The sequence below is a fragment of the Gemmatimonadota bacterium genome, assembly GCA_022560615.1.
GTDB lineage: Bacteria > Gemmatimonadota > Gemmatimonadetes > Longimicrobiales > Gaopeijiaceae > UBA1138.
Map to the genome: position 1 here is coordinate 1 of JADFSR010000011.1, position 57671 is coordinate 57671.

At 65.2% G+C, this 57671-nt stretch carries 43 protein-coding genes and 1 pseudogene (1 of these 44 running past the window's edge); 25 read left to right on the forward strand and 19 right to left on the reverse strand.

Annotation, left to right across the window (positions count from 1 at the left end; all coding sequences use genetic code 11):
- Window positions 1–556 (reverse strand): DUF222 domain-containing protein (locus IIB36_08380; GenBank protein ID MCH7531758.1); only part of this gene is annotated, 556 nt, incomplete at its 3' end.
- Between the two features lie 924 nt (window positions 557–1480).
- Here IIB36_08380 and IIB36_08385 point away from each other — a divergent pair.
- From IIB36_08385 to IIB36_08410, 6 genes are all read left to right on the forward strand, one after another.
- Window positions 1481–1846, forward strand: a complete 366-nt coding sequence (locus IIB36_08385; GenBank protein ID MCH7531759.1) for an NIPSNAP family protein — start codon at window positions 1481–1483, stop codon at window positions 1844–1846.
- A 52-nt stretch (window positions 1847–1898) separates the two neighbouring features.
- Window positions 1899–2684 carry an SDR family oxidoreductase gene (locus IIB36_08390; GenBank protein ID MCH7531760.1) on the forward strand — a complete coding sequence of 262 codons (786 nt, stop codon included), beginning with the start codon at window positions 1899–1901 and terminating at the stop codon, window positions 2682–2684.
- A 30-nt stretch (window positions 2685–2714) separates the two neighbouring features.
- On the forward strand, window positions 2715–3206 hold the full coding sequence (locus IIB36_08395; GenBank protein ID MCH7531761.1) for a hypothetical protein: 492 nt from the start codon (window positions 2715–2717) through the stop codon (window positions 3204–3206).
- An 18-nt stretch (window positions 3207–3224) separates the two neighbouring features.
- Window positions 3225–3626: a hypothetical protein gene (locus IIB36_08400; protein MCH7531762.1), complete on the forward strand. Its 402-nt coding sequence runs from the start codon at window positions 3225–3227 to the stop codon at window positions 3624–3626.
- 119 nt (window positions 3627–3745) lie between these two features.
- Window positions 3746–5125 carry a hypothetical protein gene (locus tag IIB36_08405; protein MCH7531763.1) on the forward strand — a complete coding sequence of 460 codons (1380 nt, stop codon included), beginning with the start codon at window positions 3746–3748 and terminating at the stop codon, window positions 5123–5125.
- Between the two features lie 151 nt (window positions 5126–5276).
- Window positions 5277–6278, forward strand: a complete 1002-nt coding sequence (locus IIB36_08410; protein ID MCH7531764.1) for a hypothetical protein — start codon at window positions 5277–5279, stop codon at window positions 6276–6278.
- A gap of 6 nt (window positions 6279–6284) precedes the next feature.
- On the opposite strand, the gene IIB36_08415 is transcribed toward IIB36_08410, so the two are convergent.
- Entirely contained in the window at window positions 6285–7226 is a 942-nt protein-coding gene (locus IIB36_08415; protein MCH7531765.1) for an MBL fold metallo-hydrolase, read from the reverse strand.
- Between the two features lie 31 nt (window positions 7227–7257).
- Window positions 7258–8307: a DUF3500 domain-containing protein gene (locus IIB36_08420; protein MCH7531766.1), complete on the reverse strand. Its 1050-nt coding sequence runs from the start codon at window positions 8305–8307 to the stop codon at window positions 7258–7260.
- Window positions 8308–8580: 273 nt separating this feature from the next.
- Between IIB36_08420 and IIB36_08425 the strand changes: the two genes are divergently transcribed.
- The 6 genes from IIB36_08425 (at window position 8581) to IIB36_08450 (ending at window position 14755) form a co-directional block, all read left to right on the forward strand.
- On the forward strand, window positions 8581–8757 hold the full coding sequence (locus IIB36_08425; GenBank protein MCH7531767.1) for a hypothetical protein: 177 nt from the start codon (window positions 8581–8583) through the stop codon (window positions 8755–8757).
- Window positions 8758–8879: 122 nt separating this feature from the next.
- Entirely contained in the window at window positions 8880–9944 is a 1065-nt protein-coding gene (locus IIB36_08430; GenBank protein ID MCH7531768.1) for a 6-bladed beta-propeller, read from the forward strand.
- A 137-nt stretch (window positions 9945–10081) separates the two neighbouring features.
- Window positions 10082–10882: a PD40 domain-containing protein gene (locus IIB36_08435; protein ID MCH7531769.1), complete on the forward strand. Its 801-nt coding sequence runs from the start codon at window positions 10082–10084 to the stop codon at window positions 10880–10882.
- Window positions 10883–10885: 3 nt separating this feature from the next.
- Window positions 10886–11866, forward strand: coding sequence for a nitronate monooxygenase (locus tag IIB36_08440; protein MCH7531770.1), 981 nt, complete (start codon window positions 10886–10888; stop codon window positions 11864–11866).
- A gap of 42 nt (window positions 11867–11908) precedes the next feature.
- Window positions 11909–12955 (forward strand): aldo/keto reductase, encoded by a 1047-nt coding sequence (locus tag IIB36_08445; GenBank protein ID MCH7531771.1) that lies wholly within the window; start codon window positions 11909–11911, stop codon window positions 12953–12955.
- A 30-nt stretch (window positions 12956–12985) separates the two neighbouring features.
- Window positions 12986–14755, forward strand: a complete 1770-nt coding sequence (locus IIB36_08450; protein ID MCH7531772.1) for an NUDIX hydrolase — start codon at window positions 12986–12988, stop codon at window positions 14753–14755.
- Between the two features lie 13 nt (window positions 14756–14768).
- On the opposite strand, the gene IIB36_08455 is transcribed toward IIB36_08450, so the two are convergent.
- A complete protein-coding gene (locus tag IIB36_08455; GenBank protein ID MCH7531773.1) occupies window positions 14769–16208 on the reverse strand; it encodes an amidohydrolase family protein in 1440 nt (479 codons plus the stop codon).
- Window positions 16209–16506: 298 nt separating this feature from the next.
- Between IIB36_08455 and IIB36_08460 the strand changes: the two genes are divergently transcribed.
- On the forward strand, window positions 16507–16761 hold the full coding sequence (locus IIB36_08460) for a type II toxin-antitoxin system prevent-host-death family antitoxin (GenBank protein ID MCH7531774.1): 255 nt from the start codon (window positions 16507–16509) through the stop codon (window positions 16759–16761).
- Window positions 16758–17153, forward strand: a complete 396-nt coding sequence (locus IIB36_08465) for a type II toxin-antitoxin system VapC family toxin (protein ID MCH7531775.1) — start codon at window positions 16758–16760, stop codon at window positions 17151–17153. The genes IIB36_08460 and IIB36_08465 overlap by 4 nt, the downstream gene beginning before the upstream one ends.
- Here IIB36_08465 and IIB36_08470 read toward each other — a convergent pair.
- Complete coding sequence (locus IIB36_08470; GenBank protein MCH7531776.1) at window positions 17139–17354, reverse strand: hypothetical protein; 216 nt, start codon at window positions 17352–17354, stop codon at window positions 17139–17141. The genes IIB36_08465 and IIB36_08470 overlap by 15 nt on opposite strands.
- Before the next feature lie 3 nt (window positions 17355–17357).
- Here IIB36_08470 and IIB36_08475 point away from each other — a divergent pair.
- The 3 genes and pseudogenes from IIB36_08475 (at window position 17358) to IIB36_08485 (ending at window position 21446) form a co-directional block, all read left to right on the forward strand.
- Window positions 17358–18323, forward strand: a pseudogene (locus tag IIB36_08475) (haloalkane dehalogenase).
- A 36-nt stretch (window positions 18324–18359) separates the two neighbouring features.
- A complete protein-coding gene (locus tag IIB36_08480; GenBank protein ID MCH7531777.1) occupies window positions 18360–19718 on the forward strand; it encodes an alkaline phosphatase D family protein in 1359 nt (452 codons plus the stop codon).
- 9 nt (window positions 19719–19727) lie between these two features.
- Window positions 19728–21446 carry a hypothetical protein gene (locus tag IIB36_08485; GenBank protein MCH7531778.1) on the forward strand — a complete coding sequence of 573 codons (1719 nt, stop codon included), beginning with the start codon at window positions 19728–19730 and terminating at the stop codon, window positions 21444–21446.
- Here IIB36_08485 and IIB36_08490 read toward each other — a convergent pair.
- From IIB36_08490 to IIB36_08500, 3 genes are read right to left on the reverse strand one after another with little or no spacing between them, the layout of a single operon-like run.
- Window positions 21425–23107, reverse strand: a complete 1683-nt coding sequence (locus tag IIB36_08490) for a hypothetical protein (protein MCH7531779.1) — start codon at window positions 23105–23107, stop codon at window positions 21425–21427. The two genes, IIB36_08485 and IIB36_08490, sit on opposite strands and share 22 nt — an antisense overlap.
- A 33-nt stretch (window positions 23108–23140) precedes the next feature.
- Window positions 23141–23806, reverse strand: a complete 666-nt coding sequence (locus IIB36_08495; GenBank protein MCH7531780.1) for a peroxiredoxin — start codon at window positions 23804–23806, stop codon at window positions 23141–23143.
- Window positions 23807–23834: 28 nt separating this feature from the next.
- The gene (locus IIB36_08500; protein ID MCH7531781.1) at window positions 23835–24695 is read right to left on the reverse strand and encodes an alpha/beta hydrolase; all 861 of its coding nucleotides are present in this window, start codon (window positions 24693–24695) and stop codon (window positions 23835–23837) included.
- 223 nt (window positions 24696–24918) lie between these two features.
- On the opposite strand from IIB36_08500, the gene IIB36_08505 reads away from it, so the two are divergent.
- From IIB36_08505 to IIB36_08525, 5 genes are all read left to right on the forward strand, one after another.
- Window positions 24919–25674: a hypothetical protein gene (locus tag IIB36_08505; protein MCH7531782.1), complete on the forward strand. Its 756-nt coding sequence runs from the start codon at window positions 24919–24921 to the stop codon at window positions 25672–25674.
- 125 nt (window positions 25675–25799) lie between these two features.
- Window positions 25800–27143 (forward strand): insulinase family protein, encoded by a 1344-nt coding sequence (locus IIB36_08510; protein MCH7531783.1) that lies wholly within the window; start codon window positions 25800–25802, stop codon window positions 27141–27143.
- A gap of 3 nt (window positions 27144–27146) precedes the next feature.
- Window positions 27147–28724 carry an insulinase family protein gene (locus IIB36_08515; protein ID MCH7531784.1) on the forward strand — a complete coding sequence of 526 codons (1578 nt, stop codon included), beginning with the start codon at window positions 27147–27149 and terminating at the stop codon, window positions 28722–28724.
- A 273-nt stretch (window positions 28725–28997) separates the two neighbouring features.
- Window positions 28998–29204, forward strand: a complete 207-nt coding sequence (locus IIB36_08520) for a cold-shock protein (protein MCH7531785.1) — start codon at window positions 28998–29000, stop codon at window positions 29202–29204.
- A 201-nt stretch (window positions 29205–29405) separates the two neighbouring features.
- A complete protein-coding gene (locus IIB36_08525) occupies window positions 29406–32243 on the forward strand; it encodes an insulinase family protein (GenBank protein ID MCH7531786.1) in 2838 nt (945 codons plus the stop codon).
- A gap of 73 nt (window positions 32244–32316) precedes the next feature.
- Here the strand turns inward: IIB36_08525 and IIB36_08530 are convergent, their stop codons facing one another.
- On the reverse strand, window positions 32317–33516 hold the full coding sequence (locus IIB36_08530; GenBank protein MCH7531787.1) for a hypothetical protein: 1200 nt from the start codon (window positions 33514–33516) through the stop codon (window positions 32317–32319).
- 25 nt (window positions 33517–33541) lie between these two features.
- Window positions 33542–34744 (reverse strand): hypothetical protein, encoded by a 1203-nt coding sequence (locus IIB36_08535; GenBank protein ID MCH7531788.1) that lies wholly within the window; start codon window positions 34742–34744, stop codon window positions 33542–33544.
- Window positions 34745–34963: 219 nt separating this feature from the next.
- Here IIB36_08535 and IIB36_08540 point away from each other — a divergent pair, with 219 nt between their 5' ends.
- Window positions 34964–36271 (forward strand): MFS transporter, encoded by a 1308-nt coding sequence (locus IIB36_08540; GenBank protein MCH7531789.1) that lies wholly within the window; start codon window positions 34964–34966, stop codon window positions 36269–36271.
- A 138-nt stretch (window positions 36272–36409) separates the two neighbouring features.
- On the opposite strand, the gene IIB36_08545 is transcribed toward IIB36_08540, so the two are convergent.
- From IIB36_08545 to IIB36_08580, 8 genes are all read right to left on the reverse strand, one after another.
- Window positions 36410–37096, reverse strand: coding sequence for a 4'-phosphopantetheinyl transferase superfamily protein (locus tag IIB36_08545; GenBank protein ID MCH7531790.1), 687 nt, complete (start codon window positions 37094–37096; stop codon window positions 36410–36412).
- A 2-nt stretch (window positions 37097–37098) separates the two neighbouring features.
- Window positions 37099–38085: an NAD-dependent epimerase/dehydratase family protein gene (locus IIB36_08550; GenBank protein ID MCH7531791.1), complete on the reverse strand. Its 987-nt coding sequence runs from the start codon at window positions 38083–38085 to the stop codon at window positions 37099–37101.
- A complete protein-coding gene (locus tag IIB36_08555) occupies window positions 38082–39704 on the reverse strand; it encodes an AMP-binding protein (GenBank protein ID MCH7531792.1) in 1623 nt (540 codons plus the stop codon). The genes IIB36_08550 and IIB36_08555 overlap by 4 nt, the downstream gene beginning before the upstream one ends.
- A gap of 11 nt (window positions 39705–39715) precedes the next feature.
- On the reverse strand, window positions 39716–40540 hold the full coding sequence (locus tag IIB36_08560; protein MCH7531793.1) for an alpha/beta fold hydrolase: 825 nt from the start codon (window positions 40538–40540) through the stop codon (window positions 39716–39718).
- A 65-nt stretch (window positions 40541–40605) separates the two neighbouring features.
- On the reverse strand, window positions 40606–41661 hold the full coding sequence (locus tag IIB36_08565; GenBank protein MCH7531794.1) for a 3-oxoacyl-ACP synthase III: 1056 nt from the start codon (window positions 41659–41661) through the stop codon (window positions 40606–40608).
- Window positions 41658–48494 (reverse strand): type I polyketide synthase, encoded by a 6837-nt coding sequence (locus IIB36_08570; GenBank protein ID MCH7531795.1) that lies wholly within the window; start codon window positions 48492–48494, stop codon window positions 41658–41660. Before IIB36_08570 ends, IIB36_08565 begins: the two co-directional genes overlap by 4 nt.
- A gap of 27 nt (window positions 48495–48521) precedes the next feature.
- On the reverse strand, window positions 48522–54638 hold the full coding sequence (locus tag IIB36_08575; protein ID MCH7531796.1) for an SDR family NAD(P)-dependent oxidoreductase: 6117 nt from the start codon (window positions 54636–54638) through the stop codon (window positions 48522–48524).
- The gene (locus IIB36_08580; protein MCH7531797.1) at window positions 54635–56353 is read right to left on the reverse strand and encodes a PfaD family polyunsaturated fatty acid/polyketide biosynthesis protein; all 1719 of its coding nucleotides are present in this window, start codon (window positions 56351–56353) and stop codon (window positions 54635–54637) included. The genes IIB36_08575 and IIB36_08580 overlap by 4 nt, the downstream gene beginning before the upstream one ends.
- Before the next feature lie 285 nt (window positions 56354–56638).
- Between IIB36_08580 and IIB36_08585 the strand changes: the two genes are divergently transcribed.
- The gene (locus IIB36_08585; GenBank protein ID MCH7531798.1) at window positions 56639–56824 is read left to right on the forward strand and encodes a hypothetical protein; all 186 of its coding nucleotides are present in this window, start codon (window positions 56639–56641) and stop codon (window positions 56822–56824) included.
- On the opposite strand, the gene IIB36_08590 is transcribed toward IIB36_08585, so the two are convergent.
- On the reverse strand, window positions 56773–57399 hold the full coding sequence (locus tag IIB36_08590; GenBank protein MCH7531799.1) for a hypothetical protein: 627 nt from the start codon (window positions 57397–57399) through the stop codon (window positions 56773–56775). The two genes, IIB36_08585 and IIB36_08590, sit on opposite strands and share 52 nt — an antisense overlap.
- A gap of 164 nt (window positions 57400–57563) precedes the next feature.
- Here IIB36_08590 and IIB36_08595 point away from each other — a divergent pair, with 164 nt between their 5' ends.
- A protein-coding gene (locus IIB36_08595) for a PQQ-dependent dehydrogenase, methanol/ethanol family (GenBank protein MCH7531800.1) crosses the window boundary here: on the forward strand, window positions 57564–57671 show its 5' end (the start). 1788 nt of this gene lie beyond the right edge of the window; the window shows 108 of its 1896 coding nt (coding positions 1–108); the start codon lies at window positions 57564–57566; its stop codon lies off the right edge, out of view.

A 57671-nucleotide genomic window follows, 5' to 3' on the forward strand; every position in this document is an offset into this window, starting at 1 on the left:
TCCCATCTTCGTCGGGGAAGACCGAGAAGCACCTCCTCCTGTGTCTGATCCGTTCCTGTTGCGCTTCATCGCACCGGCTCAGCGTCTTCCACCCCCTCACCAGACGCTCCAGGTTGGCGGCCGAACCCGCACGGGCGAACGCGAGCAGCTCAGTTTCGGTGTCGGCTGTCGCTACGCGCGTCAACGCCCGCACTTTGCTGAACGACAGCTCTCCCCTGGCCATCGCCTCCGAGATGAGTGGGAGATGCTCGAGTGCACGAGCGGCTCTGACCTTCTCGTTCGCCGTACCGCGCGTGATGCCGATCCGCCATGCGAGCCACTCGGCGCACGAAGCGAAGCCCTCGTCCTCCCAGTCCCGGTGACGATCCGACTGCGCGAGAGCCGCCAGGAACTCACGGGTCGCCGCCGTGATCTCACCGAACAGCACAGCGACTCGGTCCATGCGCTCGTGGCGAGCGTCGGACGCTAGCGCCTCCTGGTCCTGGCTGCGACCCAGCGCCTCCTGGTCTCGGGTTCGACCCTCCGGCAGCACTTCGGTAGCGTGGATGTGTCCCATCTCCCCTCCCATATACAATTATGACTATGAGTTACGTCATAATATATGAGGGGGTTTCGACGGACTCTCACGGCCCCTGAGAGCGCCAAACGGGGGTCGCCAGGGCATCGCGCGAGGGTCTGCGGCCCGATGGAGCTCAGCCGCAGACCGACGTCGTTCAGGGGGGCAAGGACACCGGCGTCTCGGACTGGCAGCACTGCGCTGGCTCGAATCCGTCCATGTCTGGATGGGACAGGTTTTCCACGATGGGACCGGTCTTCCACAATCGGTAGCCCGCGGACAAGGGCGTGGGCGTTGAGGCCGGGCTGTTCGAAAAGCTGAGGCGGCGTGGACGTGCGTGGATAGCGGTGTGGCCGCCCGCTGCCTTCGCATCATGCATCATGATGGAGCCCCGCGGCGGCGATCTCCAGGCTGCCATGGGAAACATGTCAGAGAAGAGATGGAGGCCGTGCTCGACGCTGGCGCCATCGACCGACCTCGGCTGCTTCACGGATTCCGGGCCACCGCCTGGCCCCTGATCGAAGAGGCCGCTCGGCGGGGGTACGACACGCGCGCGGGCCTCTGAGGACACGTTCGAGCTGCCGGATGACATGCACACCGCGCGTGACAACGCGGAGATCGTGACAGAGGCCAGCCGCCGGATCGCCGCCGTGACAGGGGCCGGTTACGTGACGGGGGCGGCTACGTGACAGGGGCCGGTTACGTGACAGGGGCGGCTACGTGACAGGGGCGGTTAGATGATGCCGTTCCGAAGCTCTACAGAACGACCTCTCGTCATCAACCACCCACCGGCATACAATGGTCGCTCTTGCCCCACGAAATCGTTCTCGCCCATCACGGGCGAGCCGCACGACGGAGGACAAGCACATGGGTCGGAAAAACGGAGCGCTGGTGGCTGTGGCAGTGGGTGCGTTTCTCGCCGGGATGTTCGTCAATCCATACCGCGCGGCCGAAGCGCAAGCCATGAACCATGTCTACGAGCTGCGCACGTACACGACGCTCGAAGGCCAGCTGCCCGCGCTCCTGGAGCGATTCGGCGGGGGCGAGACGGACCTGTTCGAGAAACACGGCATGAGCGGCGTCGGTTACTGGGTGCCGCTCGACGAACCTGACTCCGAAAACACGCTGGTCTACATGCTGGCTCACGAAAGCCGGGAAGCCGCAGCAGCCTCGTGGCGGGCGTTCGGTGGCGATCCCGAGTGGACCGCCATGCGGGAGGCCTCGGGCCGTCTCGTGAGCAACGTCGTATCGGTGTTCTTGTCGCCCACGGACTTTTCGCCGGCCAGGTAAGACTCGGCGACTGGCCAGCTCCTCTTCACACGTGACGAGGTAGTGAGGAGAGATGGAGATCCTGGACAAGGTCATCGTGGTCACCGGCGCCGCCAGCGGCATCGGGAAAGCGCTGGCGGTGCGGTTCAGGGCCGAGGGGGCGAAGCAGATCGTCTCGGTGGACCTCGACGAAGCCGGCGCGCAGGCGACGGCGGAAGAAGTCGGCGGGATCGCCATGCGCGCAGACGTCGGCGAGGAGGCCGATGTGGCGAGCGTGATCGAGCGCACCGAAGCGGACGTCGGCCCCATCGACCTGTTCTGCTCCAACGCGGGGGTCGCGCTCGGCGCCGACCTCGAGGCGCCGAACGGCGAATGGCGAACGAGCTGGCACGTCAATGTGATGTCCCACGTGTATGCGGCGCGGCATGTGGTGCCCCGGATGATCGCGCGCGGTGGCGGGTACTTCCTCATCACCGCCTCCGCAGCGGGGCTGCTGAATCAGATTGGATTGGCAGCCTACGGCGTCACCAAGCACGCAGCGGTGGGATTCGGTGAGTGGCTCGCGATCACTCACGGACACGAGGGCATCGGAGTATCGCTCTTGTGTCCACAGGCAGTGCGCACAGCCATGACCGCGAACGCGAGCCCCGCCACCGCGGCCGCCGCTGGCGATGGCATGATGGAGCCCGAAGTCCTCACGGATTTCGTCGTGGTCGGGCTGCGCGAAGAGAGGTTCCTGATCCTTCCGCACCCGGAAGTTCTGGAGTACATGCGCCGCAAGACTGACGACTACGACCGCTGGATCGGCGGCATGAACCGCCTGATGCAGAGCTTGACCGGCGTCGAACAGGGGCAATGAAGCAATCACCACAAGATATGGAGAGCGAAGATGCGCCCCATCAGAGCATTTCTTCTCGTCGCCGCCACCGTGGGCGGTGTCTATCCGCTGCAGGCTCAGCAGAACACGGGCACGCAGGAGTTCAGAGCGGGGGAACCGCTCGACCTCATGCCCAATACGCGCGTGTTCGGGGGCTTCCACTTCGCCGAGAGCTGTTCGTACGATCCCGTGCGCGATCTGTACGTGGCGCCGAGCGCCGGCAACCGCGGCGATGGCACGGAGAACGACGGCTACGTATCGCTCATCAACCCGGATGGGACGGTGCACACGCTGAAGTGGATCGGGGTCACTCGAGACGGCCTGACCCTCAATCATCCGCTGGGAAGCGACATCATCAACGGCCTGCTCTATCTGGTGGACCGGAACGTCGTTCGCTGGTTCGACATGTCCACGGGGGAGCCGAGTGGAAGCGCTGAAGTCGAAGACGCGATCAGCTTCAACGATCTCGAAGTGACCGAAGACGGGACGGTGTACATGAGCTAGACGGGCACGCCTGAGCGCATCTACCGGCTCACACCGGACGGCGGCAGCTCCATTTTCATCGACGGTCCGCCGCTGAATCGGCCAAACGGGGTCGCTTTCGATCCGGATGGCAACATCGTGGTCGTCAACGCGGGGAACTCGGATATTCTGACCTTCAGCCCCGCCGGGGAGTTGCTCGCGACCGAACAGTCGCTGGATCCGCGCAACGACGGCCTGGTGATCCTCGAGGACGGCACCAAGTACGTGAGCAGCGTCGGTATTGGCACCGTTGCACGGATCCGCCCGGGTCAGGAGCCCGAGCTCATCGCTTCCGGCATCCCGAGCGCGGCATCGATGTGCTACGACCCCAGCCGCGAGCGGCTGATCATCCCGATGAACAGTTGGTACGCGCTCGCCTTCGTGGATCTGAGGAGCCGCTAGTCGAATCTCGTCTCAACACATACATTCAGTTCAGTGTCATGTCCCGGAAGAAAGAGTCTGGGGCTAGTTTCATCACGTTTGATGCGTAGTTCACTGCTGGCACAGGGGAGAGGATCATCATGGACCTGCAGAATCGGAGCGACCTTCCGCGCCCGTGGATGCGTGGGGTCGGAGCAGCAACCATCGCGCTCGTCGCGACTTTGGCATTCCAAAGTTCCGCGGACGCCCAGGTCACTTTCGTGTCGGCGGATGGTATCGACGTGGACGTGACGTACGCCGCGGACGTGGCGCCCATCATCCAGAAGAACTGTACGGTCTGTCACCGGCCAGGTGGGATCGGGCCCATCGATCTGGTGGACTACGAGGATGCCCGCAGGTACGCTCGGCGCATCCGCCGTCAGGTCTCCAACCGCTTGATGCCGCCGTACTACTACGATAACGACATCGGCATCCAGGAGCTGAAGCACGACTGGCGTCTCTCCCAGGAAGACATCAACACCATCGTCGAGTGGGTGGACCAGGGGACGCCTCTGGGCGATCCGGCCGACATTCCGGTGCTGAACATACACGACACTGAAGACTGGTCGCTGGCGGCCGAATTCGGTCCGCCGGACATCGTCGCCGCCTCGACACCCATCGACGTGCCGGCTACCGGACTCGACATGTGGCATCGTCCGTTCGTTCCCACGTTCAACACCTCCGAGCGTTGCATCAAGGCGCTACAGGTGAAGCCGAAGGGGGCTTCCAAGTCCGTGGTTCACCATGCCAACACCACGTTCCAGATCCTGCAGGAAGACGGCAGCTTCGAGGGTTCGGGAGACCGGGCCACGGAATACGCCATGGGCAAGCTGGGTGAGATCATTCCCGACGGCGTGTGCCGGATCATCCCCAAGGATGCATATGTCCGCTGGGACATTCACATGTATCCCGGTGGGCTCGGAGCGTCTGCCCCGAAGGCCATGCTCAAGGACAACATCGTGGAGCTGGGTATCTGGCTGCATCCGGAGGACTACGAGTACGAGTACAAGCAGGATCTGGCCCTCTATGGCCTCCGCGAAGGTCAGCTGCTCATGGCTCCGCATAGCACGACCATGACCCAGGGCTTCCGCTCGTTCGACCATCCGGTGCGCATCGACAGCTTCCAGCCCCACGGGCACCTGCGGCTGCGGTCCGCGTCTCTGGAGATCTTCTATCCGAAGACGGGACGGACGGAGGTGATCAGCATGGTCTCGAACTGGAGCGCCACCTGGCACCAGAGCCACATCTATGAGGACGACGTTGCGCCTCTGGTCCCGACCGGTGCGGTCCTCGTAATGAAGCAGTGGTACGACAACACGGCGGGGAACCCCAACAACCCTGATGCGGATCAGTGGGTTGATGGTGGTAGCCGGACCGCGGACGAAATGTCCCACATGTGGATCGCCGTGACGCACCTCGATGAAGAGGGGTACGAGAGGATGGTCGAGGAGCGGGAAGAAAAGGCGGAGATCATCTCCTAGGAGATTCGCCACCCAACTCGTAGACAAAAAGGCTGGATCGGTATTGATGGGGACCGAAGGACGCTGGGAGCAACCGCAGCTTCTTCGGTCCCCGTCAACTTATTTGGGTCCGGCTCGATTCACCGCTCGAGCATTCGAGAAGGAGTCCCTGATGAAGGTTCGTTTGACCGTGGTTGGGGCGGCCGTCGCGCTGCTTCTCGGCGGTATTTTGGCCGGTCCGGCCGCGCTGGAGGCGCAGGGGCCGGAAGGACGCTGGCCGCTTCAACCGCGCTCTAGCCTGGATCAAGTCATCGCCCCGTTCCTGGAAGGGTGGTACGCGAATGAGGATGGGACCTATACTCTCTCCTTCGGATATCTCAACATGAACGACGAGGCGGTGGAGATTCCTCTGGGAGAGGGCAATGTCATCGAGCCGGCTCAGTTCGACGGGAAGCAGCCCACGACGTTTCTTCCCGGACGACACCGGGGAGTCTTTGCCGTGACGGTCCCTGCGGCGCTGAGCGGCGACGACGTGTGGTGGAACATTCAGAACCCCAAGACCGGCGAGGTCACGAAGGTGCCCGGCCGCATCAGTTCCAACGCTTATCAGTTGGATTGGGTCCCGCGGCCTCACGGGTCCGTCCATCCTCTCGTTTCCTTCAGCTCGGACGTTGAGGAGGGCCGGGGACCTCCGGGCATCATGGCAGGACAGACGCTCACCGTAGCGGTCGGATCTCCGCTCGACGTCTCGGTGAATGCGAGGGACATGTCGGAGAGGGATCGCAGTGATGCTCGCTTCGCGAAACCCATTCCCCTTCGGGTGGTGTGGAGTAAGTACCGGGGTCCCGGAGAGGTCGAGTACACGAAGCACCCGTCGACGCCTGACCCGCCGGAGCCCGATTCCGCTACCGCCGCGGCAACAGCTCGTGCTGCCGCTCGTGCTGCTGCTGCCGGTTTTGGCGGACGTGGGGGACGTGGGGGACGTCGTGATCCCGGGGCCGAAGTGGTCCGCCTTTACGAGGGGCACGGTACAGTGACCGTAGTGGTGACCTTCTCCGAGCCGGGTGAGTACATCTTGCGAGTGCAGGTGGACAACTTTAGCGCGACGGACAGCGGCTCCGGCGACCAGTGCTGCTGGACCAACGGCTACGTCAGGGTCACCGTTAGGGAATAGGGTTCGCTACCGCCCCGAGTACTCGCGGTAGACGATCGGTAGCAGGTCCGAGGCGTTCCAGGAGTCCACCTGTCCCCACTTCTCGTCGTATTCGGCCGTGAGGTCCGCGGCCATGACTTCGTCGAGCGTGCGACCCTGCGCGATCATGGTCGTAACGTCATGGCGGATGTCGAGCATCATCACCAGGACCTCGATCAATCCTTCGCGATCGGTGAATCCAAAACCGTGCCCGGGAATAACTTTTGTATCAGGCCCAGCCAAACCGATTGCGATTTCTAGCGCCTCGATCATTCCGGAGAACGTGCCGCCGTTATACACGTCGATGATCGGGTACATGTTCGTGCGGAAGACGTCACCCAGGTGCAGGACGTCCGAGCCGGAGAAGTAGACGAAGCTGTCGCCATCGGTGTGAGCGGGTGGTACGAGGAACGCTCGCACCTCCTCACCGTTGAGATGGAAAGTCACCGCCTCGGAGTACGTCACGACAGGCCGAGCGCCTTCCGGCGGTTGCGGGAAGAACATGCCCCCGCGTCGTGGGATCCGGAGCTGCTGGAGCATCCTCAAGCGCACGTGGTCGTGCGCGAAGATGAGCACGCCGAGCTCGGCGAGATTCTCGTTTCCACCGATGTGGTCCGGGTGGATGTGGGTGTTGATCAGAAAGCGGATCTCGGTGTCCGAGATCTCACTGACTGCGGAAATGATGCTCTCGCTGAGGGGCGCGAACTGATCGTCCACCAGTAACACGCCGTCGGGCCCCGTGAACACGCCGATGTTGCCGCCGGCGGTGGGGGTCTGAAGCATGTAGACGTTGCCCGCGACATGGATGGTCTCGAGCGCTGGCGGACGGTCCTGTCGCGCCGCCGCCGGGCTGAATCCGAAGAGCGTCCCAAGGGTCACCCAGGCGGACGCTAGGGTCACCCAGGCGGGCACGGCCCGCCGACGGGTCACTCTACGCATCGGTGGACGGGCCGCTATCGCTTTAGTGCTGGGTCTGCTGCAGGTGCTCCCTCAGCAGATCGCGGCCGAAGTCTCCATCGAAGTCACGCCAGGCCGTGTGGATATGATTGGGATCTCTCTGCGTGTGATCGAACTCGATCAAGAACGTCGGTCCTTGCACGCGATAGTAGGCGACGTCGCCCTTCTCGGTCCCGCCGGCCCATGCGAAGCCGATGTTCTCGATTCCCGCGGCCCGGATCGCGGCCAGACGGAGCGCCGAGATGTCGTCGGCCATTACCATGGCGTACGACCGGATCAGCTCCCTCAAAAGATCGCGCTGCGCTCGGTTGAAGTCCGAGGCCATGACGCCAACGGGGGACAACGGATCGACCTCGAGCGCGACACCCGTGACGATGTTCGTCGGCGCCACGTCCTCGATGATTGCGGTCTCCCGCTGCGCAGGGGTCAGCGAAGCGAGCAGTGCGCGCGCCGCGTCCTCCTGGCTCCCCAACGGGCGCAGGCCCTTTCTGGGTCCATCCATGACCTCGGCCGGGCTCGCAGCCAAGAAGGTGGGCGTGCTGACGCTGAGGTTGCCGTCGATGATCGTGAAGTGCAGCGAGAGGTGATGCCCCTCGAACCGCCACCCCCACGTGCCATCTGTCGAAGGAGTGCCGAACACGGACATCAGATACAACTCGGGGTCACGTGAGAACTGGGTGCTACCGTCCTCCATGGCCTGAAGGATGCCCTCGACCTCTATGATCTCCATAGCGGTCATGTGCCCGCTCTGACTGAGGCCCGCGGCGAGCAATGCATGGGTGCGGGCCTTTTGCTCGGGGTTCATCTCCTTGAGCGAGACACCGTGGCGCTCGAACACCTCGGGCGGGACGAAATGGAAGTTTAGACGCTCCTCCTCGTCGTCGAACGCGTACGCCGCGCGAGCGCGCTGCTCATCGGAAAGCGAGCTGAGAAAGGCGCTCGCACGGTCAGCCATCTGCGCGACGTCGCGTCGGGACTCGAGCTTTGCCGACAGGCCGGCAGCCATCGCGAGACCAAAGACTGCCACCACACGTCCGATCGTAGACCGCTTCATGGATATCTCCTTCGCTCTTGGGCCGAGGGGCAGGGTAGAGCGGCGTGCCGGCATGGGCAAGGACGGGGAGGGCGGTTCTCTAGGCGCGCTGCCCGGCCCGCCCGGCGCCAGTAGCGCTTCGATTTCCCGCCTCCCCTCGAACCGCGTCTTCTCCGCGTCTCTCTCGAGTCTGTGCACGATCGACGGGAGTTCAGCGAACGACTGCCAGGAATTCGAGGTCAGGATTGTCAGCCATTTGTTGGACTATGGATCACGGCAGCACCGGAGGCCACGATGATCGTGGCGGTCGCCGCCGGGCTCGCCGCATGCGCCGAGGGAGCACAAACGCCGCAGCCCGAACCGCTCCTTGGCGCCGGCGAGATCCCGCCGTCGCCCGCCACGCGCACCTATCTCGATGACGCGGGTTATCCATGCTGGCGCGTTGCGCCGGAGGCAGCGTTGAGCGACTAGGACCCAGCCAGACCTCCGGGGCTACGCTGGCGATCAGCCCTTGCCCCTCCAAAACCGGCCGCCTACGGTTGATCCTCGCTCGAGGGGCCGTTCGTGCCTCTCACTCTACACGAGGTGCAACGATGTCCATTCGTAGCCCAATGCCGAGACCCACCGCCTGGATCTGTGCCCTGGTCGCTATCGCCCTGTTCGTGGCGGGGGGACAGCTTTTCGCCCAATCGGGCCCCAGTCCTTATCGCACTGTGGATGACTGGGCGAAGCTGCCGGACGGACGGCAGATGGGCGCCGTGGGCAAGGTCACGATCGACCCCGATGGAGAGCACATCTGGGCGGTGATCCGCTGCGACGCGTTCGGGCCGGGTCGATTTGGGAACGAATGCGTGGACTCCGACCTGGACCCGGTCGTCAAGTTCGACCTCGCAGGCAACGTGGTGGAGAGCTTCGGCGGCGGGATGTTCATTTGGCCCCACGGGATCGATGTCGACTCGGACGGCAACGTTTGGGTGACCGACGCGGTGAGCTCGGCCAACATCCCGGAAGGTGACAGCCGGGGACATCAGGTCGTAAAGTTCAGCCCCACGGGCGAGGTGCTGTTGACGCTCGGCACGCCGGGCGTCGCGGGCAGCGGTCCCAACAGCTTCGATTCTCCGGCCGACGTCGTCGTGGCACCCAACGGTACCGTCTTCATCGCGGACGGCCACAACAACAACGGAAACAACCGCGTCGTGACGTTCACGAGCGATGGTGAGTTCGTCCGGGCTTGGGGACGGACCGGGTACGGGCCGCGTGAGTTCCGGGCGCTGCACGCCATCGACATGGATTCCAACGGGCGGATCTTCGTCGGCGATCGCAGCAACAACCGCATCCAGATCTTCGACCAGGAAGGCACGCACCTGGCCACGTGGACCCAGTTCGGGCGGCCGAGCGGGATTGCCTTCGATGGCAACGGCCAGATCTTCGTGGCCGACTCGGAGTCGGACAACGTGCAGAATCCGGGCTGGGAGATGGGGATCCGCATTGGCGACGTCGAGACCGGTTGGGTGACCGACTTCATTCTCTACCCGTGGGGAGACCCGCGTGAGATTGCCGGAAACGGTGCGGAGTTCGTCGCGGTGGACCGTGACGGAAACATGTACGGGGGTGAGCCCCGTCCTCGGAAGCTCCAGAAGTACGTGCGGGTCCGCTGAGCATGTGGACCGCGATGTTGGCATCGAGGCTTGCGACGAGACTCACGACGAGGTTTGGCACAGCGTGCATTGTCGTTCTCGCAGCGACCTCCGCCCAGGCTCAGACAGCGTTGGCCGCGCAGACTCCGAGCGAGCCGGTGAACATGGGTCCCCTCATCAACTCCGGGGCGAGAGACGCGGAGCCCACGTTCACCGCCGACGGCAACACGATGTACTTCAATTGCTTCGACCGGCGGGGTCGAACGGGCAGCGACATCTGTGTGTCGACGCTAGTCGACGGGGAGTGGACCGACCCGGAGATCGTCGCGGCTGTCAGCACCGAAGAGTACGTGGAAGTCGAACCGCTGCTCTCCCCCGATGGACAGCAACTGTACATCATGAGCAACAGACCCGGGGGCCTTGGCAGCATGGACATCTGGGTGAGCGAGAGGATGGACGGCGACTGGAGCGAACCCAGAAATCTGGGCGCGCCCATCAATTCACCGTACTCCGATCACTGCCTCTATTTTGCTGGCCCGAACTGGGACGTCGCGTATTGGACGTCCACGCGCCCGGGCGGATACGGTGGCAACGACATCTGGACGTCCGAGCGCATCGACGGTATCTGGCAGGAGGCCGTCAACCTCGGAGCCAACGTCAACTCGTCCGCGAGTGAGCACCACTCCCTGCCGTCGGAGGATGGGGAATCGCTGTACGTGACATCGGTTCGCCCGGATGGTTATGGGGGCGAGGACATCTTCGTCACCACCCGAGACGAGGGCGGAGTCTGGGGGCCCTTGATCAACCTGGGGCCGGCCGTGAATTCGGACCAAGACGATCGATGCCCGGCGTTCTCACCCGACTACAGCATCTTCTATTTCGATTCGGAGAGGGAGGGGGGGTACGGCAACAAGGACCTATGGAGAGTCCCCTACGCGAGTATTAGGGAGATTCGATAGCCGATGAAAACACGCATCACCGAACTCTTCGGCATCGAGCACCCGATCATCCAGGGTGGGATGCACTACGTCGGCTACGCCGAGCTCGCCGCGGCGGTCTCTAATGCCGGCGGCCTGGGCATCATCACCGCGCTGACCCAACCGACGCCGGAGGATCTGGCGAAGGAAATCGCTCGCTGCAGGGAGATGACGGATAAGCCCTTCGGCGTGAACATCACGATCTTGCCGATGTTCAAGGAGGTGCCCTATCCGGAGTACATCCGGGCGGTCATCGAAGGCGGCGTGAAGATTGTCGAAACGGCAGGACGCAACCCTGAACCCTTATTGCCGGCCTTCAAGGAAGAGGGCATCAAGGTCATCCACAAATGCACCTCCATTCGGCACTCACTCAAGGCCGAGCGGATTGGATGCGACGCCGTGAGCGTGGACGGGTTCGAATGCGGCGGTCATCCCGGCGAGGACGACATCCCGAATATGATCCTTGTGCCCCGCGCCGCTGAAGAATTGACGATTCCTTTCGTCGCCTCGGGTGGCATGGCCGACGCGCGCAGCCTTGTGGCTTCGTTGGCGATGGGCGCCGACGGCATGAACATGGGCACTCGGTTCATCGCTACTCAGGAGGCGCCGGTACACGAGAACGTGAAGCAGGCGCTCGTCGAAGCGGATGAATTGCAGACGAGCCTCATCATGCGGCCGTTGCGCAATACGGAGCGTGTCCTGAAGAATGCCGCGACCGAGCGGGTGCTCGAAATCGAGCGACAGAAGGGCAGCGACATCGACATCGAAGACATCCGGCATCTCGTCGCTGGCGCGGGGGGTCGCACGGTCTTGCACGAGGGCAAGATGGACGCGGGTGTGTTCAGTTGCGGCATGGTCACCGGCCTCATTCACGACATCCCCACCTGCAAAGAACTCATCGATCGCATCATGACCGAGGCTGAAGAGATCATTCGCGGTCGACTTGAAGGGCTTCTGTCAGCCTGACGCGTGACTAGCGACAACTAGACTTCAACCAAGGTAGGGCTGATGAAGTACAGGGCGCTTGCCGATACCGGTGTATTCGTTTCAGAGCTCTGTCTCGGCACCATGACGTTCGGCGGTCGGGGCCAGATCTGGCAGGCGATCGGGGGGCTCGACGAGGCATCTGCTGACGCGATCGTCGGTCGCGCGCTCGACGCCGGCATCAACTTCATCGACACGGCGGACGTGTACTCTTCCGGTGAGTCGGAGACGATGGTGGGGAAGGCTCTGCAGGGCCGGAGGCATGAGGTAGTATTGGCGACCAAGGTGCGCGGGCGCATGGGGGCCGGAGCGAATGACGTGGGGCTCTCCCGGCTTCACATCACCGAGGCCGTCGAGGCGAGCCTGAAGCGCCTCGGCACGGATTACATCGATCTCTACCAGATCCACCGGGCCGATCCCTTCACCGCCATCGAAGACACACTACGAGCGCTCGACGATCTCGTGCGGCAAGGCAAGGTCCGCTACATCGGCTGCTCGAACTTAATGACCTGGCAGCTGATGCAAGCGCTCGGGATCTCCCGAGCCGAGGGGCTGGAGCACTTCAAGTGCACGCAGTCCTACTACTCTCTGGCCGGTCGCGAGCTGGAGCGAGAGATGATCCCGCTCCTGGAGGACCAGGGGTTAGGGCTACTCGTCTGGAGCCCCCTGGCTGGCGGGTTCCTCACGGGAAAGTTCACGCGCGACGCGACCGACGCCGAGGCACGGCGTGCTTCGTTCGACTTCCCGCCCATCGACAAGGAGAAGGCCTTCGACACCGTCGACGTGATGCGGAAGATCGCGGAGGATCATGAGGCGAGCATCGCGCAGGTCGCGCTTGCCTGGGTGCTGTCGAAGTCGGCGGTGACGAGCGTGATCATCGGCGCACGGAAGCTCAGTCAGCTTGAGGACAACCTGGGTGCCGTGGACGTGTCGCTGTCGGACGACGAGTTGGAATCACTGGACGAGGTCAGTCGGCTCGCTCTCGAGTATCCTGCGTGGATGGATGTGCTGCCCTCCGACAGGAAGCCCGGGGAGGTGCGCCGGTATGAGGAGGCTCAGGAGGACGAGTAGCCGACGATGCAACACCAACGGGGCCAACCGATGCACTCTCTGACTCGCTCAGCCACCTCGGTCGTTCTCCTGCTGAGCGTCGCGCTGCCTTCAGCGGTGCAGGCGCAGGCCGAATGGACCGAGGCCGACACACGCCACGTAGTGGACAATACGACGACACTCGTGCTGTCGCCGGATCTGTCGCATCTCAGCGAGGGAGAGCGAACGGTCGTCGCGAAGCTGCTGGAAGCGGGGCAGCTGTTTCAGGACCTGTACGAGGACCAGCGCCATCCTGATGCCGCGAGGGCGCGAGAGAATCTCGTCCAAGGAACGGCGGAAGCGCACTTGTACAGGCTGTTCCGTGGTCCCATTGGCACCAACGACATGAACGAACGGGTGGCGTTCATGGACGTGCGGCCCGAGATGCCCGGAAAGAACGTCTATCCGAGCGGTATCGAGCGCACGGAGCTGGATGCCTACCTCGCGGCGCATCCCGAGCAACGCGATGTACTGCTCGGCGTTCGGCATGTCGTTCGCCGCGCCAGCGCCGCGTGGTTGGAGCGCGACCTGGCAACATTCCAGGCGTACCCGGGACTTCGCCTGCTTCATCCCGGAGTGCAGTCGCACCTGGTATCACTCTACCAGAGCCACGTCGAGGGAGCGTTCTACGCCGTGCCCTATGCGATCGCGTACGCCGATCGAATGATGCGCGTTCGCGATCTGTTACGCGAGTCGGCTGCCGCGATTCAGGGCGAAGACCGCGACCTCGCAGCGTACCTCCGACTTCGGGCCAACGACCTGCTCACGTCCAACTACGAGGCCGGCGACGCGGCCTGGGTGGCAGGGCAGTTCAACAACCTGAACGCGATGATCGGCAGCTACGAGACGTACGACGATGCGCTCTTCGGAGTTAAGGCGTTTTACTCGCTCAGCCTGCTCGTCCGCGACCGGGAGCGAAGCGACGGGCTGGCGGCCGCGCTAACGGATATTCAAGCGCTCGAGAACAGCTTGCCGTACGAGCGCCACAAGGGCGTGCGCAGCCAACTTCCGGTTGGCGTCTACAACGTGATCGCCGATTTCGGCCAGGCGCGCAGCACCAACACGGCCACGATCCTTCCCAATGACGCAGACCACGCGCGGAAATACGGCCGCACGATCCTGCTGCGGTACAACATCATGACGAATCCGCAGCTCTTCGAGGGGGCGCATAGCCGCTTTTGCGCAGGAGTGGCCGAACAGCACTGCGTCGAACTCACGATGGACGGCAACTTCCAACGCACGCTCTGGCACGAAATCGGGCACTACCTCGGTGTGGATCGTACCGAAGACGGACGCACGCTCGACGATGCGCTCGCCAGTGTGACGAACCTGTTCGAGGAAATGAAGGCAGACCTCGTCTCGCTTTTCGCGGCTGAGCAGCTGCACGCGAGTGGGTACTACACCGACGCACAGCTGCGCGCCGTGTACGCGAGCGGCATTCTGCGCGTGCTGCAGTCCAGTGAGCCACGCCGGGAGCAGCCCTACCAGACCATGCAACTCATGCAGTGGAACTGGTATATGGACACCGGCCTGCTCACGATGGAAGACGGACGCCTCGCGATTCATTTCGACCGCTACCACGAGGTAGTCGAGTCACTCTTGCGGGAAGTGCTCGCCATCCAGTCTGCAGGAGACCTCCAGCGCGCCGGGGCCTTCGTGGATCGGTGGGCGACGTGGGACGGCAGCCTCCACGGTGTCATCGCTCAGTCGGTCGGAAGCGCAGGGGGCGGTGGCTATCGGCTCGTGCGCTATGGGGCGCTGGTGCCAGGTGGGACGCGCTAACACCATCAGGCGATCAGAACCCCGACCAGCGACTCCGCCGAAGAAGCTGGCCCGAACCGGGCTGGGCAAGGATCTCTCCGTTATCGAAGACGACCTCGCCGCGTCGTATCGTCATGGTCGGCCATCCGGTGACCTCCCAGCCCGAGTAGATCGAGAACCCCGCGCCCGAGAACATGTCCTCGTCGCGGATCGCGCGCGTCTCATCGGCGTCCCAGAGCACAAGGTCGGCATCCGATCCGACTGAGATCGTGCCCTTTCTCGGGTACAGCCCGAAGAGCTTCGCTGGGTTGGCGGCGGTCACCGCCACGAAGCGCTCCACGGATATCCTTCCCGCAACGACGCCCTCGGAGTAGAGCATGGGGCGGACGACTTGGAGATTGTTGAGGCCGGCACGATGCCGGGCGATGGTCTGCGACGGGTCCAGCTTGACCTCACGCCGGTACGCCACATGATCCGTGCCGACGACGTGGATGGTGCCGTTCGCGAGTCCGGCCCACAGCGCGTCCTGGTCGCGCTGCTCACGCAGCGGAGGCTGTCCCACGTAGAGTCCCCGATCGGGCCCCTCGAACCGCTCGCGTGTAAGATGTAGGTATATCGGCCGTGTCTCAACGAAAACGGAGACGCCCCGCGCCTGGGCGTCCTGGGCTACCCGGAGCGCGCGCTCCGAGCTCACATGGACCGCGTAGATGGGCGCTCCCGTCTGCTCAGCCATCGCGACCGCGCGTTGCATGGCGACGACTTCGCCCAGCACTGGGCGGCTGTCCGGGAAGTACTCGAGCGACGTCTTGCCCTCCGCCGTGAGCTCTGCGACCGCTCGAGCGAGAATCGGTCCGTCCTCGGTGTGGACCATCGTGAGGATACCGGCCCGGCCCGCCGCATCCATGGTAGCGAGGTAGTCCCGGATGTTCGCGTCGAACGAAGCGTTTACCATGAAGACCTTCACGCTCGCCTGACCTGTTTGGGCGAGCAGCGTGCTCATCTGCTCTTGCTGCGTGGCCGGATCATTGATGCCGGCGTGCAGGATGACGTCGGCCAGCGCTTGGTCCCGGATCAGCGCGGCCTCGCGGGCGACGGCCTCCGCCAACGTTTGCCCCGGCGCGGGAAACGCGAAGTTGGAGATGGTCGTGATCCCGCCGGCGAGAGCGGCCATCGATCCCGTTCGGTAATCGTCGGCGCGGCTGCCACCGAGATGCACATGGGGATCGACGCCGCCCGGCAGGACGAGCAGGTCGGAAGCGTCGATCCGGCGGACATCGGGGGACGCGGTCAACGCCTGGCCTAGCTCGACGATGATGCCGTCACGGACGAGCACGTCCGCTGCGAAGCGCCCCTCGGAAGTCACGACGATGCCGTCGTGGATCAGCAGGTCCTGGGCGCACAATGGAGCCGACGTGACTGTGGACAGCAGCGTGAGGCACACCGCGAGCCAACCGTTTGGTGCTGTGGGGCGCATGCCATCCTTCCTCAGACAAGTATTCGAAGAGCGGCGGATAGGATAGCCGACGAGGTGCCTCTCTGGCGACCCCTGGCCTTCGGCTCGCGCACTGTCCGGGCGAGAGAGATGTTGTTCCCCGTCTGATCCTCCGATTCCACAGGCACGCCGTGTCCGATGCCATCACCCGTCTGAACGCAGCCATCGAGAGCCGTTACCGGATCGAGCGCGAGTTGGGCGAAGGCGGGTATTACGGCTGGGCCTGATCCCCGTTGACCATAGTCGTTGACCATAGTCTATAGGATGTTAGATTCTGGTCATGGAGGAAGACATCGAAGTGATGGCCATCTCGAAATTCAAGGCTACGTGCCTGGCCGTGCTCGAGCGGGTTCGGCGTACGGGACGTCCCGTTCTCGTCACGCGCCGGGGTCAGCCGATCGCCGAAGTGGTCCCGCCCCGCCCGTCCGTGCGGGGGTCCGGGTGGGTGGGCTCCCTGGCCACGCACGCCGCCATCGTGGGTGACGTCGTGGAACCCGTCGCCTCCATCGACGAGTGGGAGGTCCTGGGGACGTGAAGCTGCTCCTCGACACCCACATCTGGATCTGGAGTCTCATCGAGCCCGCCCGCCTGACCGACGAGGTACGCGTGGCGCTAGAGTCCGACGACAACGAGCTCTGGCTTTCTCCCATAAGCACATGGGAAACGCTGATGCTCATGGAGCGTGGGCGAGTCTCCGTGGAGGGGGAGCCACAGGCCCTGGTCTCCCGCATGCTGAAGGCGGGCCCGTTCCACGAGGCGCCCCTTACGCATGCCGTGGCACAGGAGAGTCGTCGGCTCGGGTTCGACCCGTCGGATCCGGCCGACCGCTTTCTCGGAGCCACGGCCGTCGTCTATGAACTGACGCTCGTCACGGCCGACGCCCGTCTGTTGAGCGCTACCGAGTACCGGACGCTACCCAACCGCTAGACCGTCACCCAAGGGGTGTTCGCGAGCTCCTCGGCTATCTCCAAGCGGATCTCGCTGGCTGCCCGGCGAGGCGAGATCCTTCAGCCGCTCGATCTCCAGGATTTCCCCGACCGCGGCGTTGTTCGCTTGCGCGATGTGAGGCCCCCGTAGGATGTTGGCGGGGCCTCTGTCGAGGCTGAACGTCCTCTTTATCAGGACCATTCCATGTCCGACGCCATTGCCCGCTCCTTCCTAGTAATCGCCGGCTCAATCCTGGCCACGCTTCCGCTCGCGACATCGGCGCAGCAAGCCACCGCCGGGGCGTCAGCCATCTCTGCGGACTTTCCCTACGAGTCCCGTTACGTAGAGGTCCTGGGCTCGCGCATGCACTACGTCGACGAGGGCGAGGGCGAGCCGATTCTCTTCCTCCACGGGAATCCGACATCGTCCTACCTGTGGCGCAACGTCATGCCCTTCGTGTCCGACGACTACCGCGCGATCGCGGTCGACCTGATCGGGATGGGGAAGTCCGACAAGCCGGACCTCGCGTACACGTACCAGGATCACAAACGCTATCTCGACGCATTCATCGAGGCCCTCGACCTGAGCGACGTCACGCTCGTCATCCACGACTGGGGCTCGGTGCTGGGGTTCAACTACGCGATGGACCACGAGGACAACGTCGTGGGCATCGCGTTCATGGAAGCAATCGTTCCTCCCGCGTTTCCAAGAGCCCAGCCCATGGGCGGCCCTCTGGGCAGGTATCGCACGGCGGACGGTGAGGAGCTCGTCCTCGAGCAGAACCAGTTCGTCGAGGTGATCCTGCCCGGAAGCGTCGTGCGCGGCCTGACGGAAGAGGAGATGGAGTACTACCGCGCGCCGTATCCGACGCCGGAGTCGCGGCTGCCGACGCTACAGTGGCCGCGCGAACTACCCGCGGCTGGCGAACCCACGCGCAACGTTGAGGTCTTGAACCGGATCGGTGAATGGATGCGTGAGACCGACATCCCGATGCTCCACTTCTGGGCGCGGCCGGGCGCGCTCAACAACGAATCTTTCGCCGATGCGATGATCGAACGCATCCACAACATCCAGACGTCGTTCGTAGGGTCGGGTCGCCACTACATCCAGGAGGACCAGCCGGAGGCGATCGGGCGCACCCTGGCCGACTGGAGGCGGCGGATCGATCAGGTCGCTTCCCCCGGCATCACCAACGGGCAAGGCGAGATCGCGGGGGAGGTGACGACCACCAGCGTCATCCTGCAGTCTCGGTTGACCCGTGGCAGCGCCTTGGTTCGTGGCGATCTCGCGGGTGCACGGGGGACGGCCCGATTCGAGCTGGCAACGACCATGGGATTTGCGGATTCCTTCGAGTCGGAGTGGTTGCCTGCGACACCGGACAACGACTTCATCGTCAAGACGAAGATCGACGGGTTGAATCCGGCGACCCGCTACTACTACCGCGTCATCTTCGGCCCAGATCGGGAGCGCGTCCGGGCCGGCCCCACGCGCACGTTCGAGACGCTCGACGGCGCGGAGGTGGCGAGCGAAGTCAGCTTCGTGGCGGTCACCGGCATGCGGTACAACGCGTTTCAAAACCAGTACCAGGGTCCCGACAAGCACCTGGGTTATCCGGCTCTGGAGACGATCCTCCAGCTGAACCCGGACTTCTTCGTCGCGACTGGAGACAACGTCTATTACGACGTGCCGTTTCCTCTTGCGGCGAGGACGCGCCCCGAGCTTCGGCAGAAGTGGCACGAACAGTTCGTGCAGCCCAGGTATGCCGACCTGTTCGCGCAGGTCCCGACGTACTGGGAGAAGGACGACCACGACTCGCGCTACAACGATTCGGACAACACCGGCGATGCGGAGCCAAGCGTCGAGTTGGGCATCGCGATGTTCCTCGAGCAGGTCCCCGTCGTCGATCCCGACGAAGCGAACCCACTGACGTACCGGACGCACCGAATCAACAAGGACCTCCAGATCTGGCTGACCGAGGGGCGCGACTACCGCAGCCCCAACATGATGACGAATGGTCCAGGGAAGACGCTGTGGGGTGCCGAGCAGCTCGCGTGGCTCGAGCGAACGCTGCTCGAGAGCGATGCGACCTTCAAGATTCTGATCTCACCGACGCCGATGATCGGCCCGGACGATGCCGAGCAGGCGGGCCGGCCCGCGGAAGGTCATGACCCCGTGAAACGGGACAACCACGCCGACCCCTCGGGCTTCCAGTACGAGCGCGACGAGTTCTTCAGCTGGATGACCGACAACGGCTTTCTGGAGGATCAGAACTTCTACATCATCTGCGGGGACCGGCATTGGCAGTACCACTCGATCCACCCCACCGGCTTCGAAGAGTTTTCGACCGGCGCGCTCGTGGATGGCAACTCCCGGCTGGGGAGGAGTCCCGGAGACCCAGGATCAACCGATCCCGATGCGTTGATCGAGCAGCCGTATACGCAGACTGAGCCCTCGGGCGGGTTCTTGCACGTCACGATCACGCCTGGTGAGCGACCGACTGCGACGTTTCGGTTTCATGACGAACGGGGTGTGTTGCTGCATGCGGTTGAGAAGGTCGCGAGGTAGGGGGTGGCGATGAGACATCGAACCGTTCGTGGTGCGCTCCTGTTTGTTCCGCTCCTGGTCGTCGCACCCCCAGCCCTCCAGGTGCAGATCGATGAGCAGCTGGTACGCTCCTACCTGTGGCCGCAGTCCCCCGCCGAGTTCGCGCCAGCCGAGGCAGCTCTCCGTGCCGCTCCTTGGACGACGGGAGCGAGTCGCGACGACATGCAGGCGCTCGAGCAGATCATGCGAGCTGGGCCGCCGGTCGCGTTCGACATCATGCAGATCGTTGGAGACCGACTGAACCAGTTCGTCGTCTCGACACCCGGCGGCCGGAGCGTGCCCGTCTGGGTTCGTCTTCCCAGTGCTTATTCGCGCGATCGGCAGTGGCCGCTGATGTTCGCCATGCACGGTGGGCCGCCGGGGAGTGTGGAGGGCGCTATTGGTAGTGCTGTTCGCATGATCGACGTGTGGGCCGCGGCGGCGGAGACCGCCGGATGGATCGTGGCGTCGCCTGCGATGGTCGACGTCGTATCGCGAGACGGTCGCACGCAAGAGCGACTCCCGTACGAGATCTTCCAGCCCGAAGAAGCGCTTGCGGTCATCCATGCAGTGCGCGCCCGCTTCAACGTCGACCCGGATCGCATCGTCTCCACCGGGATCTCCCTGGGCTCGAACTTCTCGATCGCCTATGCGGCCGCGCACCCAGATTGGTTCTCCGCGATCGTACCGGTATCCACGGAGGGAGAGTCTCGCGAGCACCTGTTGCGCAATCTCGCGCCGGTGCCCGTCTACGTCCTGGAGGGGTCGCAGGACCAGAACATCAGGGGCGTGGCTGGTCCCCGCGCGTTGAACGACATACTCACCGCTCTGGGGAACGATCTGGTCTATCGCGAGTTCAGCGACCGGGCTCACGAGGGCTTCGCGGAGCACTATCCCGACGTGCTGCGGTGGTTGGACAGCCGACCTCGGGTGACGGACCCGCTGGAGGTGCTGCGTGTGCCGCATGCCGGCATCACAGGCACGAGCCGTCGCGTGTACTGGGTCGAGTCACGGGACCGACAGGGCGTCGTGCGCGCGCGAGTTGTCAGCCGGACCGAGATTCGGATCACGGCCCGTTGGACCGGAGCCGTCCGACTTCACCTCAACGACCGTCTGGTCGATCTGGACCGGGCGATCACCGTCCGCGTGAACGGGCAGACGGTATTCGAGGGAATGCTCGAGCGCTCGATCCTGACGGCGCTCGAAGGGGCACGGGAGCTGGCGGACGAACGGCGGGTGTACCCAGTCGTGCTGGAGGTGGAAGTGCCGCGCACGCCAGCTTCGATCGGGGCAGCGGCAGCGCTCTGGGAGGAACTCGAGCCCAAGCACGCCGAGGGCACGCTCTCCTTCTGGGAGATGTACGCGGTGCGTGCGCTCGAGGAACGCTTCGAGAGCGTGGGCTTCAGCGGAACGGGGGTGCCCATGCCAACGGAGCCCACCGCCCCCGAACAGGTCGCGATCCGAGTCACCGCGGTGGACGAACGGAGTGACGCTGCCGTGGCCGGTCTGCGCTCCGGGGACATTCTGCTCGGCTTCGGGGGCGAGCCCTTCTTCCGCGACCGAGGCGGCGTGGCGGGCCTCCATCACTGGCTCGTGCGTGAGCTGAGAACGCATTCCCAGGAGTACGAGCTGCTGGTATGGCGCGAGGGCCGTTCCGTGACGCTGCGCGGCGGGTTCTCGCTGGGTCCCTACCGGCCACCCACGCGCTGAGGCGGACTCACATCTCCCGGTAGCTCCAGAGTCTGCCGCACTGTCCCCGCCTTTTGTGACTCCACCACGATCGTCGCACGAGCAGGTTGGGCGTCGTCACGGACGCGCACGGTCCACGCGACGGCACGCGCCTCGGGGGCGCCTCCGCCAGTTCCCGGTAGCACACCCAACGAGACGACCTCATCGCCCGAGACCAACTCGGCGTTGACCAGCTCCAGCCTCACGAGCACGGGTTTGGCGATGTCCAGCACTTGTGCGGCGTGATCCGTCGCCGTGGCCATCCACCCGATGTTGGCCACACTCGCCTCGATGCGATGCCCGTTTCCCGACGGCGCGACCGTGGCGTCCTGAATGGCGACCTGAGGTGTCTTGTCCGCGAACGTGAGCACCCAGCGCACGTTTCGGTCGATCTCGGCAGCCATCATTCGCTCCGGTGGACTTGCGGTCGACCATCGATCCCACCCGCCGATCTCAACTGGGCCCAGGTCGGGGTGCTCGAACGGGTACCAGTCGATGAAGCCTGCGCCGCCCAGCACGTCGTCGTTCCACGCGAAGAGCGCGTCTTGTCCCTCGCCCATCGCGTGTGCCCACATCTCCGTGGTGATCGCGAGCACACCGAACTCCTTGGACGCCCAGTCGTTGAAGACGCCGTGCCCGGGGCTCATCAAGTCGACGATCGCCTTCTTCTCGTAAGCGAAGTTCGCGTAGCCGGTGATGGCAATGCCGTCTTCGGCGATCGCGCGGTGCGCCTCGATGTCCTTACTCGGAAAATTCCAGTCCTGATCAGCGAGCGTCGGGAAGCGCAGGATCAAACCGCCGCTGGTATGAAAGGTGTGGATGGCCGCGATCGTCGGGCGATCGGTGATGTAGGTCACCAGGGCGTGCGTCTCGGGCTCAGACAACGGGAACGGACCCGACGCGAATTGGGCGCCGCTCCAGTTGGCGGGGAAATTCCGGTTCAGATCGACGCCGCCCACGCGGTCTTCATTGAAGCGCCCGTCGCGATCGTTGTCGACACCCTCTGCCATGACCCGATAGCGGGGACCTCCGGCATCGTCGCTGCGGACTCGGACCATTCGACGAGGGTCCGTTGCATGCACCGTCCAGTCACCCTCGGGGTCGGGTACCCGCATCTGAAGCATACGGCCGTCGCCGTCCAGGTCCTCCGGTGGATCCTCGTCGAAGAGACCGTCCCCGTCCTCATCGACCGGACGCACGTTCCAGCGGTGGTTCTCTGGAGTGCCGATGGAGATCGCGCGTCCGTCCGGGTTCACGATAGGCACGACGTAGAAGGCGCGCGTGTCCACGAGCTCGGTGATCTCCGGGTCCGTGCCGTGACCGCCCACGATTCGGTCGAGGAAGGCCAGGGCACCCTCGCCGCCCAACACCTCGCCACCGTGGATGTTGCCGTCTACGTAGAAACCCGGCTTCTCGGACGCCGACCCCGTAGCGGGGTTGTTCACGTCCAGCGCCCAGATCGCTCGTCCCTCGCGGCTGCGGCCGATCACCTCGAGCGTCACGAGTTGCGGGTACTGCGCGGCCAACGTCTCGAGATAGCTGCCGATCTCGTCCAGTGTGTGGTAATGATCGAACTCGATCAGCCCGGTGCCCTGGGCGGTGCAAGCCGAGGGAACGAGGAGCGTGGCGACTAGGGGCAGCAAGTCCTTCAGAGCACGCAACACCGATGCCCGGACCTAGTCGTCGCTAGGCTGGGGGACGAGCCGGATGTACGGTAGCGGCTGTTCCCATCCATCGGGGAACCGCTTCTTCGCCTCCTCGTCGGAAACCGAGGGAGCAATGATCACGTCGTCGCCCTGCACCCAGTTCGCGGGCGTCGCGAGCTGCTTCTCGGCGGTCAGTTGGCACGAGTCCAGAAGCCGTAGAATCTCGGCGAAGTTGCGGCCGGTACTCATCGGGTAGGTGAGCGTCGCCTTGATCTTCTTGTCGGGTCCGATGACGAACACGGAGCGCGCGGTGGCGTTGTCCGCCGGCGTGCGGCCCTCCGACGTATCGCCGGCATCCGCCGGCAGCATGTCGTATGCCTGCACGATCTCGAGCTTCGGGTCTCCGATCAGCGGGTAGGTCACCGCGTGACCCTGCGACGACTCGATGTCTTTCGACCACGCCTGGTGGTCGCTCACACCATCGACGCTGATTCCGATCGTCTTGCAGTTGCGGGCAGCGAAGTCGTCCTGCAGTGCCGCGACGGCGCCGAGTTCCGTGGTGCATACGGGGGTGAAGTCCTTGGGGTGCGAGAAGAGAATCGCCCAGCCGTCGCCGATCCAGTCGTGGAAGTTGATCGTTCCTTGTGTGGTCTCGGCGGTGAAGTCCGGCGCGGTATCGTTGATACGAAGTGTCATGGGATGCTCCTTGTTTGCTCTGGTACGTTCAGTGTTGGGTCACGTAGCGTGAGAATCTCTCCAGATCGGCGGCGTTTTGTTCGCCGTATATGAAGTCCCGATAGCGTTCATCCCCGTCGAGGTAGAGCTTCAGCCAGGCGATGCCGTACCGACCGATCGTCGCGAGGTCGAGGCCACGATTCGTGTCCGCGAGGTAGTGATCGCCCCCGTCGACCTCCATGTAGACCTTCGTCGTCGATTCAGGAATGGATTGAAAGTGCCGCCACGCGTGATCGGCCACTTCCGCAATGCCGTCCGCCGAGCCGGCGATGATGAGCGTGGGGACCGTGATGTTGCCGAATTCGGCGTCCGGCACCCAAGGCGTGAAGGGAATCGCCGCCTGGATCTGGTCGCCGTGTTCGTTTGCGGCGAGTAGGACGCCGCCTCCGCCCATGGAATGGCCCATGATCGCCATCTTGCCGACGTCGATCCTGCCCCTGAGGGGGCTGCCGCTTCGGCTGTTCTCAGCCCTGAGGGTGGTCACTGCCGCGATTAGCGCGTCCGCCCTCGCCTCCGGTCGGTCCCTCCTGTCGTTGGTATCGAGTATCAGCACAGCGAATCCATGGGATGCGAGGCGAGAACCCCACCAACTGATATTGCTCTGGCGTTCCGTGAATCCGGGCGCGATCGCTACTCCGCCGACCCGCATGGGTGCATCCGGCGGATAGTAGATGGTGGCATCACCGAATTCGGGCACGTCCGGGAAGTCGGTGTAGGTCATGACCTCGTATGTGCCGTTCCCCGACAGTGAGGCGAGGGTTACCTCGGGCGGTGAGGCGACGCTCGCGCAGGAGGCGAGGAGGAAGGTGAGCGCCGGCAGCGACGCACGCGGGAAAGGCCGTCGGGTCATGTGATGATCGAGGTCCTGTGAGGTCGGTGTGTGCACGCTGAACGGACAGACTCTGGGTCAACATCCTACGGGGCGGGTCGGCCAGCGCAAGCGGGAGCCTCGCACGCTGCGCGCGCGAGATACAGATTGCCGTTGGCACGCTCGCCGGGCCGATGGCGAGCACCCTTCGAATTGAGAGGATCCGATGACCCCTGAGTCAGACAACAGAGCGAGGAGGCCTGCCATGCCTGGGCGCGGTCTTGGGCGATTCGTCGGCGGACTGTCGGTGGTAGCGCTGTCCGCCTGTTCGGAAGGCGACGCCGTCGAGTCGCTCCGAGCGACCGAGTCGACTCAGGCCCAAGCTTCATCAATCGTGACCGCCGCCGACATCCCGAGCGACATCTTCGAGGACTCCTGGGCGCGCCTCCACCTGCCGCGGAGAGAGGCGCTCGAGGCCGACGGGCGGCGCGCGTACGATGTCATCGTGAACCCCGACAGCAGGTACGCCACAGGTCTTCGCGGGCCGGTCGCGATGTGGGTCTACAGCCCGCTGATGGCAGAGCATATTTTCCCCGCCAGCAGCTACCTGCGCTACGGGACCGAAAAGGACCAGCGCCTCACCGAGCTGGTCATTCTGACCACGGCGCGGGAGGTCCGGAGCCAGTACGAGTGGACGTCTCACGAGCTGGCCGGGGTACGTGCCGGCCTGGAGCCGGAGATCATCGACCTGGTCAAGCGACGCGGCGACCTGGACGTGGCGGGTGACGTACCGGGCCTGGGTGATCGAGAGCGGGCGATCATCGCCTTCGTCCGCGAAGTGGTCTCCGAGGAGAAAGTGAGCTCCCTGACCTTCAGCCGCACGCTCCAGCTGTTCGGGGAGCGGGGCGTGATGGATCTGGCGGGGCTGGTCGGCTACTACAGTTTCGTCAACATGACGCTCAAGACGTTCGACGTGCAGCTGGCACCGGGGGACGAGCGCCTCCTCCCAGACCTCTGGTGACGGAAGTGACGCGCCGGCTCCGGTCGTCTTGTGCGCCTCCGGTTCACCGTACCGTGCTGGTCCGAGCAGCGCGGCCGGCTCCGCCGCTGCACCGGCCGGTTCTGACGAAGAAGTGGAGGACGACGATGAAGGCGTTTTTCGCCGTGGCTGTGCTGGCGTGTGGGCTAATGAGCTACCACCCGGCACCCGCCGCCGCCCAGGCGGGTCAGGACATCTTCCCCTTCGAGACCCGCCGCTTCGAGCTGGATAACGGCTTGGCGGCCTATCTGGTCCGTGCGGGATCCCCGGGCATGTTGGCGTACGCTTCGGTGGTGCGTACGGGAGCCCGGGACGAGGTGGAAGAAGGCGTGACCGGCTTCGCTCACTTCTTCGAGCACATGATGTTTCGCGGGACCGAGAAGTATCCCAACTACGACGGCGTCACGGAGTCGTTCGGGGCCAACCGCAACGCAAACACGTCACAGGACCGAACCTTTTACTACATCGTGGCGGGGTCGGAATACCTGGAACTGATTGTCGATCTGGAGTCCGACCGCTTCCAGAACCTCTCCTATGACGAGGCGGGCTTTCGCACCGAGTCAGGAGCGGTGCTCGGCGAATATCAGAACAGCGCAAACTCGGCCTTCAGCGTTCTCGATCGTGGCGTTCGCGAGACGGTCTTCACCACGCACACGTACCGGCATCAAACCATCGGTTTCGAGGCCGATGTCCGGTCGATGCCCGACCGGTACGAGTATTCGCTCGACTTCTATCGGCGTTTTTATCGGCCAGAGAACGTCGTTCTGCTCGTGGTCGGAGACTTCGACTTCGACGAGGCCGAGGCTCTCATTCGTGACCACTACAGCGGCTGGACGGCCGGATACGTAGCGCCTTCGGTTCCGGCTGAACCCCGTCAAACGGCACCCCGCGAAGCCGCGGTGACCTATAGGGGCAGGACACTGCCCATGATCACCATCAACTACATGGCTCCAGCGTGGGATCCCGACGACCGCATTACGGTAGCGCTCGAGCTGCTCGGCGGGATCGCCTTCGGCCCCAACTCGGACATCTATCAGAAGCTCGTCGTCGAGCAGCGCCGCCTTCAGACATTGCAGGGTGGCTTCCTCCTTTCGCGCGACCCGGACTTCATTCAGATCCTGGCGATGGTGTCGGATCCAGACGAAGTGGACGCGATCAAGACCGAACTGTTGGCCGAAGTCGAACGGTTTCGAGACGAGCTCGTGGACGAGGCAAAGCTCGCGGATAGCAAAAGCGCGGCCCGCTACGGCTTTCTCATGGGCCTCGAGACACACTTGGGCGTCGCCAACTCGGTGTCGCGTGCCATCGTGAACACCGGGGGCCTGGAGGCGATCAACGACTACTATCGCACGTTGGCGGAGGTGACCCCGGAGGACCTTCGTGAAGCCGCTCGCAGGATTCTCGAGGAGCAAGTCCGTACCATCGTCACCCTCACGCAAACGGAGCGCTGAGCCATGAGCACGACACGAAGAACTCGGTGGGTCACTGGACCAGCGCTCGCCTCAGCCCTGGCGATATCAAGCCTCACGGCGTGCGGCGGCCCTGAAGCGCGGGAAGCCACGGCTCCCCAAGGAGCGATCGCCCTGCGGGAAGCGGAGTCGCCTTTCGTGGCCTTCAACATCTGGCTGAAGGTAGGGTCGCAGAACGATCCCGAGGGCAAAGAGGGACTCGCCGCGCTGACGGCGCAGCTGCTTAGCGATGGCTCCACGAGCAGCGACAGCTACCAGGAGATCGTGGCGAAGCTGTTCCCCATGGCGGCCGGCTATGTCGCCTCGGTGGACAAGGAAATGACCAACTTTCGAGGCACGGTCCACACGGACAATCTCGAGGGCTACTACGAGCTGTTCCGCAACGCGCTTCTAGAGCCGGCCTTCGACGAGTCCGACTTCGAGCGCGTAAAGCTCCAGATGCTGAACTTCCTCGAGAGAGGGAGGCGGTTCAACCGCGACGAGGAGCTGAGCAAGGAACTGCTCTACTGGATGGCCTACAGGGGCACGCCGTACGAGCATCCGGAAGAGGGGTACGTCGAGAGCGTTCAATCGATCACCCTCGACGACGTGCGCGGCTTCTACGACGAGTTCTACGTCCGGAACAACCTCGTAGTGGGTGTGGGTGGCGGATACCCCGAGGGCTTTGTCGAACAGGTGCGTGCCGACTTCGACGCCCGGCCTGAAGGCGCGGTGCGGCAGGTGCCTCACCCGAACCCTCGGAAGCCCGACCGTGTCGAAGTTCTCATCGTGGAGAAGGAGACCGATGCGGCTGCCATCTCAATGGGCTTCCCGACGGACCTGGTGCGCGGCGGCGACGACTTCTACGCGATGAAGTTGGTCAACTCTTGGATGGGCGAGCACCGGAGCTCGTTCTCCAATCTATATCAGGTCATCCGCGAAAAGCGGGGGATGAACTACGGCGACTACACCTACATCGAACCCTTCCCGCTCGGCTACACAACGCAGGACAGACCGGTGAACGCCGTACGGCGCAGCAACCTCTTCGAGATCTGGATCCGGCCAATCTCTCTTACCGCACCCGGCAACCTGCACCAGCGGACCCTCTTCGCAACGAGGGCGGCCCTCAGAGAGCTGAACAATCTCGTGCAGCGTGGGCTAAGCGAAGAGGAGATCGAGCGTACGCGCCGTTTCCTCCACGACTTCAGCTTGAACTACGGCTCTACCGTGAGCCGTCGCTTGAGCTTTGCGGTGGACGACGAGTTCTACGGTTTGGCCGAGCACGGGTATTTGCCCTCCATCCGTCCGGAGCTGGCCGCGCTGGACAGGGCGGCGGTGAATTCGGCCATCCGCCGGCATTTGGATTCCGACGGCATGTACCTCGTGTTCATCACTGCTGATGCCGATGCGTTGAAGCGTCTTCTGCTCTCCGGAGCGCCTACGTCCATCGATTATTCGGGTGAACCGTCTCTCGCGATCATGGCAGAAGACCAAGAAATCGCACGCTTTCCGATCGATGTGACGGAAGCGGACATCACGATTCTCGACATCTCTGAAGTCTTCGAACGTGCCTCGGGGGGCTGACTGGGCGCAGCGGAATCGCAGAAGCGATTGCACGGCGATTCAGTCTTCTTCTGCCAGCCTGTTGACAGCGCCCTCGCAAGGAGCGAGGGTGTTGTCGTCAACCCGAACGGGTTGCAACGATTCTGAGGAGAGGCAGCTGTTTCGTTCTTGGAGACCGCTGCTCTTTTCTTGTGACCACGACGGTCACACACCGCGCGGAGGGTACCGCGCATATCGAGCAGTCGGCAGTACGTATCATCGTGGCTCCGACTTGCACATCCAAGGAGCGCATTGATGCGTACCAAGGGAACAGTGAAGTGGTTCAACGACCAAAAAGGCTTTGGATTCATCACGCCGGAGGACGGTAGCAAGGACTGTTTCGTCCACCACAGCGCGATTCAGGCAGAGGGCTTCAAGAGCCTCGCTGAGGGAGCCCAGGTCGAGTTCGACGTCGTTGAGGGAGCCAAGGGCCCCGCAGCGGAGAACGTCGTCGCTCTTTAGACGGCATTCGAAAGCGTAGTACGCGGGCCGCTCCGATTCGTCGGGGCGGCCCGCTTTTTTTGCGTGGCGCCGCGGGTGGTACGGTATTCGGTCCTGGATCATGCAAACCGGCGGCCCTATTTTCATCCACTGTGATTGTGGGGCCGGCGCACCTCCGATATCCCGTCGACTGCGCCGTCCCCTGGGGAGCCGGAGGTACCGATGAACCCCCTCAAGACCCTTTCCTTCGTCTCTCTGCTCGTCTTGCTCGGTGCGCCCTTGGCGTCGCAGGAGAGCTCGGACCTCAAGATCGATTACGAGAGCTATACGCTCGATAACGGCCTGGGCGTCGTGCTTCACGTGGATCGCTCGGACCCGATCGCCGCCGTGGCGATCCAATACCACGTGGGTTCGAACCGCGAGGTGCCCGGAAGAACTGGCTTCGCCCACCTGTTCGAGCACATGATGTTTCAGTCTTCCCAGCACGTCGCGGAAGACCAGTTCTTCAAGAAGATCGAAGCGGCGGGTGGGATGCTGAACGGAGGCACCAGCAACGACAACACGACGTACTTCGAGGTCGTGCCGAACAGCGCGCTGGAAATGGTCCTCTGGCTCGAGTCCGACCGCATGGGATATCTGCTGCCCACCGTGACGGACGAAGCGTTCCTGAACCAGCAGGACGTGGTCCAGAACGAGAAACGCCAGCGCGTGGACAATGTCCCCTACGGGTACACGACATACGTGACCGGCAAGCTGCTGTACCCAGAGGACCACCCATACAATTGGGACGTCATCGGGTCGTTCGAGGACCTGGCGAACGCGACGATCGAGGACATCCAAGGCTTCTTCCGCACCTGGTACGGTCCCAACAACGCCACGCTGGTCGTGGCGGGTGATATCGATGTGGGGGAGACGAAGGCGTGGATCCAAAAGTATTTCGGTGAGCTGCGGCCGTCGCCTGCTATGGCCGACCCGGAGCCGCGTGCGGTAACCCTCACCGAGACCAAGCGCGCCTTTCACGAAGACAACTTCGCGCGCTCGGCGGAGCTGAATATGTCGTTTCCGACGGTCGAGCAGTACCACGCGGACGCGTATCCGCTTCAGCTACTAGGGCTACTCATCTCGGATGGCAAGAGCGCTCCGCTGTACAAGACGATTGTCGAAGAGGAGCAGCTCGCTCCTTCGGCCGGTGCGTTCCAGCGCAGCCTGGAGGTCGCGGGCACGTTCCGGTTCCGTGTCCGGGCCTTCCCGGGCAAGAACCTGACCGACGTGGAACGAGCGGTTCACACGGCGCTCGAGCGCTTCGAGTCGGAGCGCTTCACGGACGACGACCTGAACCGGATCAAGGCGGGGTATGAGACGGGGTTCTACAACCGAATCTCGAGCGTGCTGAACAAAGCCTTCCAGCTCGCAGCGTACAACGAGACCGCTGGTAGCCCCGGCTTCATCAGCGAAGACCTCGGACGCTATCTGGCGGTCACGGGCAACGACGTCTGGCGGGTCTACAACCAGTACGTCAAGGACAAGAACTACGTCATCACGAGCTTCGTGCCGAAGGGGCAGGTCGACCTCGTCGCAGAAGGCTCGGAGCGCTTCCCCATCGTTGAAGAGGCGATTGAGACGGCCGGCATCGCCGGTAGGGAGCGTGCCGCAGCGGGAAGCGCGGTAGCTGCCATCCCCTCGTCCTTCGATCGCTCGATTCAGCCCCCCATGGGCTCCATGCCGGAGATCACGCTTCCGGAGATCTGGACCTACACGTACTCGAATGGGCTCAGGGTCTTCGGCATCGAACACAACGAGCTCCCGCTCGTCCAGTTCGGGCTCACGATTAAAGGCGGCATGCTCCTGGATGACGCCGACCGAGTGGGCGTCGCCAACCTCATGACCGATATCATGATGCAGGGGACCCGGGACAAGACGCCGGTCGAGCTCGAGGAGGCGATCGATGCTCTGGGTGCCAGCATCAACATGTTCACGGGCCGTGAGTCCATCACGATTCAGGCGAACACGCTGCGCTCGAAGCTAGACGACGTCTTTGCGATCTTCGAGGAGATCCTGCTGGAGCCTCGCTGGGACGCGACCGAGTTCGAGCGGCTCCAGCGCCAGACGATCGAGACCATCAACCGACGCGGTGCGAGCGCGGCGGCGGTAGCGAGTTCTGTCTTTACCCGGCTCGTGTACGGCGATGATCACATCCTGGGGAACAACACATTAGGCACCGTGGAGGATGTCGAGTCGTTCACCGTCGATGACCTCAGGCGGTACTACGAGGCGAACTATGCCGCGAACGTTTCGCACCTCACCATCGTGGGCGACATCGCGAGGGATGAGGCGATCGAGCTGTTCCGACCCCTAGGGGAGAGGTGGAAGTCGAAGGATGTGATGTTCCCCACCTACGTGGATCCCACGCCGGCTGCTGAGCCCGCGGTGTATTTCGTCGATATCCCGCAGGCGAGGCAGTCCGAGATCCGTATCGGGCACCTGGGCCTGGCCTATGAAGATGCGGACTACTATGCGACGAGTGTCATGAACCACGCGCTCGGGGGGAGCTTCAACGGACGCGTGAACCTGATCCTGCGCGAGGAAAAGGGCTACACCTACGGCGCGAGGTCGGGCTTCTCCGGGTCGAGCTACCCCGGCAGCTTCACGGCGTCAGCCGGAGTGCGGTCGAACGTGACGCTCGAGTCGGTCCAGATCTTCAAGGACGAGCTCGAGAAGTTCAGACAGGGCATCACCGCTGAGGAGCTCGCGTTCACCAAGGGCGCGTTGATCCAAGGAAACGCTCGCCGCTTCGAGACTCTCGGGGCGCTCAGGTCGATGCTCACCACGATCGGGACCTACGGACTGCCTTTCGACTACATCAAGGACCGGGAGCAGGTGGTCCAGGACATGACGCTCGAGCGCCACCGGGAGCTCGCGAACATGTACATCAATCCGCAGCAGCTGATCTACCTGATTGTGGGTGACGCCGAGACCCAGTTCGAGCGCCTCGAGGAGCTCGGGCTCGGCGTCCCGGTCATGCTCGATAGAGACGGGAAGCGAGTGCCGGTCGTGTTCTGATCGCGAGAGCGATCGGCTGGTGGACGGCTGAGAGCCCCGCAGCGTTGCTTGGCGTTGCGGGGCCTGGTCGGCTTCAATTTCTTCTGGGCCAGGTCGCTCCCTGGTGCCGCGGAGCGTCCCCGATCCCCATATAGACGAACTTGTGAAGCCGCCGACCCTCGTAGGTCTCGGTAGCATAGATATTGCCTTGCGAGTCCGTATCGATGCTATGCACCGCCTGGAACATCCCGGCATAGCGGCCGCCGGTACCGATGGTGGAGACCTCTTCCATCGTCTGCCGATCGATGATGCGGATCCGGGCGTTCTTCCCGTCGGCGATATAGAGGAAGCTCTGCTCCGGGTCGGGCGAGAAGGCGATGTCCCAGGTCGATCCATCACCAAGCGTCTCAGGCGCGTAGTACGCCTCCCGAACGAAGGTGCCGTCGGTCTGGAAGACCTGGACGCGGTTGTTGGGGCGGTCGCATACGTAGACCAGCCCATCGTTCGAGGGCTCCGCGCAGTGGACCGGGGTACGGAACTGCTGCTCCTGGTACTGATCGGCGGACCAGCCGGTGCCGGCCTGTCTCAGTCCCTCGTACTCGTAGTCGTCGTCCGGCCGATTACCGTAGGCGCCCCAGTATCTCTTGATCTCCCCGGAGTCCATGTCGACGACCGCCACTCGCTTGTTCGCGTACCCGTCCGCGAAGTACGCCTCGTTGGCCTCGAAGTCGAACTCGATATCCGCCACTCGTCCATAATGCTCCATACTCGTGCTGTTAGGGTCGTTCCCCGGCTCGCCGTACGTCTCGAGGTACTCACCCTGCTGGGTGAACTTGAGCACGTGGGAGTCGCCGCCTCCGTTCCCGCCGATCCAAATGTTCCCCATCTGGTCGATGCCGAGTCCGTGATTCGAGGCCGGCCAGACGTACTCTCCGGTCTCTGAGGGGCCACCCCATGCTCGGACCAGGTTCCCTTCGGGGTCGAATTCGAGGACCGGGGGCGCGGAGGAGCAGCACTCGGCGAGAGGGGGATCCTGGTCCGCACCGGCCTCGGCGCCGGCGACGCCTCGATGCACGATGTAGACATGATCCTGGGCGTCGATGCTCACACCGATGACGGTCCCGTAGATCCAGGCGTTCGGGAGGGGCTTCGGCCAGAAGGGGTCCACCTCGAAGATCGGCGCTCGCACCGTCTGCGAAAGGGCCACGCCTTCGAGCGCTGCCTGCCCGACGCCCAGAAGCGCGATGGCCACAACGAGACCGCCGCCGATGATCAGATTCCGCTGCCGGTTCATCTCTTCTCTCCTGTTACGAACGTCCTCATCGGGACGCTGCTGGATAGAGCGCCCCTTGGTGCTCGGCCGTGACCAGACCCATCCCGAGGTTCACAAATCTCTGGACACGCCGCCCCTGCCCGTTCTCAGCCGTGTAGACATTGCCCTGCGCATCCACAGCCACCGCACCCAACTCGCGGAAGTGGCCCGGGTAACGTCCCCCGACGCCGAAGGAGGTCTGGAACTCCAGCGATGCTCGGTCGAGGATCATGACCCGCTCGTTCATGCCATCGGCGACGTACAGGAATCGCTGGTCCCGGTCCGGCGAGAAGGCGATGTCCGACACCGAGCCATTGCCCAGAGTGGCGCGCGCAAGGATCGCCTCGGTTACGAACGTCCCGTCCGTTTCGAATACCTGGATCCTATTGTTCCCCCGGTCGCACACGTAAACGAACCCGTCGTTGGAGAGCTCCGCGCACGTGACCGTGCGGAACTGCTGGGCGGCGGGAGCCGCGGGGTCGTACGGTCCGAGATCCGTGTCGTCGGGCGTGTTGCCATAGGCGCCCCATGACCGCTTCACCTCACCCGTGCTCATATCGAGCACGGCTACTCGCCGGTTGGCGTAGCCATCGGCGACGAACACCTCGTTCGCGTCTTCGTCGAAGGAGAAACCAGCCGCACCTCCGAAGCTGCCGGTGCTCTGGCCGACCTCACCGATCGTCATCAGGTGCTGGCCATCGCGTGAGAATTTGAGGATGTGGCTGTCCACAGTTGGCGCGGGCGGTGGGGCGCCGCCGCGGCCACCTCCACGACCTCCACGACCTCCACGGCCACCGCCTCCCCTCGCCACGCCACCGCCGATCCAGACATTCCCTTCGGGGTCGACAGCGATCGCATGGGGCCGCTCGGGCCACGGATACCCCTGATCTGGCTCGCCCCACTCACGGACCAACGAGCCGTCCGGGGCGTATTCCAACACTGCCTTCGTGGGCGTGCAGCAGTCGCCAGTACCGGTCACCGAGTTGATCTCGTTGCCCCGGCTGAAGCCGTCCTGGCGGGTCACGATGAGCACGTTGCCGTCGGGGGCCACGGTTACACCCGACACCGGTCCCAGGATGTTCGGATAGTCCAACGGCATGGGCCAAAAAGCGTCCACCTCGAAGGTCGGGACCTGGCCGTCGTCGTCAGTGCAACCGACGCTCAGGCCGACCAGCAGCGCCGCGACCGCCCCCTCGACGATCAGTCTCATCGGTCTCTCCTTGTGCTCATGTGACTTCCCCATGGTCCTTGGGCCGGGAACAGTAGGCGACACTCCGGCATCCGTCCAGGATGACCCGGGCCGGTGGTTCGCGTCACTGCCCGCGCGGCCCGATGAAACGGTAGGACAGCCCTTTCCTCCCGATCAACGGGGGGCTCTCTTGCGGTGTCCCCGAGAAGAGGAAGCCTGCCCCACCAGGTGGAGGAGTACGTGCTGAAGACCCTGATCGGCAGATTCGTTGACTTCAAGAACGACGACGAGCTGAAAGGGATGTTATGGGCCGCCGCCTACGGCTTCTTCATCATGTTCTCGTACTACATCCTCAGGGCTGTACGTGACGAGATCGGGGCAGAGGAGCGAGGGAATCTGCAGATCCTGTGGACCGTTGTGTTCTTCGTGATGGTCTTCGCGGCGGTCCCTGCATACTCGTGGGTCGCGTCGCGGTACTCGCGGGGCGTCTTCGTTCCGCTCGCGAATCGCTTCTTCATCGCCTGTCTGATCGCATTCTGGGCTAGTCTCGTCTTCCTGCCCGAGGATGCTCGCCCGTGGATCGACCGCGTCTTCTACGTATGGACGAGCGTCTTCGCGCTTTTCGTCGTGACGATCTTCTGGGGACTCCTGGCGGACTGTTTCGACCACGATCAGGGCAAGAGGCTCTTCGCGTTCATCACGGTCGGAGCCTCTGTCGGAGGCCTCGTCGGCTCGGCTGTCACGATCCGGTTGGCGGAGCAGATCCCTGTCTTCTACCTGCTCCTGATCTCGTGCGTGCCGCTCGAGGTGGCCTCCTGGTTTGCCGGAGCACTGCACCGGAACTTCGGAACCGGCGCGGTCGCGGCCGCGGGCGAGTCGGAACGTCCTCTCGCCGGAGATGCGATATCGGGGATGCGTGCGGTGTTCGCTTCCCCCTACCTCGCTGGGATCGCAGGGTTTATCGCCTTGATGACGTTCGCGTCGACGATCCTCTACTTCGCCCAGTCAGACCTCGTGTACGGGGCGATGACCGATCGGGGCGAGCGCACCGCTTTTTTGGCAAAGATCGATCTTACCGTGAGCTCGCTCACGATTTTCTTCCAGGTCTATCTGACTGCCCGGATCATCCGCTGGCTGAACGTGGGAGTGGCACTGGCACTGATCCCGGTGGCGGTAGCGGTGGGATTCGTCGCGCTGGGCCTCTACCCGACGCTGGCGACGCTGGTCGTCGTGCAGGTGATCTACCGCGCTGGCCGGTATGGCATCACCAAACCGGCCCGCGAGGTGCTCTTCACCGTCGTGTCGCGTGAGGAAAAGTACAAATCCAAGGCCTTCATCGATGCCGCGGTGTATCGCGGTGGTGATCTCGTCAGCGGCTGGGTCTATGCAGGCCTCGCCTGGGTGGGGCTTTCACTCGGCGTGATCGCTCTGATCGCGGCTCCCGTCGCAGCCGTCTGGGCGATTGCCGCACTAGGGCTCGGCGCGCGCGGCGACGTGATGGCGGCCAAGAGTGAGAGCGCGCAGCAGGAAACGGCCTCGGTCGGGTGAGCCCGAGGCTCGCGAGCCGACTCTTCTTACCGAATCCCACGCGGAAGACAATGTCGGCGCGGCGATGGGTCGCCTCCCAGATGCGAACTTGCGACGCGAGATGGAGCGCTTCATAGACCCGCTGATGGCGTCTGGACGCTAACGCCGTGCCACCAAGGCGGCGACGTAGCCGTCGGGCACCGGCACTTCGAAGACCCGCCAGTCGGTGGGATCCTCACCGTCGATCTCGGTGTGGAGCAGCGCGGGCGGGACGCCGGGGAGGAACGTGACCTCGAATGCGTGCAGCTCCGTGGTCAGGCCAGTGCCTTTGGCTTTCAGGTAAGCCTCCTTCCGGGTCCAGCAGCGGTAGAAGTTGGGTAACCGCTGCTCGGAGGGCGCTTGCTCGAGGAGGAGGCGAGCTTCCCCCGGGGCGAAGTAACGCCGTGCGATGGCCTCGACGGCCAGACCCTCCTTCTTCCACTCCACGTCCACGCCCACCGTTCGACCCCGCGACACCGCGTAAAGGAAGACGTCGCCGGAGTGGGAGACGTTGAACTCGATGCCGCTCTCGGCGTGCGCGCCGGTGAGCAATGGCTTGCCATGCTCTCCTTCGCCGAAGCGAATGGCCTCCGGCGCGCACGCCAGTGCGTCACCCAGGATCGTGCGCAGGAAGCCCCGGGACACGATGAAGGAGTCGCGGGCGTGCTCGACCTTGAAGCCGGACGCGCGCGCGCTCTCATCCTCACTGAGCAGGTCGCACAGCGCCGAGTGCTCTGACTCCGTCCCGGGGCCCTCGACGAGCCAGAGATCGATGCCGTCGGGGGCAGGCAGTCTTCTTGGCTTCATGGCTAACTACGTAGCGATGCCGCGAGCCGCTCCATGCCCTCGTCCAGGCTGATGGCCGGCTCGTAGCCCAGGTCGCGGCGCGCCGCCGAGATGTCGAACCAGTGCGCGGTGGAGAGCTGGCGCGCCACGAAGCGGGTCAGGGGGGGCTCGTTTTCGATGCCCAGGAGCCCGTAGACGCTCTCCATCAGCGCGCCCAAGAAATACGCGACGCCCGCCGGAATCCGCCGCTTCACGGGTGGCAGGCCTCCCGCTGCGAGGATTCGGTTCACTAGGTCCGCCAGCGGCAAGGGTTCGCCCTGCGAGATGAAGTACGCCTTACCTGCGATAACAGAGCCCGGCGCGAGTCGATCGGCTGCGAGTACGTGCGCATCGGCCGCGTTGTCGACGTAGACCGAGTCGACCTCGTTGGGTCGGTCGCCCAGGAGGCACAGCGTACCGGAGCGGCCTCGGTCGAGGATGCGCGGCACCAAGTGCGGGTCGCCGGGGCCCCAGATGAGGTGCGGACGAAGCGCCACGGTCGCGAGATCGGCACCGTTGCTCTCGAGCACCCGGCGCTCAGCGATCGACTTCGTGCGGGGATAGTCGCTCAGGTAGCGCTCCGCGTACGGTGCGCTCTCGTCCACGCCGATCTGGTCGGTACCGGCGAAGGTCACACTGGGCGTGCTGGTATACACGAGACGCTGGATCGCTTCCGCGGAGCACGCCTTCAGCACGTTGTCGGTGCCGACTACGTTGGCGCGGTGGTACGACTCCGTGGAGCCCCACACCCCGGCCTTAGCCGCTACGTGGAAGACGATGTCGCAACCGCGGGCTGCCCGCAGGACCGCGGCTTCGTCGGCGAGGTCTCCGCGCACGCTCTCCACGCCGAGCTGCTCGAGGGCAGGGTAGGCGCCCCGCGAGAAGCTGCGCACCTCGTCGCCACGCGCACGCAGATTGCGCACGATGGCCAGACCCAGAAAGCCGCCCCCTCCGGTGACGAGGGCCTTCACGAGAGTTGGCTTGTAGCCCAGACGGCCAGCTTCTCGCGGAAGATCTTCGCGTTGTGGCGGATGTCCACGGGGAAGTCCGCATGGAAGAGGAACGTGTCGATGCTCCGCGTTCGCTCGTTGCCGGCGGCCGTGGCGCGAAGCTCTGCTTCCGTCTTGGCGCGGTCCACCGGGTGGTCCTTGAGCAGCTCCACGCAGAGTACCGGAAGCGTGCGTCCATCCCGCTGCACGCCGACCAGCGCAGTCCGATACACGTCCGGGTGGGCATTGAAGACGCCCTCGCACTGTAGCGAGTAAAGAGTCTCGCCTTCGAGCTGGACCCGGTGGGCCTTTCGGCCACAGAACCAGAGTCGTCCCTGCTCGTCCACGTAGCCCACGTCCCCCATGCGGTGCCAAAAGCCGCCTTCGGGATCGGCGATCTTCGCCAGCGCGGTGGCGTGATCCCGCCCGTAGTATGCGCGACTCACTTGGCTTCCCTTCACGGTGAACTCCCCCACCTCTCCGGTGGGCAGCTCCAGATCGTCGGACCAGGTCGGGATCGGCTCGTCGTCGATTCCGATGACCCGCACGTGCACACGCTCCACCGGAAGGCCCACGCAGACACCTCGGCCCAGCTTCGTCTGGGCGGCGGTCTCCGCGAGGATGGCCCGGCTCCCTATGGAGCTGACCGGCAGCGCCTCGGTCGCGCCGTAGGGCGTATGAATTTCGGTGCCCTCGGGGAGCATGCGGCTGAAGCATTCCAGCACCGTGGGCTGTGCCGGGGCCCCTGCCGAGATCACTCGGCGGAGAGTCGGCAGCTTTACGTCGTGCGCGGCGCCGTAGCTTCCCACGCGGTGCAGAAGCGCCGGTGAGGCGAACGTGTTGGTGACGCCGTACCTCTGGATGGCGGTGAGGATCTTCTCCGGATCCACGTTCGCCGGACGTGTGGGGTCCATCTCCGGGATGACTGCGCTCATGCCCAGCGCAGGATCGAAGAGGGCGAACAGCGGAAAGGTGGGTAGGTCGACCTCCCCCGGTTCGATCCCATACGTCTTCCTCAGCAGCTCCACCTGGGCCAGGAAATTCCCGTGCGTGTAGACGGCACCCTTGGGCACGCCTGTGGAGCCGCTCGTGAACAAGATCGCGGCGACGTCGTCCTCCGACGTCTCGACCGGCTCCATGAGATCGAGGGTGCTGGCGCGGAGCTTCGCGAGCGTCGTTCCGCCCCAAGAGAGCCTGCGCCCGGCGGTGACCCGCAGCCGGATCGTGTCCTTGCCCCAGCCCAGGACTATTCGTGCCGCGTGGGCTTTGGGGATGCCGATGAAGGCCTCCGGCTCCGCTTCTGAGAGGCACGCCTTCAAGCTCCTGAGACCCATACCGGGGTCCACCATCACGGGAACGATGCCCGCCTTGAAGAGGCCGAATGTGAGCGCGAAGAAGTCCCAACTCGGCGGCACCATCAGGACGGTGCGCATGCCGCGTCCGATGCCGTACGCCGTCAGCGCTGTCGCGAGACGGCTGCTGTCCTCGTCCAGCTCGCGAAAAGTGCGCTCAGAGAACCCGCCTCGCCCGTCGGGCCACGCGATCGCCATTCTATCGGGCTGGCGCGCGGCCATGTCCGGCAGCGCGGCGGCGATGTTCATCGACCTCTGCTTCACGAAGGCTCCGCTTCGGCCACGAACGCCTCCACGAGCGAGCGCACCTCGTCGCGGGCGTCCTCCAGTATGTAGTGGCCGGCTCCCTCATACCTGTGCGTCCGGGCGTGGGGCATTCGCCGCTCCCACTCCTTCAGGTAGTCCGGGTCGAATACGAAGTCACGCAGGCCCCAAAGCAGCAGGGTCGGAGTGTCCTGGAAGTGCCTGAGGCTCGCCTGGACCTCGCTCACGACGTCGTAGCCCGGGTCGGTGGGTCGGAGAGGGATGTCCTGGATGAAGCGGTGCACGGCCAGGCGGTGATCCCATGAATCGTACGGCGCCAGGTAGGCGCTGCGCTCACCTTTTGTGAGCCGTCGCTGTGTGGCGCAGTACCGGAGGGCGCCGCGGCTGAACAGGTTCAGCCTGCGCACGAGGAAGCCGCCGAGCGCCGACCGGGCGAGGCGCAGAGAGAGCGGCACTCGCTTGCCGGCAGGTAGATGGAAGGCTGCGCTGTTCAGGATCACCAGGCGCTCGATTCGTTCGGGGTGACGCGCAGCCCAGGCCATGCCGATCATGCCCCCCCAGTCGTGCACGACCAGCGTGACCTTCCCGTCCAGCTTCGCGTGGTCGACGAGGCGCTCTAGGTCCTGCACCCGGCGTTCGAGACGGTACGGGTACGAGTCGTCATCCGGCTTGTCCGAGAGTCCGCACCCGACGTGGTCGGGCACGATGACCCTGTGTCTGTCCCGAAGCGCGAGCACCAGGTGGCGGTAGTAGTACGACCAGGTGGGGTTGCCGTGCACCATGAGCACGGGGGTACCTGCGCCTTCGTCCAAGTAGTGCATGCGGACGCCGTCGAGATCCAGGAAGCGGCCTTCGAAAGGATAGTCCTCGAACGGCGGCTCCACGCCTACCACTCCACTCCGAGCATGATGCAGTTCAGACCACTTCCGATACCCAGGAAGGCCACGCGGTCGCCCGGCCCGAGGACCTCTCTCTCCTCCGCCAGCGCGGCAGTCAACGGGAGCGACACAGTGCCGATGTTGCCCAGGTAGGGGAAGGTCGAGAAGTCCTTCTGGGGGTCGATGCCGATCGACCCGAGGATCGTGTCCCTGTGAGCCGCGCCCACCTGGTGGCAGATCACCCGGTCCACGTGGTCGGCTTCCCAGGCCATCTGATGCAGGAAGTCCTGCCACGTTTCCTTCGCCAGGGTGACGCCGTGCTGCAGGACCGACGCGGCATCCGTGTACATCCACTGCGGCAGCGGCTCGACGCGGTGTAGGGTAGGTGCGTCTTCGAGGCCCCAGCGGCACAGATCATTGTGCTCGGGAGCCGCGCGCTGCGAGCCTCCGAGCACGCGGTGCGTACCCCCGTTGCCGAAGGAGCCATCGGTGATGAGCACCGCGACCGCGCCGGAGCCGCCAGTGAGCGTGGCCAGGCCCTCGGTGTAGGTAGCCATCGTGGCCTCGCGCAGCATCCGCTCGATGGTGACGTCCACGATCTCTCTCGCGGTTTCGGCCGAGACGACGATGCCTGCGCGAATCTGGCCCAGCTCGATCCGGTTGGCGATCTCGAGAACGCCGTTGAGGATACCGAGGCACGCGTTGCTGATGTCGTAGACGGACACGGCGCCCTGCACGCCCAACTCCGCGGCCACGGCGCACGCGGTAGCGGGCTCGAAGTGCTCGCGGCAGACACCGGCGTACACCACCGTCTCCAGCGCCTCGGCGGGGACTCCGGATCTGGCGAGCGCCTTCTTCGCCGCCGCGGCAGCGCTCCTGGACAGCGAATGGTTCGGCTCCCACCAACGACGCTCTTTGATGCCGGTGAGCGCCTCGAGAGAGCCCTCCGGGACGTGCAGCTGCTTGTAGAGCGGCTCGAGGCGCTCCTCGAGCTCGTCGGACGTGACGACGACGGGCGCGAGCTCGTAGCCGATGGCTTCGAGATGAACCTTGTCGTACCTCATTCGGCTTCCCCCACGATCTCGACGCTGAAGTCGCCCATGTGGTAAATGGTGCGCCCGTCCACGGTGAGGTATCCGGATGCGATCACGCGGCCAGCCTCATCGTCCACCTCGGTGATGACCGCTTCCACCTCGACCCTCGCGTCGGTGGGCAGCACCTGGCCACGATAGGTCCAGTTGTGCTCACGCCCCAGGCCGTTCGTCCGCCACGCCGTGTCGGCATCGACGTGCCACCGGTCCGTGGCGTACGCCTTGAGGAGCTGGAGGAAGGACTCGCACCCCAAGGAGCCCGGCCACACGGGGTCATGCATGAAATGTGCCTTGAAGAACCACGCCTCAGAATCCACCGGGATGCTCCCCCGGACGAAGCCGAGGCCGTGGGGCCCACCCTCGCGCAGGAGCACGTCGATGCTCGCCAGCATGCGGAAGCCCTCGTCGGGATGGGGCGCCTCGGTAGGGTAGCCGAAGCTGACGGCCTGAGTCATCTCGGCCTGGGTGGGCTCGTACTTCTCCGCCTCTCGGATGCCGATCTGGTCGGCCAGGGACTCCGCGCTGAAGAAGCCGAAGTAGGTATCGCCCTCGAAGACCACACCCTGGGCGTCGGTCATGCGCATGTCGAAGCGCTCGATGATCATGCCGCCCGAGTGGGACACGTCCGTCAGCCGCACCTCGGTGGTGAGCGTACCGGAGTCCGGGCGCACCGCCCGTCTCTGGACCGCGCGTCCCCCCAGATTCCTGAAGCGGAGGTCCGTCTCACTCGTCAGAGCCGAGCCGCAATACGCGGCCAGCCAGCCGCACGGTTGCAGCGCGACCTCCAGCAGTACAGCGAACGGCATATCCGCCTGGCGGTTGGACTCGAAATACCAGCCGTCCGTGGGCACGTCGTACTCCACTGTGGCCGCTGCGCCGGCCTCCAGGTCCCAGGCCGCACCCACGGTGTCTACGACACGGTCCATGAAGGCGTAGGGCGGGCCCGGCAGGCGGGCGATAGCCCGCTCCTCATCGAACGGCAGATAGCGGTCACCGAACGCTTCAGACGGCTTGCCGATGGCGAAAGCCAGGATGGACTCCTGATCGTACAGCACACGTTTTTCACGCGGATGCCAGAGCGCCTCCACGTCCTCGCGCACGAGGCCCGTGAGCCGCATGGACATGTCCGCGATCTCGACGACGGGCCTGCCGTCGGCGTACATGAGCGCGTCGACGATGGCGTAGGGCTCCGGCCGGTAGCCGAGCTCCTTGACCTCGATCTCATACGTGACGCGCCGCGTGGTCTCGGTGACCTGGCCCCGGCACTTCAGACGGCTCTTCACGCCGGGCACCGGTTCGTACCGGACCTTACCCACTTCTCCCACCCACCCCATGCGTAGCAGATAGATGCGCAGCGTGTGCAGACAGCACTCGTACATGAGCGTGCCCGGCATGACCATGTCGTCGCTGAAGTGGCAGGTCAGGAACCAGTCGTCGGGGTGGATGTCGGCTTCCCCGCGGATCATCCCTATGCCGAAGCGGCCGCCCTCGGGATCCACGTGGGTCACCCGGTGCACGAGCTCCATGAGCCCACTGGGCAGCGTCTCCGGCGTGCCGATAGGCAGGTCCGCGAAGGTCGGACCGAAGCACGTTGTGAGGTCGCCCCGGCGCAATGCCGCGATCTGCTCCTCGTCGTAGGAGTCGCCGGCCCGCATGGGCGCGAGGTTCGTCCAGCCCTCCGGCAGGACACCCGGTCGGGGCTGTTGGTCGATCTTGGTTCGCACGATGCCCTGGCCCGCCTCGAGTTCCTCGATCGTGAAGAAGCCCGCGCAGCCCTCGCGCATGGATAGGAGCGGACGGCCGTCCACCGTCGCCTCGAAGCCGAAGTAGAAGAGCCACGTCTCACCCTGGCGGAAGAAGCGCTCGATGTTGATGTCGTACCGGATGACCTTGCCCGGTTCTGGCAGGTGGTCGTGGAACGTCACCACAGCATCCAGGAGGCGATACACGGCCAAGCCGTCGGTCTGTGCGTCGATGCCCAGCCAGCCGGCGAGAAAGAGGTCGGCCTGTCCCGACTCGACGGCGATGCATGTCGGGATCGCGCCGCAGCTCAGGTACCAGGGGCGCACGCCTACGTCGTGCTCCGTCACGACACGTCCGCCGGTCATGGAGTGCGGCTCGCCCTCGATGCTGAGGATGCGGTCCACCAGCATGAGCGGCTCGTCCGGCAGGCGGACTCGCGTGGCGTGTTCGTCGATGGACGCGTACGACTCTCCCAGTACCTTGCCGATGGACCCGACTGCGAACTCCAGGCACGCCTCGCGATCGAGTGCAGTGGGCGGGGAGAGAGGCGTCCGCGTCGCAGGGGCAGCCAGCAACTGCTCGACAAGCCGGAACTGGAGGGCCGCGGTCTCCTGCAGCGCGCGGTCGAGGTCGTGGGCGGTGCGCAGGTAGGTGCTATGCGCTTGAGCCCGGGCCTCGCTCGAGGCGCTCAGCCCCGCCAGCAGTGTCGGGTCGGCGGCGAGGAGCACGCCCCCGGACGCCAGAGCGGGAAACTCAATCAGCGTCGCTGCCGGGGCGGAGGCTGCCGCGGTCTGCACTACTGGCACAGGTGGCATAGCGCCGGGCGCGGGTGTCGGCCCCGCTGCATCCAGCGGAGCAGAGGCGGGCACCGGGGAAGGCTGCGCGTGGGACACAGCAGGCTCCATCTGCGGGCCGCGCCAGCGGATATGGAACGGGTCGCCGCCGATGGGGATCCGCAGCGCCGATGAGGCCTCGCGCAGGACGCTGCGATGGCCGAGCGCTCTGGTCTCGACGCCGTAGAGAGGCTGTAGGTCCACGTGGATTCGCTCAGCGATGAGCCGACCCAGCAAGCGCAGCAGCGAAGACACGTCACCCTTGTGAGCGCTCAGCGCAGACTGAGCGACGTGTGGGCGGCCCTCGAGGATGCGCGCGATCATGCGCGTGCACGAGGAGCCCGGGCCCATCTCCAGGAAGATACGGACCCCCTGATCGTACGCCCGCTCGATGAGCCTCGGGAAGTCGAAGCCCCGCACGGCTTGCTCGAGAATGCTGTCGGCCGCGCTCTCCCTGGTCACATCGTAGACGTCTCCCGCCGCGGCGCTGAAGAAGCGCACTCCGGCTGGAGCCGTCGTCGGGAAGAGGTGGAAGTCGTGGTACTCCTTGGCCACAGGCTCGGCGACCGCGCAGTGCACCGTGGGCACGCCCTCGAGCGCGTGGAAGTTGCAGTGCAGGGCGTCCACTACGGCGGCCACGCGCCTGCGGTCTCCTCCGATGACGCACTCCGCGGGCGTGTTGATGATGAGGAGGTAGACGCGTTCCTCCGCGTCGAGCACGCCACGCACTGCCGCGGCTGCACGATCCACCACGCCGGTGACCCAGTCCACCTCCTCGTACTCCGTCAGGCCCCAGCTCTTGCGAATACTGTCGCAGCGGCCCGCCAAATCGTCGGTGAAGAGGGAGCTCTCCATGAGGCGAGCGAGCATCATCTCCCGGTCCCCCCAAGCGCGTAGCGAGAAGAGTCCGGCGGGTTCTCCGAGGCTGTAGCCCAACACGCTGCCAGGCTCAACGCCGAAGGAGCGCACCAGGTCGGAAACCACCGTGCCCAGCGCGACCTGGGCGATGATGAACGCCCGCTCGTCATCGCCCAGATCTTTGCTGGACGACGCGTTCCAGAAGCGGTCGGGCAAGAGCTGTTGCGGAAGGTAGAGCGTCTCGGCGTCTTGCCTGCGAGCGATCTCCGGCCACTCCACCGCCAACTCGCGTCCCATGCCGGTGTAGTGATTGCCCGACCCCGGGAAAACGAAGGCGAGTCTGCCGTGCCCGCCCAGCGGGTGGAAGTTCCAGAGGATGCGGTTCGACTCTGGGAGGGTGCTGTCGTCGGCCTCACCGCGCAGCATGGCGCCCGCCGCGTCTGCAAGGCGTAGCAGTTCCTCGCGTGAGCGCGCCACGAGGGACAGGCCGAGCTTGGCGTCTGGACTCTGGCCGACCTTTCGGAACCAGTCGCGCGCGAGCAGCTCGATGGGCTCGGCCTCGTGGCGCGCGTGGGTCGTGAGAGCGGCGAGCCGCGCTCCCAGCAGAGAGATGTCGTCGGCTTCCACGGCGAAGAGTGCCTCGCTGCGCGCACCGAGGGGTTGGCGCCGCTCCGGGAGCGTGGCCGCGCCCTTGCTGTCCTCGTGCTCCTCTAGCACGAGGTGGCAGCAGCCTCCGTCGACACCGAACGCGCTGACACCAGCGCGGCGGGGGCCGTCGGCGCGGTTTCTCAGCCAGTATTGGGGCTCCCTCGCGAGCAGGAAATCCCTCGGTGAGAGGTCAGCCCGCACCGAGCGTAGCCCGCGTACGGCCGGCAGCACCTCCTGGTAGAGGCAGAGTGCCGCCTTGACCACCGAGGCGAGCGCGGCGGCGGCGCCTGCGTGTCCCACGTCGGCCTTCACGCTGCCGAGATGGCGCACGGGTGCCATGTGTCGTGGCGAGAAGAACGAGCAGAGCGCCTCGGTCTCGATGCGGTCCTCGATGTGGTTCCCGCTTCCGTGCGCCTCGACGTAGCCGACTAGGGACGGATCGAGATCCGCGTCTTCGTAGGCGCGCACGAGGGCTCGCGAATACGTGTCGGGAGTGGGCATGGGCCGCTGGGCTGAGCCCCCCGAGTTCGCGCCGAATCCGCGGAACACGGCGTAGATTCGGTCGCCGTCGCGTTCCGCGTCCTCCAAGCGTTTGAGCACCAAGGCCGCGGCTCCCTCGCCCACCACCGCACCATCCGCGTCCGCGTCGAAGGGACGCGCGCGCCCGCTTGCCGAGTAGTGGTGGAGCGCGTGAGTTGCGAGTACTGCGCGCACGTCGCCGGCGAGATCCACCGCGCCTACGAAGCAGCTGTCCAACTCACGCCCCTGCAGCGCTCGGACGGCGACCTCCAACGCACGCATGCCCGACGTCTCCTCGCTGGAGATCGTGAAGCTGGGACCACCGACGCGGAACTCTCGAGCGATGCGACTGGCGACGATGCCTCCCAACGCCCCCATGGTGCGGTTGGCCGTAAGAGGTGGCACAGTGTTGGCGCGGACGCCTTCGTCCACCGACCAGCGGAAATGGAAGTTGGTCGTGTTGAGGTCGAGCGCGATGCCGATGAAGACGCCGGAGCGTACCCGCTCTTGGGCCTCGAAGCCCGCGTCCTCGATGGCGTTCGCCATGACGTTGAGCATGAGGAGCTGCTGCGGAAGCATCTCCTCCAACTCCCTGGGAGGAATGCGGAACCGACCCTGGGGAATCTCCAGCCGATCGATGTAGTGGCCGCGGAAGTCGTTCGCGTGCAGCCCGAGGCCCTCGAACCAGTCGCACTCGGTGGCGCCCCACCAGCGCGTCGGCGTGGAGGGCTGTATCTCCGGATCGCCGCCGAGCACACGCTCCTGGAACGCGCGCAGGCCCTCCCATGGACCGAAGTGAGCGTCCATGCCAACGATGGCGATAGGGTCGGAATGGGGTGATCGCGCGGCAACCACCGCGTGCACGCCCGGCCGCCACTCCTCGAGAAGCACATGGGCGTTGATCCCGCCGAAGCCGAACGCGCTGATGGCGGCGCGTCGGGGTGACCCGTCGGAGCGTCGTAGCCAGGGCTCGCCTTTGGAGAGCACCCGGAAGGGACCGGTAAGCAGGTCGTCGTCTGCCGGTGTCTCGAAGTTCGCGGTCGGCGGCAGTGTCTCGGCCTTCAGGGCGAGCAGGACCTTCGCCAGCCCCGCGGCAGCGGCAGCGGTGAGCAGGTGGCCCACGTTGGACTTCACCGACCCGATGATGCAGGGCCGCTCCCGGAGCGGCACGTCGGCCCAGAGTGCTTGTAGGCTCCGGAGTTCCGCCTTGTCTCCGGCGGGGGTGCCCGTGCCGTGACATTCGATGAGGTCGACGTCCTCCGGTGCCCAGCCGGCCTGCTCGTAGGCGGCCTGCATGGCGCGGAGCTGTCCCTCGGAATCCGGTGACATGAGGCTGCCGCCCACGTCGTTGCTCAGGCCGATTCCACGGATGACGGCGTGGACCCGGTCCCCGTCGCGCTCCGCGTCCACGCGTCGCTTGAGCAGGAAAAGCCCCGCACCTTCCCCCACCACGAGGCCGTCTGCCAAGCGGTCGAAGGGTGAGCATCGGCCGCTGGGTGAGAGGGCGCGCAACTGGCTGAAGCCCATCTGAGTATAGAGCGATGACGGCCGGGAGACCCCTCCAGCGAGCATGGCGTCAGCACGGCCTGACACGAGTTCGTCGCACGCGAGCTTCAAAGCGTAGAGGGACGACGCGCATGCCGCGTCCAGCGTGTAGCTGCCGCCGCGTAGGCCCAGAGCGTGTGCCACCAGGCCCGCGGGAAGTCCCGCGACATAGCGATTGAGGGGCTCGGTGGCCTCGGGCTCAGGGCCGACCTGCCCGAGGCGCTCCGCAAAGCTCCGGCCGAGGGTCTCCAGCGCCAGAGCTGAGGACGCGTCCGTGGGCAGGACGATGTTGCCGAAGATGACGCCGGTACGATCCCGGTCGAGGGTTTCGGGCAGGCCGTCTGCCACCGCCATCTGCGCGGCGCGCAACGCCACCCGAAACATGGGGTCCAGCCGCTCCAAGAGGTCTGCGTCGATCCCCAGGTCGTCGGTGTCGAGATCGATCTCACCCAAAAGGCCAACGCGGCGTGAGTAGACCCGGTCCGCGGTGGCGATCTCCGGTGAATACGCCTCGTCCGGATCGAGGTACCAACGCCGGGACGGAACCTCGACGGCGGCGTCGTTGCCGCGCTCGATGTTGCTCCAGAAGTCCTGCGGGCTCTGGGCGCCGGGGAAGACCCCCCCGAAGCCGACGATGGCTATGTCGAGGCGTTCACTCACGCACGACTCCCCCCGATCCGCTCACCCTCAGGAGCTGACCTCGAGGGGTAGTCTATTGCTGCGGAACGTGCTCGTCAGCCCCTCGTCGATGGTGTTCTCGCAGCCCTCGAAACGCGCGACCAGTTGGCCGTCGGCATCGAGGAACTCCAGGTCGGCGAATACCCGGGTCTCGTCACTCTTCGTGATGCGAGCCACCACCTGGGCACCGTCCTTCGGGAACGCGCGGTACTGGCGGTAGCTGGCCGCCGCACACGGCAGCGAGGGACCGGCGCCGTGGATCCCCGTCCAGAACGTGAGCAGCTGGATTCCCACGTCGAGCACCAACGGATCGGTCAGCCAGCGCCGGCGGAACGGACGGTCCATCCACTGGTTCGGCGGCGGGGCCGCCGATGCGTCCGCGATCACACCCTCGGGGGAGCAGATGTGCACCCGTTCGATTCCCTGGAGATCGGGGCCGTGGAAGAGGTGATCGCGGTAGATCTCGGCCGCAGTCTTCTCGTATGCGGGTCCCTGAGGTGGGTCCAAGCGGGCCTCGCCCTGGGGGAGGCTCTCAGTCAAAAGGATCTCCGCCCGAGCGTGCAGGAACTCCCTGCCGTCGTCCTGCGTGGCGCGCAGCTCCACCGGGACCCGGTAGTAGCCTTCTTCGTCCTTCCGTGCATCACCTGCGTGGATCTTCAGGCGCAGGCTGGCGTCGGCGTCCAGGACCAGACCCTTGAGCAGGCTGAGGTTGTCACAGCCGTGGAACTTCAGGCCGGGGTTACCATGCAACGCTCCGTGGGCGAGCCATTCGGGCAGCATCGCCATGGGCACGACGGCCTTGCCATCCAGGACGTGGGAGCGCAGGAACGAGCAGCTGGCTACGTCGATCACCTCTTCAGCCACCAGCGGCAGCGCAGACGACGCGGCGGACTCCATGATTGCGGCGTCGGGGGCGGGTCCCAGGACTACACGCTCGACGTCGGCCTGGTCGGTGGCCAGCTCGCGGAGCACGTGGTCTGCCCCCTGGGCTAGCGGAATGAGGGGTACGCCTTCGTTGGCGAAGACCGTCCTCAGGGACTCGTCCACCATGCCGCCTTCCCAGGGGCCCCAGTTGAGACTCAGGACCCTGCAACCTGGAAGACGCCGGGCCTCCTGTTGAGCGACCTTGTTGAGCACCTCGTTGGCGATCGCGTAGTCCACCTGACCCACGCGACCGTATCGCGCTGTGGACGAGCTGAAGAGGACGAGAGCGCGCAAGGCGTCGCGATCCACTGCCTCGAGGAGGTTGCGCAGGCCCGCCACCTTCGGCTCATAGACCTTCTTGAAACTCTCGGCTGTCTTGTCGAGGATGTGCTGGTCGGCCAACACGCCCGCCCCGTGCACGAGGATACGGATCGGGCCGTACTGCTCGCGAATCGAAGAGAGAGCGTCGCGCACGGCGGACGCGTCGCGCACGTCCACCTGCATGTAGCGTACCGTCGCGCCCGTCTCGTTCATGCGCTCGAGGTTGGTGCGGATTTCCCGCTCCGCGCGGATGCGGTTGTAGATCTCACCGGCCTCGCGGGGCGACGTCGCGTCACCGCGGGCGAGCACGGCCTGCTTGATCTCAGCCTCGGTTCTGAGCTCCGCCCGCCACTCGGGTTCGACTTGCGGCTCCGGGCTGCGGCCGAGTAGGACGAGGGTAGGCCGGCACGCCTTCGCAAGCGCCAGGGCGACCTCCGCGGTCACGCCTCGGGCCCCGCCGCTGAGCACTACGACATCGCCTTCGCCGAGGGGCAAGGAGCCGTTGGCGGACGGGAGCTCTCCGCCGCCCACCAGCTCGAGCACGCTACGGCCCCCGGCGCTCAGACCCACTTCCACAGGACCGGCGCGGAACAGCTCCGCCACAATGGCGCGCGCAGCGTCTGCATCCTGCAGCTCCGGCGCAAGGTCGAGCGCCCGGCAACGCACCTCCGGCCACTCACCAGCCGCCGACTTCGTGAGGCCTGCGAAGCCTCCGGAAAGCGGGTCGGCGATCTCGTCGCCCGTGGTACCGAAGGCTCCGTCCAGGCGGGAGGCGCTCACGAGGAACGCTCCTCCCTCCCTCCCGGCGGTGCGCAGGCCGTTTCCGGCCGCCTGAACCACCTGGAGCACGCCCAGCAGGTCCGCGTCCGACGCACCTTCGCGGGGCGGGAGGATGATAACACCCACGACGGGCTCGTTCATCGAGCCGTTCAGCGACTTCACCGACACGACGCGCGGCTCGTAGCCATCGCTCTTGAGGAGTGCGAGGATCTCGGACGCCAGCACGGTGTCTCCGTCGGTGATCCAGATCGGCGCTCCAGCGGCGGGCCGAACCACATCCTCTTCGGGGGCGCCGTTGAAGTCCCGCGACCGCAGCACATACCGCTGCAGCGGTCGCTGGGCCACGCCCTCGACATGCGCTTCGGCATCCGCAGGGGCTGTCGGTGCCTCCGCCTCCGCTACCGACGTCGCACTCTCCGCGGCGGGCGGCTGAACCGTGACTTGTTCCTCGTCGACGGCCGGCGTGGGCTCGCGTGCGGCGCCCTCTCCGGGGATCAGGTCGAGCAACGACTGGAGGGTGCGCAGCGTGCCGAGCTGGTCGGGTCCGACCTTGGGAGCGTTGGGTAGCTGATCCTGAAGCGCCGAGAGGATCTCGACACGCTTGATGGAATCGATGCCGAGGTCCGAGTCGAGCTCCATCCTGAGCTCGAGCACTTCCACAGGATATCCCGTCTTGTCGGAAACGATGTCCAGGAGGATCTTCGCCGCGTCGGCGCCCGGCGCTGCCGCGGGGGCCACAGCGGCGGTGGCCGGTTCCGACGCCCTCGCTGGCACCGAGGACGCGGCCGGCGCCTCGGCCGCGACAGGTGCATGGGTCTCAGAGCCCCCAGCGGCAGGGGTTGACAGGGTGGTCGGTTGAGCGTCGGGCGCCGCGGGTGCAGGTAGGGAAGTCAGCGGCGGTGGAGAGGACGCTGCGGGAAGCATCGGAGGTGCCGGTGCCACGGGCATGCCCATGGACATGTCCAAGAAGCGCTGCTGTTGCTGAAGCAGAGTGTGGTAGTGCTGCTGAGACGCATTCTGACCCTCTAGGAACTCCTGGTGCAGCTGTGCGGTCTGCTGCTGCAGGTGCTGAAGCGTCACCATGTTCTCCTGAGTGATCCGTAGGGCTTCAGCCACGGAACCCGCCACTGGAGCCGGCACGGGAGCGACGGGTGCGGGCGGTGGAGCAGGGGCACCCGGCTGGGTCGGCGCTGTGTCTTCAACGTGCGCGCTTTGGCCCGGTGCGGGCTGTACTGCCTTGATTTCGTCGCGTGGCATCGGTTCTCTCTTGCGAGTCCGGATATTGGCTCCCCCCACCCGATACGTGAGCGCCGCGCGCCCGGCTGTTGCCGGGGCAGCGGACGGGTGGAAGGAAGCGTCCCATGGCTGCAGGTCTATGGTGTGGCCGAGTGAGCCGATCTGGGCCAACACTCGTGCTAGATCTCTGATTCCCGAGCGCGATCCGTGGCTTGCGTCGAGAGCAAAAGCGTGGTGCGGCTCGCCGTCCAGGACAGAGGCGACGAGCCCGCTGAGGCGCGCGTGCGGCCCCGTCTCCACAAAGGTCCGCACACCGTCCTTATGCATCTGGCGGATGAGGTCGTCGAAGAGCACCGGGCGGGCGAGTTGGCTGGCCAGGAGCGCTTTGGCCTCCTTGGCGTCGGCAGGGTACGGCATGCCCGTGGTGTTCGCGTATACGGGCACTGTGCCTTCGCCCAGTTGGATTCTCTCCAAGGCGCTGGCGAGCGGTGCCTCGGCCTCGGAGACCAACGGAGAGTGGAACGCGGCCGAGACGGGCAGGCGCCGCGCGTCGATCTGACGGACGCGAAGGGCCCCTGCCGCCCGCTCGATCTCACCGGCGGCACCGGAGAGGACGACCTGCGCCGGCGCGTTGCGGTTCGCTACCACCAGGTCCAGGGACTCCGCGGCGATGACCTTTTCCACTTCCCGGACGCCGGCTCGCACGGCGAGCATCGCCCCCCGTCCACCATCCAGGTCACCCATCAGGCGACCGCGCAGCCGGGCGAGCTCGTGGAAGTCCCGGCTCGATAACAGTCCCGCGGCGCACAGCGCGCTGAGCTCGCCGAAACTGTGGCCGGCGGTGGCGACAGGCGTGACGCCGAACAGGCGAAGAACCGCGTCGGCGCCGAGGCTAACGGCTCCGATTCCCGGCTGCGCGTTGCGCGTGTCTCGCAGGACGTCTTCCTGGAGCTGCCGTGCGTCGTCGTCGAAGGCCGGATGCGGATAGATGAGGTCGCTCAGGCGGTTCTCCGAGTCTCCGGCGTCGGCGAGCTCGAGGGACGCCCGCATGGATGGGAACTGACAGGCGAGGTCGCGCAGCATGCCGACGTACTGGGAGCCCTGCCCGGGAAAGAGAAACGCCAGGTCGCCCGCTGAGGGGCCACGTCCGTAGTAGACGCCGTCCGGCGTGGACCACGTCGTCTCCTTGTGGGCGTCGAGTAGGCTGCCGACACGCGTTGCCAGAGCCGTCGCATCGGTGTGGCCCTTCTCGACGACGAGGAGGAGTCGCTCGGCATCGTCCTGACGGAAAGCCTTCCGGGAAATCTGGCCCAGCTCGCGCACTGCGTTCCAGTCCGAAGCGTCGCCCAGGCGGGTCAACCATTCCTTGAGGCTATGCTGCGTAGGTGCACTGAAGGCAAGGACTTGAACCTCTCCGTCCCAATCCGCATCCGAGCGGTCAGTGCCGTCACCGCTGATGTGCTCCTGCAGTATGCAGTGGAAGTTGCTGCCACCGAAGCCGAAGGAGCTGACGGCCGCACGGCGAGGATGGCCGACCGGGGCGAGCCAGGGACGTTTGTCCGTGTTCACGTAGAAGGGCGAGACACCTGGGGCCACCTGGGCCAACGGCTTCTCGACCTTCAACGTGGGCGGGAGCACCTTGTGGTGGAGCGCCATCGCCGCCTTGATCAGGGACGCGGCGCCGGCGGCGGCCTTGGTATGGCCGATTTGTGACTTGACCGAACCGAGCGCGCACCACGTGCCCTCGGCTCGGCTCTCCCGGTAGACCGCGGTGAGCGCTTCGGACTCGGCGGCGTCACCCACGATTGTGCCCGTACCGTGGGCCTCCACGAGCTGCACGGTGTCAGGGGTGGCGTCGGCACGCTCGTAGGCCCGGCGGAGCGACTTGGCCTGACCGGACGAGCTGGGCGCGTAGATGGCATTGCCCTTGCCGTCGCTGGACGTGCCCATACCGCGGATCTCGGCGTAGATGCGGTCGTCGTCACGGACGGCGTCGTCTAAGCGCTTCAGGACGAGGATGCCTACTCCTTCGCCCAGGATCGTGCCGTCGCCTTCGTGGTCGAAGGGACGTGCATTGCCCGTGGCGCTCAGCGCAGGGGTCTTCGAGAAGCACATGTACATGAAGATGTCGTTGAGCGTGTCGACACCCCCGGTGATGGCCATGTCGCAGCGACCGTCGGCGAGCTCCATGGCGGCGAGGTGGAGCGCGCTCAGCGAGCTGGCGCATGCCGCGTCCACGACGCAGTTGGTGCCGCCCAGGTCTAACCTGTTCGCGATCCGGCCCGCGACGACGTTGCCGAGAAGTCCCGGGAAGGAGGCCTCCTGCCATTCGACGTACGAGTCCGAGATGCGGCGCACCACGTCGTCCGCCACCTCCCCGTGAACGCCGGATTCAGCCAGGGCCCTGCGCCAGAACGGATGCCCGAGGCGCGCACCCAAGGAGATCGTGAGCTCCAGAGTGCCGGTGACACCCATGACCACACTCACGCGGTCCCTGTCGAATTCGCGGTCAGGGCCGTAACCCGCGTCGATGAGTGCCCGGCGCGCCGTGTATAGTGCCAGGAGCTGTGCGGTATCGGTCGCCTCCAGGGCGTTCGGCGCGATGCCGAAGTCCAACGGATTGAAGTCCACCGGGGGCAGGAAGCCGCCCCGTACCGCGTAGGTCATGTCCGGCGCCTTGGGATCGGCGCTGAAGTAGTCGTCCGGTGACCAGTGCGTGTCGGGAACGTCCGTGATGGCGTCCACGCCGTTGCGGATGTTGTGCCAGTACTCTTCCAGGCCATCTGCGTCGGGGAAGATGCAGGATATGCCGATGATGGCCAGCGGGACGTCGTGCCTGCGCGCCTGAGGAGATTGATCGTTCATGGCAGGTGCATCTCCAACTGTGACAAGGTGCGCGGTAGCACTTGCTGTTGCTCGGGGCTCAGAATCACGCCCTGGCTGCGCAACGTTTGTATCCGACCCAATACGGCAGCGCCGTACAGGAGATTCAGGCTGACGGTGACCACGCTCCGGTTCCGCGCCTCGGCCAGGAAGCTATCCTGAACCCAGGCATTGAAAGCCCCCATGGCGGGGCCGCACCAGATCTGGTAATCGAGGGTCCTCGACGGCTCGCCGGTGTTCGCCCAGATAGAAGATTGGCCGAGGTACCAGCGGAAAGCCAGCGCCATGCGGTGCTTGGGGTCGACCCGGGCTCGCTCCCATTGAGTGGGGTCGCGCTCGAGGAAGTAGGTGCGCACCTCCTCGAGGACCTCGTCGAAGGTCATCCTGAACACTGTCTGCTCGAGCTTCCTGCGCTCGTCCGCCGGAATTTCGTCGATGGAGTCGTAGGCCCGGTAGAGCTCGTACAGGCGACCTGCCCGCATGGCGAACATAGTGCCCCGCTTGAGCACCTGCACCTTGACGCCCATCTCGAACATGTCGGCCGCGGGCGCCATGGCGATGTCCGCCTGCTCAGAGGCGGCCAGCATCTCTCGGACCGCCTGCGACGTGCCTGCCTCTACGCAGGACTGGTTCACCGAGCCCACGAGGACGTACGCGGCGCCCATGGCGAAAGCCGCCGCCGCCGCGTGCGGCGTAGCGATGCCGCCGGCAGCTCCTATCCGCAGGGGCTCCGGGTACCCGTACTCACGCTGAATGCGGTCCCGGAGCGCGATCATCGTCGGCAGCAGGCCCAGCGCGGGGCGGTTGTCGGTATGCCCGCCACTGTCGGCCTCGGCCGTGAGGTCTTGGGCGACGGGGATCTCCCTGGCGAGGCGCGCCTGTGTTTCCGTGATGTCGCCGCTGGCGACGAGCTCCTGCAGGAACGACTCGGGTGGTGGCGAGAAAAAGCGGGTCGCCACCTCAACGCGCGACGCCTTGGCGATGACCCGGTTCGGCGTCACCACCCTGCCGTCCGTGTCCCGGTAGATGCCGCTCACTCGGTAACGAATGAGGGGAAGCGTGAGGCGCATGTACGCCGAAGCCTCAACGAGGCGCACGCCGTGGCGCAGGTAGAGGTCCACCACACCGTGCTCGACGTCGGGCTCGTTGGGGCTGTGGATGAGGTTGAAGCCGAAGGCCGCTCCGCTGAGGGACGACGTGAGGTGGTCTATGGCCGCTTCGACGGTCCTCAGCGGGAGACCCGCGGCGCCGAAGACGCCCAGCATGCCCGCGTGGCACATGGCTTCCACGACCTCCACCGATCCGATGCCGTTGGCCATGGCGCCGGCTACACATGCGAGCCTCAGCCGGTGCGCTGTGCGAAAGTTGGGGTCCCCGAGGTTGTCCAGGCGCAGAGGCGCGGCGTGGCCGACGATGGCGCGGTCCCCCTCGTAGAGCCGCACGTCGGTCCCAAAGCGCGTTTCCCCACGGCAGGCCACGGCTCGTCGGACTCCTGTTTGGGCGGCGGCATCGCGGCCCAGCACGTACACCGGCCGGCGAATGTCGGCGATGGTCTCGCGCAGCGCGTCTGCCCCCGTGAGCACGTCGGCGACGTGCCCCGACCACGCGCCCAGCACGGCAGGAGCCGGCTGGGCGGGTCCGGTCGTGGCACTGGGCCCGCCGGTCCGCTGCGGAGATGTTCGCGTTACTGGGCTCATTCGTTGTCCAGTCGGCTCATCGAGCCTGGCGTTCTACGGAAGCATAATTTGTCAGTGTTGACACCAGGATGCGACCCCTCCAACCGCTTCCTTCACAATCGGATAGGCCGCGCAGCCGCCTTCTCGTCCGGGGTCCACACGGCGGCACAAGGCGGGACGCATTACTTGCGCTGCTGCCGCGGGGACTGGAGGACTTCCCCATGACCGACCTGACCCTGCTGTCCGACCTGCCAGTGCGCGTCACCATCCCTGTGGCGTGGAGGGATCTCGACGCCCTCCAGCACCGTGGAAGTGGGCGCGCGGGTCACCGAATTGGGCGAGGACCGCGTCACCGTCATCTACCGCATCACGAGCCAGCAGCTCGGCGCGGTGGCGGCGAAGGGCGACGGTCGCATCGTCTGCTTCGACTACGACGCGGGTCAGAAGGCGCCGTTGTCGGAGGCGGTACGAGAAGCGCTGGAGGCTCTGTGAACCAATGGGGCCAGGCGCGGGACTCTTAATCGAGAAGTGTCCGTTGAGACCCCCAGCAGCCGCGCGACCGCGCGTTGCACCCGAGCGATGTCAGAGACGATCAGCGAGTTCGTACTCTCCGCAGCGGTGACGCTGCCACGCGGGGAGAGCAGGGGGGCGATCGTCGCTCGGAGCTCGGATGCCCGCGAGAATGAGATTCGGTAGACTCTCGTCACGATCGGCTCGACCGCTTCCCGCGTGTTCAGAGCCTCGATGTTGCTGACCCGAATGATCCCGTACTCGTCTTCGACAGCGATGAGACCCTGCGCGGAGAGGATCGCACGTAGCGCGGCATCCCACGGCTGATCCTTGATCTCGGCAGTGACGGATCCCGTGGCGTTCTCACCGCGCACGATCGATTTGCCGGAGAACGTGGAGAAGGCGAGCAGAACGTCGGCGATCGGTGCTTCCACCCACGTCGCCGAGATCCGGGGCAGCTCGGTCCGGTCTGACGGCTCGGCTGGCACCGCCTGAGCTAGCGCGGGCGCCGCGCACAGAGCGAGCCCGAGACCTGCCAGCAATGCTGTTGAGGACATCGTAACCTCCCTTCGGGCGCCCGGTGAGCCGTCTCCCCGGCCGGCCACCGCGAATCGACGACTCCTTCGACGTTGTGACAAGATGGGCTGTACATCGGCCGGGTCGGGCCTACAATACGCGCGCCATGGCCCAGAAGCTCTCGCCCTCTGACCAGCCAGCACACATGCGCATCGTCTCCCTAGCCTTTTTTGCTGCCGCGCTGAGCGCGTGCGGTGCAGGCGACTCGTCGGATGCGCGTGGCTCGAGGCCCGCCGACGTTACCACCCGACAG

Bases quoted from the DNA above. Each gene is read 5' to 3' on its own strand.
- IIB36_08385 (MCH7531759.1), top strand. From the start codon at position 1,481: ATGTTCGTCAATCCATACCGCGCGGCCGAAGCGCAAGCCATGAACCAT.
- IIB36_08390 (MCH7531760.1), top strand. From the start codon at position 1,899: ATGGAGATCCTGGACAAGGTCATCGTGGTCACCGGCGCCGCCAGCGGC.
- IIB36_08395 (MCH7531761.1), top strand. From the start codon at position 2,715: ATGCGCCCCATCAGAGCATTTCTTCTCGTCGCCGCCACCGTGGGCGGT.
- IIB36_08405 (MCH7531763.1), top strand. From the start codon at position 3,746: ATGGACCTGCAGAATCGGAGCGACCTTCCGCGCCCGTGGATGCGTGGG.
- IIB36_08410 (MCH7531764.1), top strand. From the start codon at position 5,277: ATGAAGGTTCGTTTGACCGTGGTTGGGGCGGCCGTCGCGCTGCTTCTC.
- IIB36_08420 (MCH7531766.1), bottom strand. From the start codon at position 8,307: ATGAAGCGGTCTACGATCGGACGTGTGGTGGCAGTCTTTGGTCTCGCG.
- IIB36_08425 (MCH7531767.1), top strand. From the start codon at position 8,581: ATGATCGTGGCGGTCGCCGCCGGGCTCGCCGCATGCGCCGAGGGAGCA.
- IIB36_08430 (MCH7531768.1), top strand. From the start codon at position 8,880: ATGTCCATTCGTAGCCCAATGCCGAGACCCACCGCCTGGATCTGTGCC.
- IIB36_08440 (MCH7531770.1), top strand. From the start codon at position 10,886: ATGAAAACACGCATCACCGAACTCTTCGGCATCGAGCACCCGATCATC.
- IIB36_08445 (MCH7531771.1), top strand. From the start codon at position 11,909: ATGAAGTACAGGGCGCTTGCCGATACCGGTGTATTCGTTTCAGAGCTC.
- IIB36_08450 (MCH7531772.1), top strand. From the start codon at position 12,986: ATGCACTCTCTGACTCGCTCAGCCACCTCGGTCGTTCTCCTGCTGAGC.
- IIB36_08455 (MCH7531773.1), bottom strand. From the start codon at position 16,208: ATGCGCCCCACAGCACCAAACGGTTGGCTCGCGGTGTGCCTCACGCTG.
- IIB36_08460 (MCH7531774.1), top strand. From the start codon at position 16,507: ATGGAGGAAGACATCGAAGTGATGGCCATCTCGAAATTCAAGGCTACG.
- IIB36_08470 (MCH7531776.1), bottom strand. From the start codon at position 17,354: ATGGTCCTGATAAAGAGGACGTTCAGCCTCGACAGAGGCCCCGCCAAC.
- IIB36_08485 (MCH7531778.1), top strand. From the start codon at position 19,728: ATGAGACATCGAACCGTTCGTGGTGCGCTCCTGTTTGTTCCGCTCCTG.
- IIB36_08495 (MCH7531780.1), bottom strand. From the start codon at position 23,806: ATGACACTTCGTATCAACGATACCGCGCCGGACTTCACCGCCGAGACC.
- IIB36_08500 (MCH7531781.1), bottom strand. From the start codon at position 24,695: ATGACCCGACGGCCTTTCCCGCGTGCGTCGCTGCCGGCGCTCACCTTC.
- IIB36_08505 (MCH7531782.1), top strand. From the start codon at position 24,919: ATGCCTGGGCGCGGTCTTGGGCGATTCGTCGGCGGACTGTCGGTGGTA.
- IIB36_08510 (MCH7531783.1), top strand. From the start codon at position 25,800: ATGAAGGCGTTTTTCGCCGTGGCTGTGCTGGCGTGTGGGCTAATGAGC.
- IIB36_08515 (MCH7531784.1), top strand. From the start codon at position 27,147: ATGAGCACGACACGAAGAACTCGGTGGGTCACTGGACCAGCGCTCGCC.
- IIB36_08520 (MCH7531785.1), top strand. From the start codon at position 28,998: ATGCGTACCAAGGGAACAGTGAAGTGGTTCAACGACCAAAAAGGCTTT.
- IIB36_08525 (MCH7531786.1), top strand. From the start codon at position 29,406: ATGAACCCCCTCAAGACCCTTTCCTTCGTCTCTCTGCTCGTCTTGCTC.
- IIB36_08530 (MCH7531787.1), bottom strand. From the start codon at position 33,516: ATGAACCGGCAGCGGAATCTGATCATCGGCGGCGGTCTCGTTGTGGCC.
- IIB36_08535 (MCH7531788.1), bottom strand. From the start codon at position 34,744: ATGAGACTGATCGTCGAGGGGGCGGTCGCGGCGCTGCTGGTCGGCCTG.
- IIB36_08545 (MCH7531790.1), bottom strand. From the start codon at position 37,096: ATGAAGCCAAGAAGACTGCCTGCCCCCGACGGCATCGATCTCTGGCTC.
- IIB36_08555 (MCH7531792.1), bottom strand. From the start codon at position 39,704: ATGAACATCGCCGCCGCGCTGCCGGACATGGCCGCGCGCCAGCCCGAT.
- IIB36_08560 (MCH7531793.1), bottom strand. From the start codon at position 40,540: ATGCACTACTTGGACGAAGGCGCAGGTACCCCCGTGCTCATGGTGCAC.
- IIB36_08565 (MCH7531794.1), bottom strand. From the start codon at position 41,661: ATGAGGTACGACAAGGTTCATCTCGAAGCCATCGGCTACGAGCTCGCG.
- IIB36_08575 (MCH7531796.1), bottom strand. From the start codon at position 54,638: ATGAACGATCAATCTCCTCAGGCGCGCAGGCACGACGTCCCGCTGGCC.
- IIB36_08580 (MCH7531797.1), bottom strand. From the start codon at position 56,353: ATGAGCCCAGTAACGCGAACATCTCCGCAGCGGACCGGCGGGCCCAGT.
- IIB36_08590 (MCH7531799.1), bottom strand. From the start codon at position 57,399: ATGTCCTCAACAGCATTGCTGGCAGGTCTCGGGCTCGCTCTGTGCGCG.